Annotated in this window: 43 protein-coding genes and 1 other RNA gene (1 of these 44 only partly in view); 36 read left to right on the top strand and 8 right to left on the bottom strand. The window is 35.4% G+C overall.

What is annotated here, in order from left to right:
* The first annotated feature begins 84 nt into the window (after positions 1-84).
* The 12 genes from CD152_RS07295 to CD152_RS07240 all read left to right on the top strand — a co-directional run bounded on the left by CD152_RS07295 (position 85) and on the right by CD152_RS07240 (position 10,417).
* Positions 85-882, top strand: coding sequence for a hypothetical protein (locus tag CD152_RS07295; protein ID WP_103214577.1), 798 nt, complete (start codon positions 85-87; stop codon positions 880-882).
* A 332-nt stretch (positions 883-1,214) separates the two neighbouring features.
* Positions 1,215-2,375: a chorismate synthase gene (aroC, locus tag CD152_RS07290; RefSeq protein ID WP_103214576.1), complete on the top strand. Its 1,161-nt coding sequence runs from the start codon at positions 1,215-1,217 to the stop codon at positions 2,373-2,375.
* 9 nt (positions 2,376-2,384) lie between these two features.
* Positions 2,385-3,458: a 3-dehydroquinate synthase gene (aroB, locus tag CD152_RS07285; protein WP_103214575.1), complete on the top strand. Its 1,074-nt coding sequence runs from the start codon at positions 2,385-2,387 to the stop codon at positions 3,456-3,458.
* Positions 3,455-4,756 carry a 3-phosphoshikimate 1-carboxyvinyltransferase gene (gene aroA / locus CD152_RS07280; protein ID WP_103214574.1) on the top strand — a complete coding sequence of 434 codons (1,302 nt, stop codon included), beginning with the start codon at positions 3,455-3,457 and terminating at the stop codon, positions 4,754-4,756. Before aroB ends, aroA begins: the two co-directional genes overlap by 4 nt.
* Positions 4,756-5,970, top strand: coding sequence for a tetratricopeptide repeat protein (locus CD152_RS07275; RefSeq protein WP_101140867.1), 1,215 nt, complete (start codon positions 4,756-4,758; stop codon positions 5,968-5,970). The genes aroA and CD152_RS07275 overlap by 1 nt, the downstream gene beginning before the upstream one ends.
* Positions 5,957-6,484 carry a YpiB family protein gene (locus CD152_RS07270; protein ID WP_101140868.1) on the top strand — a complete coding sequence of 176 codons (528 nt, stop codon included), beginning with the start codon at positions 5,957-5,959 and terminating at the stop codon, positions 6,482-6,484. Before CD152_RS07275 ends, CD152_RS07270 begins: the two co-directional genes overlap by 14 nt.
* 2 nt (positions 6,485-6,486) lie before the next feature.
* Positions 6,487-6,912: a DUF2487 family protein gene (locus CD152_RS07265; RefSeq protein WP_103214573.1), complete on the top strand. Its 426-nt coding sequence runs from the start codon at positions 6,487-6,489 to the stop codon at positions 6,910-6,912.
* A gap of 119 nt (positions 6,913-7,031) precedes the next feature.
* A complete protein-coding gene (locus CD152_RS07260) occupies positions 7,032-7,535 on the top strand; it encodes a QcrA and Rieske domain-containing protein (RefSeq protein ID WP_012657018.1) in 504 nt (167 codons plus the stop codon).
* An 11-nt stretch (positions 7,536-7,546) separates the two neighbouring features.
* Positions 7,547-8,221 (top strand): menaquinol-cytochrome c reductase cytochrome b subunit, encoded by a 675-nt coding sequence (gene qcrB, locus CD152_RS07255; protein WP_012657017.1) that lies wholly within the window; start codon positions 7,547-7,549, stop codon positions 8,219-8,221.
* Between the two features lie 30 nt (positions 8,222-8,251).
* Positions 8,252-9,040, top strand: a complete 789-nt coding sequence (locus tag CD152_RS07250) for a menaquinol-cytochrome c reductase cytochrome b/c subunit (RefSeq protein WP_012657016.1) — start codon at positions 8,252-8,254, stop codon at positions 9,038-9,040.
* Positions 9,041-9,093: 53 nt separating this feature from the next.
* Positions 9,094-9,672, top strand: coding sequence for a DUF1405 domain-containing protein (locus CD152_RS07245; protein ID WP_012657015.1), 579 nt, complete (start codon positions 9,094-9,096; stop codon positions 9,670-9,672).
* A 49-nt stretch (positions 9,673-9,721) separates the two neighbouring features.
* Positions 9,722-10,417 (top strand): zinc metallopeptidase, encoded by a 696-nt coding sequence (locus CD152_RS07240; RefSeq protein ID WP_231845526.1) that lies wholly within the window; start codon positions 9,722-9,724, stop codon positions 10,415-10,417.
* A gap of 52 nt (positions 10,418-10,469) precedes the next feature.
* Here CD152_RS07240 and CD152_RS07235 read toward each other — a convergent pair whose 3' ends face one another.
* The gene (locus CD152_RS07235; RefSeq protein WP_103214572.1) at positions 10,470-11,342 is read right to left on the bottom strand and encodes a YitT family protein; all 873 of its coding nucleotides are present in this window, start codon (positions 11,340-11,342) and stop codon (positions 10,470-10,472) included.
* 58 nt (positions 11,343-11,400) lie between these two features.
* Here CD152_RS07235 and CD152_RS07230 point away from each other — a divergent pair, with 58 nt between their 5' ends.
* The 9 genes from CD152_RS07230 to CD152_RS07190 all read left to right on the top strand — a co-directional run bounded on the left by CD152_RS07230 (position 11,401) and on the right by CD152_RS07190 (position 20,729).
* On the top strand, positions 11,401-11,718 hold the full coding sequence (locus CD152_RS07230) for a nucleotide pyrophosphohydrolase (protein ID WP_101140871.1): 318 nt from the start codon (positions 11,401-11,403) through the stop codon (positions 11,716-11,718).
* A gap of 14 nt (positions 11,719-11,732) precedes the next feature.
* On the top strand, positions 11,733-12,866 hold the full coding sequence (bshA, locus tag CD152_RS07225; RefSeq protein ID WP_101140872.1) for an N-acetyl-alpha-D-glucosaminyl L-malate synthase BshA: 1,134 nt from the start codon (positions 11,733-11,735) through the stop codon (positions 12,864-12,866).
* Positions 12,867-12,883: 17 nt separating this feature from the next.
* Positions 12,884-14,095: a CCA tRNA nucleotidyltransferase gene (locus tag CD152_RS07220; protein WP_169926174.1), complete on the top strand. Its 1,212-nt coding sequence runs from the start codon at positions 12,884-12,886 to the stop codon at positions 14,093-14,095.
* Entirely contained in the window at positions 14,082-15,047 is a 966-nt protein-coding gene (locus tag CD152_RS07215; RefSeq protein ID WP_165980773.1) for a biotin--[acetyl-CoA-carboxylase] ligase, read from the top strand. Before CD152_RS07220 ends, CD152_RS07215 begins: the two co-directional genes overlap by 14 nt.
* 9 nt (positions 15,048-15,056) lie before the next feature.
* Complete coding sequence (locus CD152_RS07210) at positions 15,057-17,609, top strand: helicase C-terminal domain-containing protein (protein ID WP_101140875.1); 2,553 nt, start codon at positions 15,057-15,059, stop codon at positions 17,607-17,609.
* A gap of 73 nt (positions 17,610-17,682) precedes the next feature.
* Complete coding sequence (gene asnS / locus CD152_RS07205; RefSeq protein ID WP_086038729.1) at positions 17,683-18,978, top strand: asparagine--tRNA ligase; 1,296 nt, start codon at positions 17,683-17,685, stop codon at positions 18,976-18,978.
* A gap of 125 nt (positions 18,979-19,103) precedes the next feature.
* Positions 19,104-19,778, top strand: a complete 675-nt coding sequence (locus CD152_RS07200) for a DnaD domain protein (RefSeq protein WP_169926173.1) — start codon at positions 19,104-19,106, stop codon at positions 19,776-19,778.
* Positions 19,768-20,421 (top strand): endonuclease III, encoded by a 654-nt coding sequence (nth, locus tag CD152_RS07195; RefSeq protein ID WP_086038727.1) that lies wholly within the window; start codon positions 19,768-19,770, stop codon positions 20,419-20,421. Before CD152_RS07200 ends, nth begins: the two co-directional genes overlap by 11 nt.
* Entirely contained in the window at positions 20,418-20,729 is a 312-nt protein-coding gene (locus CD152_RS07190; RefSeq protein ID WP_103214569.1) for a YpoC family protein, read from the top strand. The genes nth and CD152_RS07190 overlap by 4 nt, the downstream gene beginning before the upstream one ends.
* A gap of 73 nt (positions 20,730-20,802) precedes the next feature.
* On the opposite strand, the gene CD152_RS07185 is transcribed toward CD152_RS07190, so the two are convergent.
* Positions 20,803-23,139, bottom strand: coding sequence for a transglycosylase domain-containing protein (locus CD152_RS07185; RefSeq protein ID WP_103214568.1), 2,337 nt, complete (start codon positions 23,137-23,139; stop codon positions 20,803-20,805).
* A 21-nt stretch (positions 23,140-23,160) separates the two neighbouring features.
* Positions 23,161-23,766, bottom strand: coding sequence for a Holliday junction resolvase RecU (gene recU, locus CD152_RS07180; RefSeq protein WP_101140880.1), 606 nt, complete (start codon positions 23,764-23,766; stop codon positions 23,161-23,163).
* Positions 23,767-23,843: 77 nt separating this feature from the next.
* On the opposite strand from recU, the gene CD152_RS07175 reads away from it, so the two are divergent.
* From CD152_RS07175 to CD152_RS07150, 6 genes are all read left to right on the top strand, one after another.
* The gene (locus tag CD152_RS07175; RefSeq protein WP_012657001.1) at positions 23,844-24,179 is read left to right on the top strand and encodes a YppE family protein; all 336 of its coding nucleotides are present in this window, start codon (positions 23,844-23,846) and stop codon (positions 24,177-24,179) included.
* Entirely contained in the window at positions 24,176-24,727 is a 552-nt protein-coding gene (locus tag CD152_RS07170; RefSeq protein WP_101140881.1) for an SLOG family protein, read from the top strand. The genes CD152_RS07175 and CD152_RS07170 overlap by 4 nt, the downstream gene beginning before the upstream one ends.
* A 10-nt stretch (positions 24,728-24,737) precedes the next feature.
* Entirely contained in the window at positions 24,738-25,052 is a 315-nt protein-coding gene (gene gpsB, locus CD152_RS07165; protein ID WP_012656999.1) for a cell division regulator GpsB, read from the top strand.
* A gap of 49 nt (positions 25,053-25,101) precedes the next feature.
* Positions 25,102-25,469: RNase P RNA component class B (rnpB, locus tag CD152_RS07160), an RNA gene on the top strand.
* 127 nt (positions 25,470-25,596) lie between these two features.
* Positions 25,597-26,715 (top strand): THUMP domain-containing class I SAM-dependent RNA methyltransferase, encoded by a 1,119-nt coding sequence (locus CD152_RS07155; RefSeq protein WP_103214567.1) that lies wholly within the window; start codon positions 25,597-25,599, stop codon positions 26,713-26,715.
* 113 nt (positions 26,716-26,828) lie between these two features.
* Entirely contained in the window at positions 26,829-27,839 is a 1,011-nt protein-coding gene (locus CD152_RS07150; protein ID WP_169926172.1) for an MsnO8 family LLM class oxidoreductase, read from the top strand.
* 33 nt (positions 27,840-27,872) lie between these two features.
* On the opposite strand, the gene CD152_RS07145 is transcribed toward CD152_RS07150, so the two are convergent.
* The 3 genes from CD152_RS07145 to CD152_RS07135 form a co-directional block, all read right to left on the bottom strand.
* A complete protein-coding gene (locus CD152_RS07145) occupies positions 27,873-29,528 on the bottom strand; it encodes a b(o/a)3-type cytochrome-c oxidase subunit 1 (protein ID WP_103214579.1) in 1,656 nt (551 codons plus the stop codon).
* Between the two features lie 71 nt (positions 29,529-29,599).
* On the bottom strand, positions 29,600-30,076 hold the full coding sequence (locus tag CD152_RS07140; RefSeq protein WP_181451686.1) for a cupredoxin domain-containing protein: 477 nt from the start codon (positions 30,074-30,076) through the stop codon (positions 29,600-29,602).
* Positions 30,077-30,088: 12 nt separating this feature from the next.
* The gene (locus tag CD152_RS07135) at positions 30,089-30,238 is read right to left on the bottom strand and encodes a cytochrome c oxidase subunit 2A (protein WP_231845523.1); all 150 of its coding nucleotides are present in this window, start codon (positions 30,236-30,238) and stop codon (positions 30,089-30,091) included.
* Positions 30,239-30,387: 149 nt separating this feature from the next.
* On the opposite strand from CD152_RS07135, the gene CD152_RS07130 reads away from it, so the two are divergent.
* The 5 genes from CD152_RS07130 (at position 30,388) to CD152_RS07110 (ending at position 37,305) form a co-directional block, all read left to right on the top strand.
* Positions 30,388-33,786: a dynamin family protein gene (locus CD152_RS07130; protein WP_103214565.1), complete on the top strand. Its 3,399-nt coding sequence runs from the start codon at positions 30,388-30,390 to the stop codon at positions 33,784-33,786.
* Complete coding sequence (locus CD152_RS07125) at positions 33,783-34,643, top strand: sulfurtransferase (RefSeq protein ID WP_103214564.1); 861 nt, start codon at positions 33,783-33,785, stop codon at positions 34,641-34,643. Before CD152_RS07130 ends, CD152_RS07125 begins: the two co-directional genes overlap by 4 nt.
* A gap of 1 nt (position 34,644) precedes the next feature.
* Positions 34,645-35,517 (top strand): 5'-3' exonuclease, encoded by an 873-nt coding sequence (locus CD152_RS07120; protein WP_103214563.1) that lies wholly within the window; start codon positions 34,645-34,647, stop codon positions 35,515-35,517.
* 64 nt (positions 35,518-35,581) lie between these two features.
* Positions 35,582-36,535: a Fic family protein gene (locus tag CD152_RS07115; protein ID WP_101140886.1), complete on the top strand. Its 954-nt coding sequence runs from the start codon at positions 35,582-35,584 to the stop codon at positions 36,533-36,535.
* Positions 36,535-37,305: an HAD-IIB family hydrolase gene (locus CD152_RS07110; protein ID WP_101140887.1), complete on the top strand. Its 771-nt coding sequence runs from the start codon at positions 36,535-36,537 to the stop codon at positions 37,303-37,305. The genes CD152_RS07115 and CD152_RS07110 overlap by 1 nt, the downstream gene beginning before the upstream one ends.
* A 1-nt stretch (position 37,306) precedes the next feature.
* On the opposite strand, the gene CD152_RS07105 is transcribed toward CD152_RS07110, so the two are convergent.
* Together CD152_RS07105 and CD152_RS07100 are read right to left on the bottom strand one after the other, a co-directional pair.
* Positions 37,307-37,696, bottom strand: a complete 390-nt coding sequence (locus tag CD152_RS07105; RefSeq protein WP_103214562.1) for a ribonuclease HI family protein — start codon at positions 37,694-37,696, stop codon at positions 37,307-37,309.
* Entirely contained in the window at positions 37,696-38,376 is a 681-nt protein-coding gene (locus CD152_RS07100) for a queuosine precursor transporter (RefSeq protein ID WP_101140889.1), read from the bottom strand. The genes CD152_RS07105 and CD152_RS07100 overlap by 1 nt, the downstream gene beginning before the upstream one ends.
* Before the next feature lie 126 nt (positions 38,377-38,502).
* On the opposite strand from CD152_RS07100, the gene CD152_RS07095 reads away from it, so the two are divergent.
* The 4 genes in view from CD152_RS07095 to CD152_RS07080 are tightly spaced (at most 9 nt apart) and all read left to right on the top strand, a layout consistent with a single transcriptional unit that may run on beyond the window.
* Positions 38,503-38,685 carry a zinc-finger domain-containing protein gene (locus CD152_RS07095; RefSeq protein WP_157819650.1) on the top strand — a complete coding sequence of 61 codons (183 nt, stop codon included), beginning with the start codon at positions 38,503-38,505 and terminating at the stop codon, positions 38,683-38,685.
* A 9-nt stretch (positions 38,686-38,694) separates the two neighbouring features.
* Positions 38,695-39,819, top strand: coding sequence for a virulence factor (locus tag CD152_RS07090; protein WP_101140890.1), 1,125 nt, complete (start codon positions 38,695-38,697; stop codon positions 39,817-39,819).
* Positions 39,816-40,250, top strand: a complete 435-nt coding sequence (locus CD152_RS07085; RefSeq protein WP_103214561.1) for a BrxA/BrxB family bacilliredoxin — start codon at positions 39,816-39,818, stop codon at positions 40,248-40,250. Before CD152_RS07090 ends, CD152_RS07085 begins: the two co-directional genes overlap by 4 nt.
* A protein-coding gene (locus tag CD152_RS07080; RefSeq protein WP_041636000.1) for a hypothetical protein crosses the window boundary here: on the top strand, positions 40,234-40,824 show its 5' portion. It continues 204 nt past the right edge of the window; the window shows 591 of its 795 coding nt (coding positions 1-591); it begins with the start codon at positions 40,234-40,236; the stop codon falls past the right edge of the window. The genes CD152_RS07085 and CD152_RS07080 overlap by 17 nt, the downstream gene beginning before the upstream one ends.

The raw sequence follows: 40,824 nt of genomic DNA, 5'->3' as shown, positions 1-40,824 counted from the left end.
TAATTATATATGGTGATTTATATCGATATAATTGATAATATAGTTTAAAAATGTACAGATATGAATTTATGGAGGCAATAACTATTGGAAAAATATGATATTGAAATTCTAGAAAATTCTTATAGCCATAGAACTTCTTATTGTGGCAATTATGGTATTTATGTTCTGCAAGAAGAAAATTATTTAGATATTGATAGAGAAAATTATTACTTTACTACTGATTATACAAAAGAAATTTATGGAGATATTATTAACAAGTATATAAATAGATACTTATTGGAAGTTTTAAATGGAATTAAAATTTGTCTTGGTGAACGTCCTTTAATGGTAAATAAATTGAATGATTTTGATATTGAAAAACAAATTGAAGCATATGAGATCATAAACTGTACTAAATATAATATTAAATATAACCAAATAATAGAAAGCGACGGAGACAAATTACTTAAGATTGCTTTAACCTCTCAAAATATAAGAGATATTTTTGTGCTATTGAATAGGGTAAACAAATTAGATGAACATACTTTTGTAAATATGTATAAAATAGATGATACTGCTAAATCATTGATAATACTTACTAGAGATATATCGTATATAGATACTTCAATCTTGAGCAATCAACAAAAAAAGTTGTCAAAACATAATGGCATTGCAAACAATTACTTAAATAGCGGTTTAATTGCAAGACACGGAAATAAGCTATGTGAACCTGGAAAGTCAAAGTTATCAAAAGAATCATTGTTTCAAGATACTTTAAAAGTCGTTAGAGAAATGATGAATATATTTTTAAATAATCCACATTTGAATTTTGATGATTTAGTGGATAAATATCTACTAACTAATAAACTAAAAAAGGGCACTAAAAAACCACATTGCCAATAAGGAAAAGTGGTTTTTTATTTGATTTAAAATAAATACTTTATTTTGTTATTGATAAAAAAGGGCAGATAAAGGGCAGATAATTAATAATATGAGAAATTGCATGAAATAGAAATTAAAATCAAATGCCTTAAAAAGCTGTAAAATCAATGTTTTTTAACTCTGTGAAATTCCTGGTGTATTATCCTTTCGAGTGACATCTGCTTGGGTGTACTAATTCGAAACGATTAAATACTTAGGTTAAGGCATACTTGTCTTGACCTTTTTCTTTTTGGTTATAAATATCATTGTAAGTGCGTTATAATAATACTTATTATATATTGTGAGGTTTTAATATGAGATTTCTAACAGCCGGAGAATCACATGGTCCGAAATTAACTGTGATTATTGAAGGTATTCCATCGAATATGAAGTTATCAAGTGACATGATCAATAAGGAGATGCTCAAACGTCAGGGTGGCTATGGGCGTGGACGTCGTATGCAGATTGAAAAGGACACAGTCGTGATTACCTCGGGTGTACGACATGGCATTACACTCGGAAGTCCAATTACAATCGAAGTGAATAACGATGATCATAAACATTGGCTTAAGATTATGGGTGTAGAAGAGAGTGAAGAAATGACACCGGATAAACGTAAGATTACAAAGCCGCGACCGGGTCATGCGGATTTAGTTGGTGGTATGAAATATCGTCATAGAGATTTACGTAATGTTCTGGAGCGTTCAAGCGCTCGTGAGACTGCTGCACGTGTTGCTGTCGGTGCAGTGTGTAAGGTGCTGCTTGAATCTTTAGGGATAAGTATCTATTCGCGCGTCATTGAGATTGGTGGCGCACGAGATAATGGTGAATATACTCTGGATGAGATTAAGACGAAAAACGACATAAATGACGTTCGTTGTATTGATGAAACCGTGGCCCAGGCGATGCGTGATAAAATTGACGAAGCAAAGTCGAATGGGGACTCCATCGGTGGTGAAGTACAGGTGGTTGCTGAAGGCGTACCGGTCGGACTAGGAAGTTATGTGCAGTATGATCGTAAACTGGATGGTAAGATTGCTCAATCTGTCATCAGTATCAATGCATTTAAAGCTGTGAGTTTCGGTGCAGGGTATGATATGAAGCATCTTCCTGGATCTAAAGTACAAGATGCAATCAGCTATAAAGAGGGCAGTGGTTATTATAGGATGACTAACAGTCTTGGAGGATTTGAAGGTGGTATGACGAATGGTATGCCGATTATAGTGAATGCTGTAATGAAACCTATACCGACGTTGTATAAACCGCTTCAATCTGTTGATATCGACACAAAGGAAGTATATCAGGCTTCAATCGAACGCAGTGATAGCTGTGCTGTACCTGCAGCTTCTATTGTCTGTGAACATGCGGTTGCATTTGAACTGGCAAAAGAGATATTGAATGAATTCCAGAGCAATGATCTAGAGCAGCTAAAAGAAAATATTGCACGGCATAGCCAGGCAATCCTTGATTATTAAGGAGCATATATGAAGTTAACGACGAATTATAATGACAATAATTATGATATTTTTGTAGAATACAAAGTATTAAATAAAGACTATGATTTTAATTATTATGATAAACGTATCGCACTGATAGATGAATCAGTATATCGGTTGCATCAACAGAAAATTGATTTGTTCTTGAACAAGCATTCCATCTTTAAGTTGCTGATTCCAGGTGGCGAGCAAGTTAAAACAATGCATCATTACAGTACGGTAGTAGAAAAGCTATTATCGATGCACGTAACAAGACACAGTTGTCTCTTTGCAATTGGCGGAGGTGCGACAGGTGATTTTACAGGATTTGTTGCAGCGACGCTCTTACGCGGCATTCATTTTATTCAAGTACCGACGACGATACTGGCGCATGATGCTTCGATTGGTGGTAAAACGGGAATCAATGCAAGCTCAGGTAAGAACTTAATCGGTGCATTTAAACGCCCTGATATGGTACTCTATGATCTGGATTTTCTAGATACGTTATCACAAAGCGAAAAGTTAAGTGGTTTTGCTGAAATTATTAAACACGTATTACTCAATACTAATGGGCATATCAGTAAAAGTGAGACTGTACTAGAAATAATGCATGATGTTAAAGATGAAGTTTGTTTGAGTGAACTGCATGCGATTGATAAGTGGATAACGTTTGGTATTCAGACAAAGATGAAAGTTGTCCATGATGATGAATTTGAATCAGGTGTTAGAAAGTTTTTGAACTTCGGACATACTTTCGGACATGCAATTGAATTTCATCATAAGTTACCCCATGGTATTGCAGTCATGCATGGTATGATCTATGCGTTACTTTTAAGTGATGTTATTGAAAGCGACATCATGTCACTCATGCGCTGGATGCACCGTCTCGGGTTAAAGAAATTAGTCTATGATAACTTTGATATATATTACGAGCTTATGAGACAGGATAAGAAGAACGAAGCGAACGAAATTAATTTTGTGTTGTACTATGAAAATGATGGCTACAAAGTAGAACAAGTAGATGTTAAACGATTAAGGAAAGCATTTGAGAGGTTAAGAAAGCTAGAAGGTGAACTGTTGTGAAATTAAAATATAATGGACCATTAACAGGAGAAGTTTCTGTTCCAGGTGACAAATCGATAACGCATCGTGCAATTATGCTTGCGAGTTTAAGTAAAGGAAAGACGGTTATTTCAAAGCCATTATTGGGAGAAGACTGTGTTTCAACAATTAATATTTTCAGGAAGTTAGGCGTTCAGATTTCAATAGAAGAGGATAACGTTATCGTTGATTCACCAGGCTATGAGCAGTTTCGTGAGCCTGCTGAAATCCTTTATACTGGAAATTCAGGGACTACGACACGATTATTGTGTGGCTTACTTGCAGGTCTTCCGTTTAAAACGGTATTAGATGGAGATGCATCCATCGGGCAACGTCCGATGGGGCGCGTCATCGAACCCTTAAGAGAGATGGGGGTAAACATTAAAGGAAGGGATAATCAGTTTACGCCGATTATTATCAATGATGGAGATATTTCTAAAGTACAGGGAATAAACTATATGATGCCTGTGAAAAGCGCACAAGTAAAAAGTGCGATATTACTAGCCGGTCTATATGCAGATGATGAAGTGCGCATCACTGAACAAGACATCTCTCGAAACCATACTGAGTTAATGTTTAAAAATAACAATATCGATATTGAGGTTAATGATAGAACAATCTTGTTAAAATCGAATGGTATACATGCTATCAAGATGAAGGACATAGAAATCCCTGGAGATATATCATCAGCTGCATTTTTTATCGTTGCAGCTTTGATTATTCCTGGTAGCAAGATTACTTTGCAGGACGTTGGAACGAATGTAACGAGAAGTGGTATTCTAGAAGTTGTCAAGATGATGGGCGGTAATATTCAAGTTATTGACAAAGTACAACAGACAGAACCTGTAAGTGATATCGTCGTTTCATATACGCATAATCTGACTGGAATTACGATTGAAGGTTCATTAATACCAAAGCTTATAGATGAGATTCCAGTGATTGCATTGTTATTAGCACATGCACAGGGTAGGAGTGAGATAAGGGATGCAGAAGAACTGAAGGTGAAAGAGACCAATCGAATTGATACGGTTGTTTCTGAACTTAATGCATTAGGTTACAAGATAGAACCAACAACAGATGGTATGGTCGTTTACGGTAAAGTAAAGGATGAGCGTACACGTGATACCTTTGATTCTTATGGCGATCATCGTATTGGAATGATGCTCGCAGTTGCAGCATTACTTGAAACGGTAGAAATCGAAATCAATCAATTTGAAGCGGTAAACATCTCATATCCGAGCTTCATGGAACATATTAATCAGTTAAAAGGAGAGTTATAATGGATATTAATCAATTAATCGATCAGATTCATCTGCAGCACCTAGAAGGTCTGAACGATAATGTAAAAAGTGCTTTATTTACAGATGATCATGATGCACTTTTTGAACTGGGTACAACCCTCATGCAATTTGGAATTGTACAAGAAGGTAAACTTGTATTTGAACGATTGTTTGAACTATACCCCGATGAGCCTGAGGTTCTAAGCTTTTATATCGAAAGTCTGATCGATACGAACGATATGGATCAGGCATTAATGATTTTACATGGACTCCCTAAAACAATAGAAAGATTGATGCTTGAAGCGGATATCTTTCAACAGCAGGATATGCCAGAAGTCGCAATAGAGAAGGTGAAAGAAGCTTATGAACTGTCTAATGAAGATCCAGTGCTTAGCTTTGCATTGGCAGAACTCTATTACTTTGACGGGCAATATTTGCCAGCTGTAAGAAACTATGAAACATTATTAAATAGTGGTATTGATGAAATTAACAATGTTAATTTGAATTTAAGGATTGCAGATAGCTTATTACAGACAGGTGATTACGATCAGGCGGTAGTTTACTATGAGAAAATAGATGAGAAAGATTATACGAGCGATGATTTCTTCAAAAAAGCGATTAGCTATCAAAAATCCGGTCTGATGGATAGAGCAATATCGACACTACAGTCTTTACTGGACAAAGATCCTGATTTTATGCAGGCATATCTGTTATTAGTTGAGCTGTTAGAAAGTGAACGCAAATATGAAGATGCAATTTTGGTAGGTCAGCAAGGGATACGATTAAATGAATTTTATAAAGAGCTGCTTGCTGATACAGGACGTATCATGATTAAAATGCATAATGAAAAAGGAGCGGACTATTTAATACAGGCATTAACAATTGATCCTTCTTATACTGAAGCGGGATTAGTATTAGCAGATTATTATCGCAAAGAAGAACTATATGAAGAGATGGTCCAGCTATTTACTGTTATTGACGAAGATGATATTGATCCAGAGATTTTATGGCATTTAGCATATAGCTATCAACAGCTGGAAAAAGATAAAGAAGCAAAGCATTTCTATAAAGAAGCTTACAATAGTCTGAATGAAAATGTTTCTTTCCTGAAAGATTATTATTATTATAGCCGAGAAATTGCGGACCAAATGCGTAGTGAACAGCTCTACAAAATAATTATAAGTCTGGATCCGGAGTTTGATGACATATACTAACATTATCAATGACCGCAAGAACTATTTAAGACATTTGTTAAATAACTATAATATAGAGAATAAGAACTTGGTATGGATACTGAATTTAATAAAAGATCGAGAAGATATACTTACATATATCAATATTATGAGAACAGATGTATTCATCAATCGCCTGATTATCTATCCTGACTTTAAGTGTCATCTCGTGCTTGCTCACGGAATTGTCACTGATGCATTTGTTATTTTTCACTATTTATTATCGTTAGATCATGATATTTATCTTGATGTATTTCCGCACGATAACAAATATCTTGAAATCGAGATTAAAGAACAGTTAAGGTTTTTTGTGGCATCATTAGATAATTCTGAATACAGCCAGATTAAGGAGAAGCTTCATTATATACAGCACAATGAAACTATAGAAAAAGAAATTAAACAGTATATAGAGCAGTTGATTGAAGAGACTTTATTGAATAAAGACAAATATACATTTAATCAATTGATACAATTATTACACATGATAGGAGAATAGGAATGCTTTTTAATCATAATGATCTTATGTTGCTAAACGATCAGATAGAATATATTGATACTGCAATCATTCCAGCAATACCGGCAAACTATAGCGCTCGACTTTTAGATATAGCAGATCAATATGAAATGATTCAATATGTAACTTTAGGTGCTGAACAACAGTTTAAAGGACGTCTTCTTGTACTGCCTCCAGTGCAAATTTTAAGTGACTATGATCCAACGGGTCTTATAGATACACAGCTTAAAGAATATGGGTTCAAGAATATCGTTGTCGTATGTCCACAAATATTGCCAATTGATGCGGATAATGTCCATAAAGTGAATATTATTCCGTTAGCATCGATGGATAATGAGATGAAGCAGGAATTTATTCAGGACAACGTTAAATCTTTGATGAAATTTATTATTACACTTTGGAATAAATAATGACAATTTTAGTACTTAAATTGTGACATCTTATTGACCAAGCTATATTTATAGGCTAAAATTGATATGTCCTAGTATATTTTTTATAAAAAGAATCGCATTAGAGGGGGGAAAATTAAATGAGCCAACGTGTCACACGACGCCAATTTTTAAACTATTCCTTAATGGGAGTTGGATCATTTATGGCTGCTGGTATGGTTATGCCTTTAGGTCGTTTTGCATTAGATCCAGTATTTAAAAGTGGTGCAGCTGGAGATATGATCACTACTAGCGTAAAAGTTTCGGAAATTAAAGAAGAGCCAACAAAGGTTGACTTTAAATTCGAACAAAAAGATGCATGGTACACGAGTGAAGTAACAGAATTTGCATGGGTATATAAAGAAGGCGATGAAATTATTGCTTTATCTCCTGTATGTAAACACTTAGGTTGTACAGTATCTTGGAATGGTGATAAAGGTAATCCGAACCAATTCTTCTGTCCATGTCATAATGGTCGTTATGAGAAGAATGGTAAGAATGTTCCTGGTACACCACCGCTTGGACCTTTGGACCAATATAAAGTTGGAGAAAAAGGCGGAATGTTAACAATCGGTAAAAAACACGAAAATGAATTAGTGAAATAGGAGGGGACAAAATGATCGATAAAATCTATGATTGGGTCGATGACAGACTCGATATTACACCAATTTGGCGCGATATCGCAGATCATGAGGTGCCTGAGCATGTTAACCCTGCTTATCACTTTTCTGCATTCGTATACTGTTTTGGTGGATTAACATTCTTTATTACTGTAATACAAGTTTTATCCGGTATGTTCTTAACGATGTATTATGTACCAGACATTGTTAACGCCTGGAAATCAGTCTATTATTTACAGCACGATGTAGCGGCAGGTGTTATCGTACGTGGTATGCATCACTGGGGTGCGAGTCTAGTAGTAGTAATGATGTTCTTACATACATTACGCGTATTCTTCACTGGATCATACAAACAGCCACGTGAATTAAACTGGTTAGTTGGAGTATTAATTTTCTTCGTAATGTTAGGATTATCGTTTACAGGTTATTTATTACCATGGGATATGAAAGCATTATTTGCGACAAAAGTAGGTTTACAAATCGCTGAATCCGTACCGTTTATCGGTCCATGGGTAAAAACTTTATTAGCTGGTGACCCACATATTGTTGGAGCACAGACATTAACGCGATTCTTCGCGATTCATGTATTCTTCTTACCTGCATGTTTATTCGCGTTGTTAGCAGCTCACTTTATTATGATTAGAAAACAAGGTATTTCGGGGCCACTATAAACACGAATATTCTAAAAGGAGGTTATACAGATGCATCGCGGAAAAGGGATGAAATTTGTTGGTGATTCACGTATTAAATCTTATGAAAAACCAAAGTTAAATCGAGATTATTCAGAATTTCCTGGTAAAACAGAAAGCTTCTGGCCAGATTTCTTATTAAAAGAATGGATGACAGGTGCGGTATTCTTAGTTGCATATTTATGTTTAACAGTAGCGCATCCATCTCCATTAGAACGTATCGCGGATCCTTCAGATACAGGATACACACCTTTACCTGACTGGTACTTCTTATTCTTATACCAAATCTTAAAGTATACGTATGCTTCAGGACCATTTAATACATTTGGCGCGATCGTTATGCCAGGTATTGCATTTGGTGCATTAATGTTAGCACCTTGGTTAGATCGTGGACCAGAGCGTAAATGGAATAAGCGTCCATTAGCTTCAGGATTTATGTTATTAGCGGTAGCCATCATCTTCTATACAACTTGGGAATCTTCACATTACCATGACTGGAAGAAACAAGCTGCACAAGGTAAAATCGTATTCACGAACTTAGATAAGAAAGACCCAACATACGAAAAGATTATTAAATCTAACTGTACTTCATGTCACGGTGGAGAATTAACAGGTGGCGCTGGTCCAAACCTGGTTAAAGCGAATCTGCCTGCAGCAGGTGTTAAAGGATTTGTTGAAAATGGTAGTGGCGCAATGCCTTCATTTAAAGATACTTTAACGAAAGAACAGATTGATGAAGTAAGTAAGTTTATCGAAGGTTTAGAAGAAACTGACGAGAACGGAAAACCATTGAAAAAATAATGTTTTAAAGAATCATCTTATTCTAGATGATTCTTTTTTTATGAGGTGATCACTTGTCACAATATTATTATTGGATACAAAATAAAAAATTTCTCACATTTATCATATTATGCAATATTGTCGGTACAGTGTATGGATACTATTGGTATTTAGGTCAACTTCAGCAGACGAAATGGTATTTCATACCATTTGTTCCTGATAGTCCGACTGCATCATTATTTTTAGTAATTGCGCTGACGGCAATATTGATGAATAAGCATCTCCCTATAATTGAAGTCCTTGCTTTCGTTACATTAATAAAATATGGCGTTTGGGCAGTCATTATGAATATTCTCGTCTTTGTTAAGTTAGATGATGTCACAGCAATGGGAATGATGCTTGTAATCTCACATGCAATTATGGCAATACAGGCGTTATTATTTGTTCCATTATTCAGAGTCAGTTTATTATCAATTGGAATAGCATCAATATGGGTATTTCATAATGATGTTATTGATTATGTTTATATGCAATACCCTGTGTACAGTATGCTATCCGACTATATACAGCATATTGGTTATTTGTCATTCTGGTTATCAGTGCTTAGTTTTACTTTGCTATTTATTATGAAAAGAGATAAATTATTTGATTAATTTTGACCAATAAATTAGAATGAAATTAAATCTATTAAGGAGTGTTTTGATGAGTTATATTCTTTATTTTATTATTATTATGCTTGTGCCGATGTATTTCCAGTATAAAGTAAAATCAACTTATAATAAGTACAGTAGGGTGAAATCTACAAGTGGTAAATCAGGACAGCAAGTCGCTGAAGAAATATTAGCGGCGAATGGTATTACGGATGTGAGAGTAGTAGAAGGCGAAGGCTTTCTGTCAGATCATTACGATCCATCAAAGAAGCTTGTCGTACTTAGCCCATCTAACTTTAGACAGCCAAGTGTGGCAGGTACTGCAATCGCCGCGCATGAAGTTGGTCATGCAATCCAGCATGCGACTGGGTATAGTATGCTGAAGTTACGCAGCTCTTTGTTGCCTCTAGCAAATTTAGGCACAACATTCAGCTACTTGTTAATTATGATTGGAGCAGTATTAACTGGCATTTCTCAGCAAGGCGGAGGAATTGGTTCTATGGCAATCTGGGCTGGTGTCATCTTGATGTCATTTGCTGTTTTATTCTCAATTGTTACACTACCTGTTGAATTTGATGCAAGTAATCGCGCGATGAATCAAATAGAGAAATTAGGGATTGTGAATGCTGAAGAATATAAGCATGCAAAACGTGTATTATCAGCAGCAGCTATGACATATGTAGCAGCAACAGCAGTAGCAGTAGCAGAATTCTTAAGATTCTTCATGATGGCAAGAAATAGTGATTAATCATTAATAGAGAGGTCAGAACAAATTTGTTCTGACCTCTCTTTTATCATTATTACATTTCAATAGGTTTTTTAAATTCATCTAATGTAAACCCTTCACCTAATACATCATGTACATCGAGTAAGGATACAAATGCATGTGGATCGACGGAGTTTATGATCTGTTTTAAGCGTGTAATTTCATTTTTTGGCACGACACAATAGATGATGGGTCTTTCAGTCTGGGAATAGTGGCCGTGAGCAGAGATGATTGTCACTCCACGTTCAAGTAATGAATTGATTTCATCTGATATTTCTTTATGTCGTTCTGAGATGATCAGTGCGCCACGAGCAGAGTATCCAGAATCCTGAATGATATCAATCACGCGTGCTCCAACAAAAACACATACTAACGTATACATTGTTATGATGTAATCACCGATTGTAATATAGGTTGCAATAAGAACTAAGCAGTCAAATGCAAACATCGTTCTTCCCATAGCGATATCGAAGTATTTCTTCATCAAACGTGCCAGTATATCCACGCCTCCAGTAGTGCCTCCGAATCTGAATATTATACCAAGACCCACGCCTATAAAAACGCCACCAAATAAACTTGCAAGTAGTAAATCTTCTTTTAGGTCGATATGCATCGGATAGCGCTCACAAAGCCATAAGAATAACGATACACTTAAAGTGCCTGTAAGCGTATAGATAAAAGACAGCCTTCCAAGAAGCTTATACCCAACAAAAAATAGTGGAATATTAAAAATTAAGTTCATGAGAGCAGGGCTTGTACCAAATAAATGATATAATATTAACGCAATGCCGGTAAATCCACCTTCAGTCAGTTCGTTTGTCATATTAAAATTTACAATACCAAAACTAAAAATAAATGCACCTATTAATATGAAGAAGATGTTGATTAAATTAAGATGTATTTTCATATTTAATCTCCTTTCAAATTATATTATACATAATATTCTGTTATCTTGGAGGAAATGAATGAAAACATTAGAAGAAATGCAGCAGGAAGTTGATAAATATATTAGCCAGTTTAAGACAGGCTACTTTACACCGATGGAAAATATGGTTCGACTCACGGAAGAGGTAGGAGAGCTTGCGCGTGAAATCAATCATGTGTATGGGCCAAAACAAAAGAAGTTAAGTGAACAAGAAAAAGAAATAGGAATGGAGCTCGCAGATAACTTGTTTGTACTCATTTCTCTTGCAAATTCAATGGATATTGATCTAACCCATTATTTCGATAGAACAATGGATAAATTTAATACAAGAGACTTTAATAGATTCGAAAGAAAATAACTGGAGGTTTTACTATGAAAATTGGAATTACATGCTATCCGACAATGGGAGGTTCAGGTATCATTGCTACTGAACTTGGAATAAAAATGGCAAAACGTGGACATGATGTGCATTTTATTACGTCTAATACACCATTTAGAATTCATTTTCAGATGCCTAATATTACTGTTCACCAGGTGGATGTCAATCAATATTCCGTCTTTCAATATCCACCTTATGATATTACACTTGCTACAAAAATAGCGGAAGTTATTAATCTGTATGATCTTGATGTCCTTCATATGCATTATGCTGTTCCCCATGCAATTTGTGGTATTCTTGCCCGACAAATTGCGAGAAAAGATGTAAAGATAGTAACGACTTTACACGGAACGGATATCACAGTGTTAGGCTATGATTCAACGCTTAAGGAAGCAATTAAGTTTGGAATAGAAGATAGCGATGTTGTTACAAGTGTCAGTAATTCGTTAACAGAAGAGACCTATGAAATTGTTGCTCCGAATAAAGAGATTCAGACAGTCTACAACTTTATTAACGAAGAAGATTTTAATAATACATCCAATCCTAAATTGAGGGCCTGCTATGGTATTGCTGAAGAAGAAAAGGTGATTATACATGTATCAAATTTTCGTAAAGTTAAACGCATACAAGACATCTTGAAAACATTTAAGCAAGTATCTGATAGGATTGCTTCTAAATTATTATTGATTGGTGATGGGCCAGAGCTGTCAAATATGCGCCTCTGTGCTGAACAGCTTGGTATAGGTGACAAGGTGTTATTTCTTGGAAAGCAGGAACAAGTAGCACCATTATATCAGATGGCTGATTTATTCTTATTGATGAGTGAAAAAGAAAGTTTCGGTCTTGTGTTGTTAGAGGCGATGCATTCTGGTGTCGTATGTATCGGAACAACAGCTGGAGGGATTAAAGAGGTCATCAGACATGGAGAAACAGGGTATATTGTGGATGTTGGAGATACAGTGGCTGCTGGAGAATATGCACTTGCGCTGTTAACAGATGATATACTCTATAAAAGATTCCAGAAAAAAATGGTAGAAGATATCAATTTGCGATTTTCGTCTGAACATATTACAGATCAATACGAAGCAATCTACAGTAATTTAATTGAAGGTGCAAGAGAACAGTGAGGATGCAGATAAAGGATATGATAAAGGCAATACAGCCACACGAGCAACATCGATTTAAGTGCGCATTCGCTATCATTGAAACTTTAGAATCATATGGATACAAAGGCTATATCGTTGGCGGTGCTATTAGAAATTTATTAATGGGTATCCCGGTCAATGATATCGATATTACCACTGACTGTCTTCCAGAGCAGATGATTCGAATCTTCGAACGCACAATTCCTGTCGGGATTGAACATGGAACAGTTATAGTGCTTATCGAAGATTTCCCATTTGAGGTGACAACGTTTAGAGAGGATGGCGAATATAAAGATCACCGAAGACCAGACTCCGTAAACTTTGTAACGTCGTTGAAAGTAGATCTGGAACGAAGAGATTTTACGGTCAATGCGATTGCAGCAGACAAATATCAGCTTTATGATTACTTCGATGGGACAAATCATATCGAAGGCCGATTAATTCAAGCGGTTGGGGACCCTGCATTAAGGTTTGAAGAAGATGCATTGCGGATTATACGTGCTTTAAGATTTATGAGCGTATTAAATTTTCAAATTGAGCAAGAAACGTTAGAAAATATGAAACAAAGTGCACAATATCTTGAGGCTGTATCAATCGAAAGAATAATAATAGAGTTATGTAAACTTTTATCAGGGATAAATGTAACAGGATCATTAAAGTTATTTTTTGAACTTGGAATTAATCGCTACATTCCGTTTTTTAAAGACATGAAGCCTTATATCGTTACCCAGCCGATACGCCTTTATGAATACATCTCAAGTTATATATTTCTTCACGATCAGACACTTTCACAGACACTTCCGCAACTGAAGTTGTCAAATGCTGAAAAGAGAAATATTAAAGAGACAATAACGCTGCTGCATCATTTGGTAGAAGGTGATAGAACAATAGAATATCTACTTTATCATTTTGGGTTAGATTTCTTTAAACGTACACTGAGTCTTGCAAAGACAGTTAATATTGAAGCTCTTCATATTAACTATAAAGCTTATGATGAGAAGTCACTTTCTGAAATATACGACGGGTTACCTATTCATTCGAGAGAGAGTCTAGCAATCAATGGTACAATACTAATGGAATATTATAAAAGAAAAGGTGGTCCATGGATAAAAGATATCCTGTGCATCGCCGAGAATGCGGTTTTACACAATGAGGTTCAGAATACAAAAAATACTTTGCTGGAATGGATTGATTGTAATGTCGAAATATGAAAATGATATCGTTAAAATCTTGCTTGAGTCAAATACTTCTGTGTCAGGACAAAAGATTGCTGAACATTTAAACATTTCACGAACTGCTGTATGGAAAGCAATTGACCGACTAAAGGACAGAGGATATAAGATTGAATCTATCAGTAATAAAGGTTACCTGCTTGTTGCTCTCCCAAAACAGTGGGACAGTCATCTTCTCAGTAGCATATTAGAAAGGTCTTCATTATTTAATAAAGGATATATCTTTGAAGAACTTAAATCCACTCAGGATGAAGCTGAAAAGATTGCTTTATCAGAATCACAGCCTTTTATAGTGATTAGTGAAAAGCAGACGGATGGTAGAGGTCGTTTTAAACGTCATTGGTCATCGCAACCTAATACAGGGTTATGGATGAGCATTGTATTACAGCCTGATATCAGTTTACAGAAGCTAACAACATTTAATCTATTTATCGCACTTGCGCTCGCTAAAACAGTTGGGTCCTATCATCCAGATGTTAAAATAAAATGGCCCAATGATATTTATCTGAATGAAAAGAAATTAAGTGGATTCTTAACAGAAATTAAAGGAAGCCAGGATAATATCACTCAAATTATTTGTGGTATTGGTATTAATTTGAATACTCAACGGACTGATTTCCCGAATGAACTTGAATCAACTGCTACTAGTTTACATATTGAAACAGGTAATAATATTGATAGATATGAATTCCTTGAAAGACTAATACTGAATGTTGAGAAATATTATTATTTGTTCTTAACAGGAACATTTAGTGAAATCAAAGATGAATATGAATCATATACCTTAATATTTGACCGAATATTAAAATATACTGAAGGAAGTCGTGTCATTATTGGTCAAGCTGAGTCCTTGAATGACGATGGCACATTGAACGTAAAATCAGCAGAGGGTGATATGCATCGATTTATTAGTGCTGATATTGAATTGTAGGTGAAATTTATGAATAGAAAGTATGCCGTTGTCGATATTGAGACGACGGGAAATAATATGGATAGTGATGAAATTATCCAAGTTGGTATTGCAATCGTTCAAAATAAGAAAATAATAGAGACATATGATACATTTATTGCTTGCAATAATGAAATACCAGCCTTTATACAGTCTCTTACCAAAATTGATGCCTTCGATCTTGTAGATGCACCTAACTTTAGTCATGTCGCATCACATATTATTAAACTTCTAGATGGGTGTGTGTTTGTTGCTCATAATGTACAGTTTGATCTAAGGTTCTTACAGAAGTACTTTAGTGAAGCGGGACATAAATTTCAGCCACGCTATATCATTGATACGGTTGACTGGTTTAAGATTGTCTATCCATCACTAGAGCGCTACCAATTGAAATCTATCGCTGATGATCTTGGAATTGAGTTAAGCAGCGCACATCGTGCAATCGATGATGCAGTTGCAACTGCAGAAGTATTTATTGAAAGTATAAAAAAGGTTACGACGTTCCCTTCAGATACAATCAAGATGCTCTACCAGTTCGCTAAACGAATGCGTTATTCAAATGATGAACTTTTGTTCGAAATCTTAGTTTCACAAACACAAGGCCATCATTTTGAAAGCTGGAATGGACTCTACTACAATAAAGCAACAAAGAAAAATCCTAGTTTATATCCATTCGAAGAAGATTACCGCACCTATTTTGAACGGGCAATCAGTCAGCTGGGATATACATTTCGAGAGAAGCAGTGTGAGCTTTCTGAGCACATATACAGACAACTGCGTGAAGACAGCGTTCTGACGATTGAAGCTGATCTTGGCGGTGGCAAGACTATAAGTTATTTACTGGCGGCTGTTTATTATTTAAGCACCTATAGGAAATCGCTTTTAATTTCTACATCTACGATATTTCTGCAGAATCAGCTCATTGATGAAGATTTAAGACGAATTGAATATGCATTGAAGATAAAAGTACCATTTCAGATTATCAAGAGTAGGCGTCATTACTTATCATTAGAATTTGTATCATTTATTCTTAATGATTCGAAAGAGAATCATGATATTCTTCTTTTAAAGATGCAGCTTATCGTATACATGCTCGAACCACATGGTGGAGATATTGATCGACTGAATTTAAATGGTGGAAGAAAAATTTATTTTGAACTGATGACTTCTATGTTCGATAGCGCTCAGCATCAACATTATTCGTATCAGGATTCTACTGAAACATTGCATATCGGTATAACGAACCATGCGCATCTTTTAAGCAGAAGAAAAGATAATGTATTTAATCATTATGAACACCTTATTGTTGATGAAGCTCATCAGCTCTTGGATTATGCATTAAATAATTCATATGATGCATTGAATTATCAAACAATCAAGTATATTATTGGACAGACGATAAAGTCGGTCCCAGATAATACTGCTAACACTTTGGATACGCTTGTAGATATGGATTTTGAAATCAGCCAGCTCAATCATAAAATTGATGATATGTTTGATCATCTGCTGGAGAATTATTCCTCTAAATCAGTGGTAAAGGTAAAAGTAGAGGAGAATGATGATATATATATATTATTTAAAGAGATTCATTCGATGATGAATGTTTTGCTTTCATATGAAATCGATGTGTCTATACGAACGAAATTAGAGACATTACAGCGATACTTCTTATCAGTATGGATACAGATAAAAGTCTATAAAGAATTGTATATTCATATGAAGAACAATAGTAAGTCGGGAATGTCACTTATAAGTAAATCTATTAAATTAAATGAAATATTAACCAACAGAATCTTTGACCGTTTTACATCAAAGGTCTTTGTATCAGGTACGATGCAGACATTATCGTTTTTAGAGCAATTCCATCCATCGCTGGAACATTTTTATAAGTATGAAAATACCTTTTCTAAATATAAAGCAACACTCTTTGTTCCATCAGATATTCAGAACTACCACTATATGAAACAGGACCAGTATATTGAGTCTTGCTTACAATACATTCATTATTATCTTGAAAATATGTCTTCCAAAGTATTGATTCTGATGAATAGTTATCGTCAAATCGAGATATTAAGAAGTTATCTTGTAGAACTCTATGATCCATCGTTGATCATTACTCAGACATCAGATGTCAATACGTTGAAGTTAAATGAACAGTTCAATACGCTTGACAATGGAATATTCTTAGCAACTCAGACGTTCTATGAAGGAGTAGACTTTAAGTACGATGGGTTTAAGACAGTAATGATTATTTCATTGCCGTTTATGCACCCAGATGATCTAAATATTATGCTGATGCGTGATGAAGTGAATGATGTATTTATGGATTATCAGCTACCCGGTGCTGTTAATAAGCTGCATCAGGCAACGGGACGCTTAATTCGTAATGAACAGGATAAAGGTATGCTTATCTGTTTTGATCGTAGGCTACTTGAAGGGCGTTATGCAAGTTATTTTAGTCATATTCTAAAGTCCTTTGATGTCAAATCAGGAACAATTGAAGACTTTACAGAAATTATTGAACAAATTAATCAAGAAAAGTAGTGCACACCCCTTATCTTTCATGTAGATAATTGGTAAACTATAATTATAATAACAATGAAATGGAGAATTTTTTATGACGAAGATTACAATTAATCAATCACCTAATTACGTGGGTCAAACAGTTACGATTGGTGCATGGATCTTAAATAAGCGCTCTAGTGGTAAAATTGCCTTTTTACAGCTGCGTGACGGTACAGGATTTATGCAGGCAGTCGTTGTTAAAGAATCCATTGGTGAAGATTTATTTAAAGTAGCTAAAGGTATTACACAGGAATCATCATTATTCATTACGGGTGTAATTAAAGAAGATGAACGTTCTGACTTTGGGTTTGAAATGGAAGTAACTGATCTTGAAATTATTCATGAAGCGGTAGATTATCCTATCACACCTAAAGCGCATGGTACAGATTTCTTAATGGATCATAGACATCTTTGGTTACGTTCTAAACGTCAGCATGCCGTTATGAAGATTAGAAACGAAATTATCAGAGCGACGTATGAATTTTTTAATGAACAAGGATTTACGAAGATCGATCCGCCAATACTAACTGGTTCAGCACCAGAAGGTACGAGCGAACTTTTCCATACGAAATATTTTGATGAAGATGCTTTCCTATCTCAAAGCGGTCAGCTTTATATGGAAGCAGCAGCGATGGCTCACGGAAAAGTGTTCTCTTTCGGACCAACATTCAGAGCTGAGAAATCGAAGACACGTCGACACTTAATTGAATTCTGGATGATTGAGCCGGAGATGGCATTCTATAGACATGAAGATAGTCTTGAAGTACAAGAACAATATGTTACACATCTTGTAAAATCAGTGCTTAAAAATTGTCAGTTGGATTTAAAGATTCTAGGACGCGATACAACAAAATTAGAACAGATCACTACGCCATTTCCAAGAATCACTTACACAGATGCAATCAAATTCTTAAAAGAACAAGGATTCGATGATATCGAATGGGGGGATGATTTCGGTGCACCTCATGAGACTGCAATTGCTAATCATTATGATAAACCAGTCTTCATCATCAATTATCCAACAAGTATCAAGCCGTTCTATATGCAACCGAATCCGGAAGAAGAGGGTACTGTTAAATGTGCAGATATGATTGCGCCTGAAGGTTATGGTGAAATTATTGGAGGTTCTGAGCGTATCGATGATCTCGATCTGTTACAACAACGTATTAAAGAACATGGTTTAGATCCTGAAGCCTATAGCTATTATACAGATTTAAGAAAGTATGGTAGCGTACCGCATTCAGGTTTCGGGTTAGGTCTTGAACGTACTGTTGCATGGTTATCAGGAGTAGAGCATGTTAGAGAAACAAGTCCGTTCCCTCGTCTGTTGAATCGTCTTTACCCATAATTATTTCTATCCATCAAGTTAAATGAGAATCCGAACAATGTTTGAAAATGTTATATTTTCTAGATTGTTCGGATTTTAATGTACAGCATAGCAATTATTATAAAAAATTGAAAGGAGCATGTATTGTGGAACTGTTTGAAAAACCGGTCATCATACCCCATCAGCTATTTAAATATTATCCGTTGTTAAATATTACTGAAACTGAGTTAATAGTAATATTAAAAATTATAGAGTTATCAGACGACCAACAGCTTCCCTCATTTGAAATGCTTGCAGAACAGATGAGCATCAATCAAAATGAAATCATGCTGATTATCCAGAATTTAATTAGTAAAGAGCTATTAAAGATTACCGTCGTTAAAGACAATCATGCACAGTTTAATGAAATTTTTGATTTTTCTTCTCTAGAAGAACAGTTAGATCAACTTCTGAAAAAACAAGCTAAAGTTGCAGATCAGCATAATAATCAATTGAATTTTGAGAAGGTGTTTGAACGTTTTGAAACGACATTCGGTAGACCATTGACGCCACTTGAAATTCAGACGATCAATCATTGGCTGGATAAAGATCATCATCATCTGGATCTAATTAATGAAGCATTAAATGAGGCATCTGCACATAATAAACTAAGTATAAAGTATATCGATAGAATTCTATTAAACTGGAAAAAGAAAAATGTCAAAAATGTCGTGGATTCAAAAGAAGTAAGTAAACAATTTAAGCAGAAAAATTTGGTAAAACAAGTACCGGATATTCCTGTATTTGACTGGGTAAATGGGGAGAGTCCTTATGATAAGTAAGAAAAAGACATTAGAAATGTTAGATATTATAGATGAGATGTTTCCGGATGCTGAATGTGAACTTGTGCATGATAATCCGTTTGAGCTAACGATAGCTGTACTGTTATCTGCACAATGCACGGATGTATTAGTGAACAAAGTGACACAATCTTTGTTTCAGAAGTACAAGACACCAGAAGATTATTTAGCAGTTTCAATTGAAGAACTAATGGATGATATACGCTCAATAGGACTATATAAAAACAAGGCTAAAAATATTCAGGCATTATGCCGTATTCTAATTGATCGATATGATGGCCAAGTTCCACAGTCTCATAGTGCGCTCGTTGAACTTCCAGGAGTAGGGCAGAAAACTGCAAATGTTGTCGTTTCTGTGGCATTCGGTATTCCTGCGCTTGCCGTAGATACACATGTAGAACGTGTTTCAAAAAGACTCGGCATCTGCAGATGGAAAGATAATGTGAAACAAGTAGAAGCGACACTGACAGAACGCATTCCAATGGAACGATGGAATAAAACACATCATCAGCTGATTTTCTTTGGACGCTATCATTGTACTGCACGTAATCCAAAGTGTCTTGAATGTCCATTATTACAGATGTGCAGAGAAGGCCGTAAAAGACACAAGGTGATAGTCGAATGAAAGAAGAACTGATTGTACTTGAAGCATCGATTGACGAAGCAATTAAGAACAGAAAAATGAAACAAAAGGAAAATCAGCAAAAAATTGACCGCTATTATCAACTGCTTATTGACATCTTGAATGAAATAAATGAAATTGATAGTACAGACAGACAGTTAGATTATGACAAGAAACCTTTAAATTTCAATGATCGAATTGAATACTTCGAATCTCATAAATATCAGTATATGGGATATAAACAAATTAAAACGATGATGAGAGAAGTTTTAAAATTAAAGGCAGTCCATGATTTGAAGAAGAAAAAATAAAAAGAAGCCCTTATTTCATTCAATCAACGCATTGAGATGAAATAAGGGCTTAATATAATATAGTCGTATTTAATTATGGCTGACTTGCAGCAGGCTGTGTTGCCCGCTCAGTTGTAGCAGGTTGCGTTGTTGCCCGCTCAGTTGTAGCTTGCTCGGTCGTAGCAGGTTGTGTAGTCGGGCGTTCAGTTGCTGCTTCTTGTGTAGTAGGACGTTCAGTTGTCGGACGTTCAGTTGTTGCGCGTTCAGTTGTCGGACGTTCAGTCGTCTTACTTTCTACTGTACGAGCTTCAGTTGTGTTGCGTTCACTTGTCGAATTATCGTTCGTATCATCTGGATAAATATTTGTAGAAGCTGCCCGAGAATTATCCCGAACAGCATCATTTGTATTATTTGGTTTTATGTTACTCGTATATCCATTATCTGATTGTCCTTTAACCTGTAGAAAGCCACCATATTTTTCCACCGAGGAAGGCATTTCAAAATCTTGACCATCAATAGGACTGATTTCACTCATAACTTGTCTGAAAAGTTCTTTTGGAAGTGATTGTTCTTCAGAGCCTACAAAAGAATTCTCTCCATATTGTGCCATTTGTGTGAAACCCATCCACACTGACATCGTATATTGTGGTGAATACCCTACAATCCAGACATCTTTTGCTGCATTATCAGGTAAATTATATTTTTCATAAGTTTCATCGCCATACGTTCCTGTTCCTGTCTTCGCAGCAAGGTTTAAACCAGGGATTTGACTACCATAAGCAGTACCATATGGTTCAAATGTCCCTTTTAACATATCAGTAATCATATAAGCTGTATAATCTTCCATTGCTTTTCTAGAAGTAAAATCAAATTTTATTGTTTCATTATCTTGTGTTACAATCTTTCGAATCGCATGAGATTCATTATATGTTCCGCCATTACCGAATGAAGCATAGGCACTGGCCATCTGTAAAGGAGTGAACTCAGAAGATGATCCCCCTAATGCGTCTGAAGGGCCTAGGTCGCTGGAAGGATAATTTAATCCTAAGTTCTTTGCAAATTTATATGGCGCATCATTTCCTGACTCAGACTGTACTGTCTGGAATATCTTTAATGCCGGTATATTTAAACTTCGTCTTATTGCATCTCTCATTGTAACATTACCATGATTCTGAGAATCATAGTTCTTAAATTTAATGCCGTGAATATCATATTCAGCTTCATCCTGAATTCTATGTCCTGTGGACCATTGTTCATTCTCGATTATAGGGCCATAGCTTAAAAACGGTTTAATTGTTGAACCGACTGGATGTACATCTGTAGCTAAATTTCTATCGACAACATCTGTATAGTTTCTTCCACCACTAATTGCAACCAGGGCACCTGTTTTCGTATCAACGATAGAAGAAGCAGCCTGTTGATATTTATTCTTGTAGATGTTCATGTTATCAGTGTTATTCTGAAGTGATAATTGTACATTATTATCCATGTTAGTATAGATGGATAAACCGCTCGTTAATATATCTTGCAAATCTTTACCTTCAAATTCTTTATTCTTCTTGATTTCTTGTTTTATGACGTTAATATAGGATGCATAGTCCGGATCATTTTGTTCAAGGTTCTGTCTTTGTGCGGCTGTACGCTGCACTAAAGTCTGTGAAAGGTCTGTATTTTGTGCATCTTCCATTTCAGCCTTCGTGATTCTGCCGTGACGATGCATCAAATATAGAACAGTATCCTTGCGCTTTTCAGCAGCATCTGGATTATCATATATATTATAGGTGTTAGGAATCTGAGGTAAACCGGCAAGATATGCTGATTCTGCGAGTGAAAGCTGATTTAGATCTTTATTGAAATAATATTTTGCAGCTGTTTTCACACCATAGATACCGTCAGAATAATAAATTTTATTAAGGTACATTTCAAATATTTCATCTTTGCTGTATTCTTGTTCTAATCTGTAGGAAAGATAGGCTTCCTGCGCCTTTCTTTCGATAGATTTCTTGTCCGTCAGAAATGAACGTTTAACAACTTGCTGTGTTAAAGTAGATGCACCTTGTGACCCGAAACCTCCGGAGACATTTTTAAATATTGCACCAGATAACCTTTTGAAATCAATAGCGCCATGTTCATAAAAACGATTGTCTTCAGTTGCGAGTACGGCATTCTTTACTTGGTCAGGAATGTCTTTAAACTTGACCTGTTCACGTTTTTGTCCCATTTGAAGAACGGTGACTAGGTTATCGTCCTTGTCGTATATTTTTGTAGGAAGCTGATCACGAAGCGCTGCTTCATTAAACTTTGGTGCTTTGTATGCATAATATAGGAAAAGAAGCATTCCACAAATAAAAAGTGCAGCAAATAAAAGAAATATGCCGCCTGCAATTTGTAGAATTAACTTTTTTATATTACGTTTCTTCTTTCTAGCCATTAAAATTTCCTCGCTCTCGATTTATTCATTAAAATATATGTGGTCTATAACTTTTAAATAGTCAATTCTAGGCTGATATTTTTTTTCCACAGGATAACCGTATTTTTTTATGTCACTCATGGGAATAGATTTCTTCTTCTCATTCTTATACAGGTGCCAATACTTCAAAAAAGGGTCGATTGGAAGTAAGAAAACTTCTTCATGAAATGAAAAATAAAATAATATAAAACATATGGCGCCATGTTTTGAAACCTGTTGCATATGCTCTACTTGATGTTCATGTATATTATTTAATGGAAAACTAGTTTTATTTTGCGTTGCTTTTGCTTCAAAGTCAATATATTTACCTCTATAAATACCATTGTAGTCAGTTGTAGAGGCTTTTCTGAAATATGCTTCTCTGATTACGGCTCGGGAACGTTTTGGATAATCTACATCTACAATCTGTATCGGCGTTGGTTTCTTATGAATAACTGCGATATCCTGCTTCAAATAATATTGATTGGCATGGTCGATTGCTTCTTCAAAACGCATCCCTCTTTTTCCATATTCTATTTTACTATGATTATTTACTGATGTAACTAGTGCTTTAGACGTATTTCTCTTGCCATTTGGGTAATTGACCATATAGATTCATCCTATTTGTGAAGATAATAAATATAATATACAATGAGTGTATCATAAAACTGATGAGGAGCCATTAAATGTTACAACAATGTATTGAAAGTTTAATGAATGATATCATTAGGATAGAGCATTATTTTAAAGCTTCTAAGGATGGTCAGCAATTTAATTTTGTAATGGATATTCAACCTTTTACAGAAAAAGTCGATAAGCATCTTTCTATGCTTGAAAATTATAAAGTACAGGTAATCAGTCTACCTTTAATGAATGAAAAGAAATATCAGCTGATGATTGCCCACATTAAAGATTTATCTGTAAGTTGTTTCTTTAGTAAGACAAGCAAGAAAGTTTTTATCGATCAGTTTAAGGCTGTAAAACATGAACTCCATTATTTGAATCGAATGATAAATACATGAAATCTATCTATATAACTGGTTATAAACCGTATGAACTCAATATATTTAATAATAAGCAGCCTGAAGTCCGTTACATCAAACTATTTCTTCAGCAGAAATTTAAAGAATATATCGAAGATGGATTGGAATGGGTCATCATAGAAGGACAGCTTGGTGTTGAACTATGGGCAGCAGAAGTTGTTATTCGTCTGAAGAAGATGTATGACGTTAAACTAAGTATCATCACACCGTTTCTGGAGCATCATAGCAAATGGAATGAAGAGAATCAGCTGTACTACAATCAGATTTGTGCGCGAGCTGATTTTATAACCTCTGCACACAATGATATTTATAGAGGTGGATTTCAATTTAGAAATACGGATCAGTTCGTGCTGGATAATACTGAAGGTACAATCCTTTTCTATGATGATGAACATGAAGCCAGCCCAAAATTTTTCAAGCAGACACTGATTGATTTTGCGTCAGAAAATCAATATAATATTGATGTTGTGACGTTGGAGGATTTATCTGATTTTGTAAATGAATATATGAGAACAAAAGAATATTAGGGGTGAGCATATGGCAGATATTACATTGAAATTATCAGCAAAGGATATATACGAAAAGGAATTTGAACGTACCGCGTTCAGAGGATTTAAGCCGGAAGACGTGGACAGTTTTCTGGATGATGTCATTGAAGATTATCAGAAGATGGCAGATATGAATCAGCAGCTTCTAAAATTAAATGATGAAAATGTTAAATTAAAGCGTGAGATTGAAGACTTAAGAATGAGACTTGCTACTGGTAGAAGCGAGAATACTGGGTCTACTACAAATAATTTTGACCTATTAAAGAGAATCTCCAACTTAGAAAAAGCAGTCTTTGGCAAATAGTATGGTGAATTCAGTGGAGTCATGCTATAATAAATAGACTTGTTAAAGATATCTCGGATAATCGCTATATTTATTTATAGAGGAAAGTCCATGCTCACACATGCCTGAGACGGCTGTAGTGATCGTGCCTGGTGAAACAATAAGCCAGGGCATTTATTTGACGGCAATGAACGAACCTAAGTCTATGATATGGTTTCAGTAGTTTGAAAGTGCCACAGTGACGTAGCTTCTCTAGAAATAGAGAAGGTGGAACGCGGTAAACCCCTCGAGTGAGCAATCCAAATTTGGTAGGAGCACTTTTCTAGCGGAAATGAACGTATAGAAGAGGTATGAAAGTACAGACAGATGATTATCACCGGCGTACGAGAGTAGCTAGGCTCGCTAGTAGTACTATGGGACAGAACATGGCTTATAGAGATATCTTTCTAGTTTAAGCTCTCCGATATGGAGGGCTTTTTTTATTGCTTGCATCAATGGTAAAATAAAATGAATCAAATTTACAATAAAAACACAATAAAAATATTATGTAAACGAGGAGTAGATTATGTATCAATTATTAGCAACAACCCCTATGGGAATGGAAGCTGTCGCAGCAAAAGAGGTTCAGGCATTAGGATATGAAACAGTGACTGAAAATGGGAGAGTACTCTATCAAGGTGATGCACGTGCAATTGTAAAATCTAACCTTTGGCTTAGAAGTGCCGATAGAGTGAAGTTAGTAGTAGGACGTTTTTATGCGACGACATTTGAACAGCTTTTTGATAAGACGAAGGATATTCCGTGGGAAGATTTCATTTCTGAAAATGGACAGTTTCCTGTGCAAGGCCGCAGTCTTAAATCCAAGCTGTTTAGCGTACCTGATTGTCAGGCGATTGTAAAAAAAGCGATTGTCGAACGTTTGAAAAAAGCACATAACAAGCAAGGGTGGCTTTCAGAAAGTGGTGCTTTATACAAAGTAGAGGTTGCCATTTTAAAGGATGAAGTATTGCTGACAATCGATACATCAGGAGCAGGTCTGCATAAACGCGGATATCGTCTTGCTCAAGGTGAAGCACCGATGAAAGAAACTTTGGCAGCTGCACTGGTATTATTATCTAACTGGAAAGGGGATACACCATTTATCGATCCATTCTGTGGGTCAGGTACTATTGCGATAGAGGCTGCAATGATTGCACAAAATATCGCACCTGGCTTCAATCGTGACTTTGTTAGTGAGAACTGGGATATCGTTCCAGCAGGTATGTATGAAGAGGAACGAGTTTTAGCAGAAGAGGCTGCTGAATATGATAAAGAAATATCGATCACAGCAAGTGATATCGATCCGAATATGGTAGAAATTGCACGTAATAATGCAATTGAAGTAGGATTTGGAGATATTATCGAATTCAAGCAGATGAATGTCCATGACCTTACTTTAAATGATGAGAAAGGTGCAATAGTAGGTAATCCACCTTATGGAGAGCGTATCGGTGAAAGAGCAGAGGTAGAAGCGATGTACAGTTACCTAGGGGAACTGATCGAAAAGAATCCTAAGTGGTCGTTGTATATATTAACTAGTTTGAAGACATTTGAAGTATTGGTAGGTAAGAAAGCGACAAAACGCCGCAAGTTGTTCAATGGATACATTGAATGTACATATTATCAATATTGGGGCGAGAGATAAAAGGATTTGAAAGCAATACGTAAAAATGTTCCAAGTCATCCACACAAGCATAATTTTATGTTTTGTGTGGTTTTTTGTTTATGATAAATATATTGAAAAGCAGGTGGAATTATATGAGATTAAGTATATTAGATCAAGTACCGATGTCACGAGGCAAAAAGCCGATGGATGCATTAATACAAACGATAGAACTTGTCCAATTTGCTGAAGAAATAAAATATGATCGTTATTTTGTTGCTGAACACCATAATACGACTGGTTTAATCAGTCATGCGCCAGAAATTCTTATGACAAGATTATTATCAGTGACATCTTCAATTAATATAGGTTCTGCAGGTATCCTTCTGCCACAATATAGTCCTTATAAGGTAGCTGAAAATGCAAATTTATTAGAAGCGATGTTTCCTGGCCGAGTGACGATTGGGCTAGGGAACTCTCCTGGCGGGAATGAAATCACGAGACGAGCTTTAACAGATGGTGCCCCAAGTAAGGTAAAAGATTATGATAGAATGCTAGAAGAATTTTTAGGATTTATGCGTAATACCTTACCTTTAGAACACCATTATCGAAATGTTAAGGCCGGGCCAAGAATAGAAACACATCCTGAGGTATTTACGTTAGGTCTGACTGATAATGGTGCTAGAAGGGCAGCAAAATTAGGTATTGGTTTTGTGTTCGGAAATTTTATCAGTGATAAATATCAAGAGAGTGCAATTGAAATTTATCAGCGAGAATTTGTTCCTAACGCATTCATGAAGCGCTCCTATACAATATTTTGTTCCTTTATCATCGTTGTGAAAGATGATAGAGAAAAAGAAATGCAAAGACGCATTCTGGATCATTGGCTATTAAATGTCTCTAAAGGAAGAGATACTGTTATCCCTTCTATTGAGCAGGTTAATAAAATGCACTATAGTGATCAGGATAAACGTATCATTGAACAGAACAGAGGGCGCTATTTTATCGGTAGAAAAGATGAGGTTAAGCATGAAATCAACAGATTGTATCAAACATATCAATTTGATGAACTGATGGTGATCAACAATACTTTTGACTTTTCGCTAAAAATAGAAAGTTTTAAATCTATTAAAGAAATTGTAGAGGAGCTTAAAAGCGAAGAATAAAAAAACATCAAGCATGCGCTTGATGTTTTTGTCTTACCAAAGTTTTCCTTCACCCATACCAGCTGCACCAGGTGGTGGATTCATAAACATTTGGCCAATTGGTACCGTGTAGGCAACTAAAATTAATGCAATCGTTACTACAAGTAAGAATTTCCAGTTTTCAACGAATTTATAAACTGGTGCTTGTTCATCCATTGCAACTGACACAGGAAATGCTTCATATCCTTTTGGTGCAAAGAATGCAAGCTGTATAAATACGATAACAACTAAGATGATTGATACGAAAAGAATCGTTCCGCCAATCGCTTGAATTACCTGGTACGGAATCCATTCTGCTGCTATTTTAGAGCCACCATATTCAGAATATGTTGAACGACGTGGCGCACCGAATAATCCAATGTAGTGCATTGCACCAGACATAATTGACATACCGATTGCCCATAGCACACCTTGTGCAATAGCGAGTTTATTCATTGCTTTTGTCATAACACGGCCAGTAGCATGTGGAATTAACCAGTACATAGTGCCGAAGAATGTTAAGATGACAGCTGTTGCAACTGTGAGATGGAAGTGGCCTGTAATCCAGATTGTATTATGCACTACTTGGTCCATTTGAGCAGAAGCATTCACTAAACCACCTGCGCCACCAGGGATGAAAGCGGCCATTCCGATAAATGGCAATACGAAACGTGCATCGTTCCAAGGTAATGTTTTAATCCATCCAAATAATCCTTTAGCACCTTTATTTCGTCCATATGCTTCAAATGTAGCAAAGAGACTGAATGCAGTCATTAAAGAAGGGATAACGACCATAAATGTTAATACGACCTGTACATACTTCCATGTAACGTCAATTCCCGGTTCTGTTAACTGGTGGTGAATACCAACAGGAATTGAGAAGAATAAGAATAACATAAAGCTCATACGTGCTAAGTTATCACTGAATGCTTTAGCACCTATAATCTTTGGTACTACTGCATACCATGACATATAGGCTGGCAGTAACCAGAAGTATACTAACGCATGACCGAAGTACCAGAATAACGTACGACTAAGTGAAACATCGATGCGCTCAACTAATCCTAGAGACCATGGAATCATCTGGAATAATACTGTAGAAGCAACACCAATTGAACATACGATCCACATGACGTTGTTAATTGTTACCATGTAAGATAAAAGGGGTGATTTTTGGCCTTTATGCTCTTTTTTCCACTGTGCGTAACGCATAATTTGTCCGGCTGCAGAAATCCATGAACCGACGACGACTAATGCCATACCTACATAGAAGATAACATGCGCTTTAAGTGGAGCATAGAATGTGTACAACACAGTTGCTTTATTAAGTAGAACCATTGTTGCTGCCATTGTAGTACCGATGAGCATTACCCAGAAACCGATCCACACAAGCTGACGTTGTAATGGACTAAGCTTTCCGCAAGTACGAATGACTGCAGCAGTCTGGAATCCCATGATAAAGAATGTAGTCAATACTAATGCAAGAATGATACCGTGTACTGTAAGAATCTGATAATATCCAATACCAGCAGGTAACTCTAAAGTTCCAGAGCGGACTAAAGTCTGAACTAATCCAGCCAACCCACCAATAATTAAACAGACTATCGCGACATACATATGAGCCATAACTAACTTACCATCTGGTTTGGACATTTCAACTCGATCTTCCATTTCTTCTCTGTGATGATTTCTGAACGAAGCACGTTCATCAAAAGCACCACTATCCAATTTATATTCGTTCATTATTGATCAACCACCTTAATGTTTGATTTCATATCTGCGTGACCTGTACCACAATATTCATTACAAAGTAACAGATATTCACCTTTTTTATCAAAAGTTTTTACGAATGTAGAAATGTGACCTGGCTCGATCATCATGTTGACATTCGTCTGTGCAATTTCAAAGCCATGAACAACATCTCTACTTGTTGCTATGATTTTTACTTTTGATCCTTTTGGAATTTCAACTTTACCTGGGTTGTAGTTAAATGCTGAAACAACAAACACAAGTTCGTAATCCCAATCTTTTCCTTCAACTTTATGTAATCCTGGGTTACTAAATACTTCATCTTTATCAATAAGCTCTGGCGCAATAAATTCACGGCCGCTTGCGATAGGCTCATGACCATTATGTAATGCAGAAACAAAAATAATCCCTAAAAATAAAATTAATGAACCCATACCTAGACCAAGCCAGATTTTTTCAAACTTATGCAATGTATTCCCCTCCTAAATTCGTTCTATAAATAGTACAAAAATTGCAAACCAAGTGATAACAAATATCGCTCCTAAAGCAAGTACAGCAGCCATTGTTCCACGTAAATCTAATTCATGATGAACGTCTTCATTGACTTGAATTGGATCTTTAGTCTGATTCAAATTTTTATCATCCTTCACATTGAACACCCTTTCTTAATAGCTTTTCTTTCTTTATAATAATAGAGTAACTGGTTTATTAATGTGATAAATATCACACTTTTTGATATTTCGTTATATTTTTCACAAATAAAGAGGTAATGAGGTAGAACATGGATAATAATGAGAAGATCAAACGATTGTATCAACTGAAAAAAGAAGTGGAAAAGTCAGACAACACGTTATTATTGAATCAAATCAATGAAGTAATAAAAAAAATTTATTTAGATTATATTGTATTAAGTTTTATAGGTCATTTTTCTTCAGGAAAATCATCTTTGATTAATAAGATATGTGACGAGGACATTTTACCCAGCTCTCCGATTCCAACAACAAGTAATACGGCTCAAATTATTAAAGATAGTGTAGACCTAATAAGAATAAATATGGACAACCAGACTTATAGTGACGTCGAGAGCTATGAAACTGTCAAAAAGGTGAATACTTTGAATACAGATATAGAATCGGTAGAGATTCATAAGCAAAACCTTGCATTTCCAGAAGGTACAGTGATTCAGGATACACCAGGTATAGACGCAACATTCAAAAATCATGAGCAGAGCACAATGAAATATCTACTCATCAGCGACATCGTCTTTTATACGGTGGAATATAATCATGTAAACGCAGAAAAGAACTTCAGCCAGATTAAGATGATGAATGAACTGGGCGTTCCAGTTGTTCTCTTGATTAATCAGGTTGATAAACATGATGAAAATGAAATCCTCTTTACGGCATTCAAAGAAAAAGTGGAACAAAACATTAAGATGTGGAACTTAAACGTTGAAGCTATTTATTTTACTTCAATCTACGCTTGTGAACATAATCAGTTTGATCAATTAAAAGGACAACTCAATCAGCAAGTAGATGACTTAACCGCAGATAGAGATGATTTCTATGATAGAATCATCGATTATATTGAACGCGCACAGATAAACTATCTGAATCAAAGAAAAGATGAGCTATTAGAACAGCTTGAGGTAGATGAAGCAGATATATTTCAAGCACTGGATCAGCTTCATATACAGCAGAGCCTGAACAGTGAACAGCAACTGTTGATGCAGAATGATCGTAGAGAACAATTAATAAAAGAAGTAAGAAATATTGTTAAGAACGCTTATTTAATCCCTTTCGAACTGAGGGAAAGAATTGGCACGATGCTTGAGACCTTTGCTACAAACTATAAAGTAGGAGGATTCTTCAATAAACAGGCAAAGCTTGAGAGCATTCAAAATGAAAAAATAGATAATGTCATTGAAATGCTTAATGATCTACTGGATAAACAGATTAATTTTCAACTGAAAAATTATTATGAACAGTACATGAAATACAGTGAAAAACCAGCGTTACTTAATGATATTTACTATCATATTACAAAAGAGAATGTTAAAGCACTGATCAAACCACAGCCGGAAGTAACAAAAGAGTATGTTCTAATCTATTCTGAACAATTAAAGGATTTCATAGAGAAGGAGATTGTGCAGCAACAAAAAGGCTGGCTTGAAAAGTTCATAAAAAGTATAAATATGTCTAAATTAAATACTGCAAAATATACTTCGGATAAAAGCCTTCTGTTTGATGATTATCTAAATAATGAAAAGTTAATTGAGTCAGTCACTACTAAAAATTATATGCATTACTATATTCATCTGGAAGAATCTATCGATAAATTAATAGATAGAACCTATGTGATATTGTCTGTTAATGAAACTGATGAAGTGGTGAATAAGCAGAATATTATTAATGATAGAAAAGATAGACTAGGTTCACTGAATGTTGAAGTTTATGAAACCTTTAAAACGGTCGACTATTTTAAAGCAGATATGCGTAAGCTAGAACAACAGCTTGATAGAATTCATAATGATGAAACGAAGATTGTTGTATTCGGAGCATTTAGTGCTGGTAAAAGCGCACTTATCAATGCATTGTTACAGGAAAGGGTCTTAGTTTCTTCTCCGAACCCTACAACAGCAAGTATTACCGAACTGTATTATGGTCAACAGCATTTTGTTACATTTAAGACAGAAGATATGCTGCTTGACAAGCTTAATGGGATATTAGGTTCAGTAAGTGAAAATATGAATACAATTGAGTCATGGATAGTAAAGAATAAAAATAAGATAGATTATTTTTCTGATGAAGATAAAAGCTTCGCATCGGGTGTTATCAAACAATATCATCACTATAAAGCATGCTTATCAAATGGACAGACAATTGAAATAGATAAAAATGAGATTGATAAATATACGGCACAAGATGAACATGCAGCATTCGTCAATCGTATAAAAATCGGGTTAGAAAATGATTTTCTTAAAAACAAGGTTATTATAGATTCACCTGGAATAGGGAGTACGAATAGCAGACATACGATGGAAACGACAGAGATTATTGCGGATAGCGATTTACTCATATATGTTTCTTACTATAATCACGTGTTCACAGAAAAAGACAAAGCATTTCTATCCTACTTAAATGAAATTGAAGTCATGAATGAAGCAAGTGAAAATTTCTTCGTTATCAATGCAGTTGACTTAAGAAAAAACGACGAAGAACTGATTACTGTAGAAAACTATTTGAGGACTGAACTGAACCAGTTGAATATTGTTGATTCAATTTATTCAGTTTCTAGTAAACAAGCAATCGATGGTTATGATGAACGTTTTAACGTGTTTGCTGAAGCAATTGAACATTTCGTAGATGCTACGAGTAAAATCCAAAAAATAAACCAGTTTAATAGCAATGCATCTCGTATCGTTCGAAGTGCGCAGTTTATGACAGATGATTATAAAGCATATATTGCAAAGATAAATAGAAGAAATTTACAGTATGATATGTGGCAGAAAGAGCCGCCATTAGAAATGAATATAGTTAGTAGAGTATCAAGTGATCTAAACCACTTACTGCATGAACAGGTAAGTTACTTACGGGATAAGATGAAAATCCAGCTTTATGATGTTATCAAGTCAGAAGTAAATACTTCTCAAAAATTGAATATAATCGAAAAAAGTTTCAAAGCGTCCATAGAAAGCAAGCTACTTAATGAATTTCAGTTCATTGTACCGAGACTCAATAAAGCAGCGTTACAGAGTTATAGAGATGAAACTTCTCTTACGAAGACAGCCCTTATAGAGTATGAGATTGCAGAAGATATAGCATTTGACTCATTTATTTTGAAATTAAATCAAATGAAGCTAAGTCCTATTGTCAATGAAATAGAACAACTCGTATTTCCAATAGTAAAGGAAAAGCAGCTTAAGAATATGAATTCAAGAAATGAGCTATTTGAAAATATACATGCGCAATCCATGACGGTAATCAATCAAGTACTCCTTAAATATGAAAGCTATATAATAACTGAAATCGAGGATGGTATCGAAGTATTAGAAACTCATATTGATGAGAAGAATAAAGATATAGCAGAAGAAATTATCGAAAAACGTGCTACTACAATTGATGATTGTGTCATTTCTGAGATTAAAAGAGCATTAGATCAGTTAGAGGTGAATTCATGAAAATATGGATAGATGAACGAGAGGCACTTGAATACTACATATCAGATCAAGCTGTTATATTTGATTGTCGTGGAATAATGGATAATAATACGCAGTCGCTTGAACAGTTTAATCAGCAGCATATACAAAATAGTATTTTTAGTTTTCCTATATTAACTGGTAATAATCCAATGAGCAGTGGAAGACATCCGCTGCCGGACTTAAATGAATTTTACAGATTTGTAAAAATACACGCGCAGGACAAAATGATTATAGCAGTTGATAATAAAGATAGTTTCTTTGGGACAAGATTCCTATATTTATGTCATCTCGTCGGGTTGGATTGCTATATTATTGATGGAGGTTATGAAAATTTAGATGGATTTTCACAATATTTCGTATCAGAAACTGATTTTTCATCCGTCAATAGAGTTGTTATGTCGGATAAAAATATTGATACCGACAATAAAAATATTGATACCGACAATAAAAATATGTATTATAACAAAGCAATCTTTATAGATATAGAAACCTTGTTGAAAAATGATGAAGAACGTATACTTATAGATGCAAGATCTAAGGAGAGGTTTATAGGACTGTTTGAACCGATAGATACAGTTGCTGGTCACATTCCTGAAGCAATAAATATTCCGTATAATGATTGCTTTGAGGATGGATATATAAAAGACCACGCAGCGTTAACAACATTGTTTCAGGTGACTCAAGATAATCCTGTCACTGTGTATTGTGGTTCTGGTCTTTCCGCAACACCATTATACGCAGCATTAAGATCATTGGATAGAGATGTCGCATTATATGCAGGTAGCTTTTCTGAATGGATATCGTTTTATCCTGATAAAATTGAGACTGGAGATTAATATGGAAAATGTACTGATTATAGATGGGATGGCATTGCTATTTCGACACTTCTTTGCAACAAGTCTTCATGGAAACTATATGAGGAATCATGAAGGTATACCTACAAATGGTGTACAAGGATTTATAAAACATGCAATTAGTGCGATTGAAGATACACATGCAGCACACGTCATCGTATGCTGGGATATGGGTGCGAAAACTTTCAGAAATGACATCGATAGTAATTACAAGGCGCATCGTCCTGCACCACAAGAAGAAATGATTCCGCAGTTTGAAATGGCTCAGCGCGTTTCAGAAGAGCTAGGGTTTGTTAATATAGGAGTTCATCAATTTGAAGCAGACGACGTTGTTGGTACATTAGCGAAATACCTGGATAAGGAATACCATATCACTATAATAAGCGGCGACCGAGATCTGCTGCAAGTATTAGAAGAAAACATTGAAATATGGCTTATAAAAAAAGGCTTCAGTATATATAGCAAGTACGATTTAAAGCGATTCGAAGAAGAATATCACCTAAAGCCAAAGCAACTTATCGATGTTAAAGCATTTATGGGGGATAACGCGGATGGTTATCCCGGCGTTAAAGGTATAGGAGAAAAAACAGCGTTAAAATTGATTCAGTCTTATCAAGATGTAAACGGCGTACTAGCTTCATTAGAAGAATTGCCAAAAGGTCAGCAAAATAAAATCGCGACGTCAATCGATGCTTTGAAAACTTCGCGACGTTTAGCTGAAATTCATATGGAAGTACCTATCAATCTTGAGGATATTAAAAAGCATATGTCGTACGTTGCTAATTTTGAGTTTATAAGAAGTGTGTGCGAAAAGTATGAATTAAAATCTGTAAGCAGATTTCTAATTGGAAGATAAAATTTTAAATTGATATCCTTTCCTCGGTCAATTATAATAAAATGACTGAGGAAAGGATGGAATTATGAGTTATTTATTCGATAATGAACAACTGAGAATATTGGATCTTGCAACGCGTATCTATGAGTATAAAGGTATGCAGCACCTTATCGGTGAGAGACATCATACAGCACTGCAGAAATTACAAAGAATTACTATGATTAATGCTCTGAAATACACACTGCAATTAGAGGGCTATCAATTTGCGAATACAAAACTGATTCAGATGGTAGACTATAAAGGGAGCATTAAAAGTAGTGATGATATGGTTTTGATGGGTTATCGAGATGCATTAGTATACATTCTTGATGATTATGAGTTTATCGATTTATTACCTATAGAAATTGAGCGTATTTATCTTGAAATGTCAACGGGTAATAATGAGATGGTTGAAAAGATAAAGCAGCAAAATACATCTACGTTACACACCTCAACACAAACATATCATGAACAGGTAGGTAATCATTATAATGCACTTGAACGAATTCTCACCTTTATATACTCTTTTAATAAAGAGTGTATATTTGAAGGAGATAATCGTAAATTAACCCATCTGCTCTTAACATTGTTGCTGCTTAAAAGTGGATTTATTGTTGTGAAGTACCACAATATAGAGCAATATATAGCTGAAAGAGCAGATGAGTATTTTGAAGTGATGCAGCCAGATAGTCCGTTTGTTGATTTTTATTGTTTTTATCTCGAGATTATTGAACAATGTTATGAGCAGTTTTTTAATCAGTTCAAACTGATAAATATGAATAAATACGCTCCCTATTATAGAGTTCTGGAAGTAATTAACCAGTCGTTTACCCCTTTATCAAGAACGGATATTGAACTTAGGCTTGCTGATATCAGCAGGAAAACGATAGAACGCGCATTGGTCACACTCCAAAAAGATGGTGAGATAAAGAAGATCGGTATAGGGAAATCAACAAAATATATTTTAAATACAATGTTTCACGTGAAAGGGAAGTCTTGATGAAGTTAATTGCGGTAGATATGGATGGTACTTTTTTAAATGATAATAATGAATACGACGAGGTAAGGTTCAAACATATTTATGATAAAATGAGGCTTGATAATATTCGTTTCGTTGTAGCCAGCAGTAATCACCCTTCATATTTAAAAAAATTTTTCGCTGAGTACAGTGACATTATTTATATTGGTGCTAATGGTGCATTTCTTGAGTTTGATGATGATAAGAGATATAAGTTGATTGCACAACGCGATGTTTGTACGGTGATAACACGTCTTATTGATGCAAATTATGAATTTGTAGTATCAACGAAAAATAATGCTTTTATACATCAGACTATCTCAGAGGATTATCGAATGATGATAGAGCCCTATTATCCAGATATCAATGTATTTACAGTTAGTGATGATATTCAAGAATCAGTATTGAAGATTACAGTCACGGGTGCCGCTGATGAGGTTTCAGATATAAACGAGCTGCTGCCTGAAAGTTTAGATTGTGTTTATAGTGGAGCGCACTGTATTGATATTACAGCTTTTGCAGATAAAGCAGATATGCTTAGAATAGTGATGGAACAATTAAGTGTAAGTAGGGATGACCTTGTTGTCTTTGGTGATGGGGAAAATGATATAGAAATGTTCAAGCTGTCAAGTCACAGTTATGCAATGATAAATGCTCCTCGTCAGGTGAAATCTATCGCCAGTGCTATTGCACCTTCCAATAATGAAAGTGGTGTACTTAGTGTATTAGAACAAAACATTAAACAGATATAGCTCAGCTATATCTGTTTAATGTTCTTCTTGCGATAGTATCTGCATGTTTATTTTCTGTTCTAGGTATCCAGTCTATGATGACAAGTTCAAATTGAGGCTCAAGAGCTAGATATTCCTGAAGATAAATTTTATATGCTGCTTTTCTTACGAACTTTTTGTGTATAGAATCAGCGACAATTTTGGAGTCTGTTTTTATCAGTAATGATGTGTAGTTGTTTTGTAGACTCAATTTCATAGCGATAATCAGGCTCTGCCATTCCGCATGATGATTATCAATATCTCCTAAATACTCACCGTACTTTACAATGTCAGAATCATGCCTGAAGATGATACCACAGGCACTTTGTAAAGGATCTTGTCTCGTTGCTGCATCTATATAAACTTGGGTCATTATGCTTCCTCTTTATGGAACGATTTCGCCCAGTATCCGAACGGAATATTAAAAATAGTAGACAAAAGTTTAAATAGATATGTGGTCATAAAGATTTCAAAAAGAACATTTCCTGGCATGAGGCCTGTAAAAGCAATCAATGTGAATAGTGCTGTGTCGATAATTGAGCTGAATACTGTACTACCATAAGCTCTTACAATGAATGTGCGATCAGAAGAAAAACGTTTTTTTATCAAATTGAAAAGATAGACATCCACATACTGCCCGATAATATAAGCAACAATTGAACCGAGTACGATTCTTGGTACAATCCCGAATAATGTCTCAAGACTTTGCTGTGCAATATCGTTTGCAGCTGGATGGAATTGTAAAGATATCGTCATTAAAACGGTCATTATTATTGCGGATGAAAAGCCTAACCACACAGCTTTCTTAGCAACTTGTCTACCGTAACGATCATTCAAGATGTCTGTTGCCAGATAGATGGATGCAAATAATACATTCCCTAGCGTTGCAGTGATTCCAAAAAGTTCAACGGATTTAGTGACTTGAATATTTGCGATGACTGTGCCGACTGCAATCCATACAAAAAGTCCTTCTTTGCCAAAGAACCTATACATAATAACGAGCATCACAAATGTCATGATAAATGCAGCAATAGCCCATAATTCATTTGTCATAGTAAACCTCCTTTTAAAGTTAACTTAAGTATTATAGTGGTATAAATGTATTATTGCAACAAGTGTTAAGCAAAGCATCATGCTTAAATATGTAAATTTGTTATAATATCGTATGAGGTGGAATTATTGAATAGTGATCAGCAAATAACGTTACGTACTATCGATAAGCTCAATGACCATTATTGTAGTCATTGTCTTTTAAAAGAGTACCATCGTAAAGAATATAATAAGACGTTCGCACATAACTACTGTATAAAGAAATGTACAGTCGGAATAGAAATTAAAAGACTAGGAAACGTATTGCAATAGGAGGATAAGATGGAGATAAAAAAGATAGAACCTACACCAAGTCCAAATACATTAAAGATTACGCTCGATTTTAACAAAGAAGATATGAAGAGTAAGACTTATCAAAGTATTGAAGCATCTAACCCTGCATTTATTAATGAATTGCTGAATATTAAAAATATAAAAGCAGTATTTCATGCATTAGATTTTATTTCAGTGGATAAAAATCCGAGCAGTGACTGGAATATACTGCTGCCAGAAATAAAGCAGGTATTTGCTAGTGGATCGATAGCGGATGTGAATCATCAGCCAGTTGGTAATTCGGGTGAAAAGCAGGTTGAAGTACTTGAATTTAAAAATATTCCTTACCAGATTAAGATAACTTATCGAGATAGTGAAGTACGTAAACAACTTGATTTACGCTTTATTGATGCGATGCTCGACAGTCAGAATGATGATGATAATGTTATATTATTAAGACGCTGGGTCGATTATGGGATAAGATATGGTACAGATGAAGAGATTATTAATACTGTAAAAGAAGAGATTGATGCACTCTATCCGGATGAAAGGTTACAGGAACTTGTTGAAGCGGGGAAAGCAAATAGATATGAAGATCATTCTAAACAGCTGAAACGCATTTCGATAGAGACTTATATAAGTACAGATGACTGGAAGGAACGCTATCGTATGCTTGATCATTACCCGACACCTGATCTCAGCGATATTCCGTTCTTAAAAGTGGTATTAAGTGATGACAAGCCTCAGCTGAGAAGACTTGCTGTAATGTTCCTGGGCATGATAGAATCACGTGATGTCCTTCCATTGCTGGATGAGGCAATGGAGGATAGAAATATTGCAGTACGCAGAACCGCAGGAGACACAATTAGTGATCTAGGTTATAAAGAAAGTCTCGATACGATGCATCAGGCATTGAACGACAAAGCACCAATTGTCAGATGGCGTGCTGCTATGTTTATCTATGATGAAGGAGATGAAACTAGTCTTCCGTATCTAGAAGCTCATTTAGAAGATGAAGCATTTGATGTGAAGTTACAAGTGCAGATGGCATACGAACGCATCAAAAATGGTGAAAGCGCAGCCGGGTCAGTTTGGAAACAAATAGCTAACAGAAATAAAGGAGAATCATTATGAACGCATATGAACAATATATGAAACAATTATCCGAGGGTATGAGAAGTGAATTAACAGACAATGGTTTTAAATCATTAGAAAGTAGTGAAGCGGTCGATAAACATTTTAGTGAGGCAGGGGATGCTACTACGTTTGTTGTCATTAACTCTGTATGTGGCTGTGCAGCAGGCCTCGCAAGACCTGCTGCTGTTACGGTTGCGACACAAAATCCAGTTAAACCAGACCATATTGTTACGGTCTTTGCTGGACAGGATAAAGCTGCGACTGAAACAATGAGGGGTTATATCGGACAAGCGCCTTCAAGTCCATCTATGGCACTATTTAAAGGAAACACACTAGTAGGGTTTATACCGAGAGAACATATTGAAGGACGACCGGTTAAAGAATTATGTATGGATATTAAAGAACATTTTGATGAACACTGCGTATAAGCTGAGGATAACAACGTGTGTTAATCCGGATGAATGTGTTCTTGATTACGTCAATATGATTGTAAAGGATCTGGACAATTATAATACTGATACGGAAGTTATCATTAGAGGAAAAAAGACTGTGAAGTCTTTCTTTATTCAAGATGACATACCGCTTCTGGTTATCCAGAAGAATGGTGTCTATCTTTATACACAGTCTGATAATAAAATCAGCTATCAAGAAAGTACGATGAACATTAAATATAAACAGTACTTGAAAACAGGTATGCTGCCACCGTTAGTTGCTGCGGTTACTGATAATGCTGGTGCCCCTCTTCATATCGCAGACTGTACAATGGGGTTAGGCAATGACCTGATGCTGATGGCCAGAACATTACAGCGCGCAAAGTTTTATGCCTATGAACAAAATTTTTATATACATTTTGCGATAAAATGGAGCATGAATTACTATTGTAACGTCATTAATCCAGAGCTGAGAGCGGCGTATGATTCGATTAACTTTGTCTTTGGTTCGATCGAACAGGATGATATAGAATTTGACGTTATATATGTCGACTGCCTTTACCAAAATACT

Source organism: Macrococcoides caseolyticum (genome assembly GCF_002902665.1).
Taxonomy (GTDB): Bacteria; Bacillota; Bacilli; order Staphylococcales; family Staphylococcaceae; genus Macrococcoides; species Macrococcoides caseolyticum.
The sequence above is the reverse complement of the archived record's forward strand: the minus strand, read 5'-3'. Positions and strand labels throughout refer to the sequence as shown.

Coding starts and splice junctions, on each gene's coding strand:
- bshA (WP_101140872.1), top strand. CDS start 11,733: ATGAAAATTGGAATTACATGCTATCCGACAATGGGAGGTTCAGGTATC.
- recU (WP_101140880.1), bottom strand. CDS start 23,766: ATGGTCAATTACCCAAATGGCAAGAGAAATACGTCTAAAGCACTAGTT.
- CD152_RS07090 (WP_101140890.1), top strand. CDS start 38,695: ATGGAGATAAAAAAGATAGAACCTACACCAAGTCCAAATACATTAAAG.
- aroC (WP_103214576.1), top strand. CDS start 1,215: ATGAGATTTCTAACAGCCGGAGAATCACATGGTCCGAAATTAACTGTG.
- CD152_RS07265 (WP_103214573.1), top strand. CDS start 6,487: ATGCTTTTTAATCATAATGATCTTATGTTGCTAAACGATCAGATAGAA.
- CD152_RS07150 (WP_169926172.1), top strand. CDS start 26,829: ATGAGATTAAGTATATTAGATCAAGTACCGATGTCACGAGGCAAAAAG.
- CD152_RS07105 (WP_103214562.1), bottom strand. CDS start 37,696: ATGACCCAAGTTTATATAGATGCAGCAACGAGACAAGATCCTTTACAA.
- CD152_RS07240 (WP_231845526.1), top strand. CDS start 9,722: ATGAGTTATATTCTTTATTTTATTATTATTATGCTTGTGCCGATGTAT.
- CD152_RS07230 (WP_101140871.1), top strand. CDS start 11,401: ATGAAAACATTAGAAGAAATGCAGCAGGAAGTTGATAAATATATTAGC.
- CD152_RS07270 (WP_101140868.1), top strand. CDS start 5,957: ATGACATATACTAACATTATCAATGACCGCAAGAACTATTTAAGACAT.
- CD152_RS07100 (WP_101140889.1), bottom strand. CDS start 38,376: ATGACAAATGAATTATGGGCTATTGCTGCATTTATCATGACATTTGTG.
- aroB (WP_103214575.1), top strand. CDS start 2,385: ATGAAGTTAACGACGAATTATAATGACAATAATTATGATATTTTTGTA.
- CD152_RS07115 (WP_101140886.1), top strand. CDS start 35,582: ATGAGTTATTTATTCGATAATGAACAACTGAGAATATTGGATCTTGCA.
- CD152_RS07275 (WP_101140867.1), top strand. CDS start 4,756: ATGGATATTAATCAATTAATCGATCAGATTCATCTGCAGCACCTAGAA.
- CD152_RS07125 (WP_103214564.1), top strand. CDS start 33,783: ATGAAAATATGGATAGATGAACGAGAGGCACTTGAATACTACATATCA.
- CD152_RS07085 (WP_103214561.1), top strand. CDS start 39,816: ATGAACGCATATGAACAATATATGAAACAATTATCCGAGGGTATGAGA.
- CD152_RS07215 (WP_165980773.1), top strand. CDS start 14,082: ATGTCGAAATATGAAAATGATATCGTTAAAATCTTGCTTGAGTCAAAT.
- CD152_RS07155 (WP_103214567.1), top strand. CDS start 25,597: ATGTATCAATTATTAGCAACAACCCCTATGGGAATGGAAGCTGTCGCA.
- CD152_RS07170 (WP_101140881.1), top strand. CDS start 24,176: ATGAAATCTATCTATATAACTGGTTATAAACCGTATGAACTCAATATA.
- CD152_RS07145 (WP_103214579.1), bottom strand. CDS start 29,528: ATGGAAGATCGAGTTGAAATGTCCAAACCAGATGGTAAGTTAGTTATG.
- asnS (WP_086038729.1), top strand. CDS start 17,683: ATGACGAAGATTACAATTAATCAATCACCTAATTACGTGGGTCAAACA.
- qcrB (WP_012657017.1), top strand. CDS start 7,547: ATGATCGATAAAATCTATGATTGGGTCGATGACAGACTCGATATTACA.
- nth (WP_086038727.1), top strand. CDS start 19,768: ATGATAAGTAAGAAAAAGACATTAGAAATGTTAGATATTATAGATGAG.
- CD152_RS07130 (WP_103214565.1), top strand. CDS start 30,388: ATGGATAATAATGAGAAGATCAAACGATTGTATCAACTGAAAAAAGAA.
- gpsB (WP_012656999.1), top strand. CDS start 24,738: ATGGCAGATATTACATTGAAATTATCAGCAAAGGATATATACGAAAAG.
- CD152_RS07250 (WP_012657016.1), top strand. CDS start 8,252: ATGCATCGCGGAAAAGGGATGAAATTTGTTGGTGATTCACGTATTAAA.
- CD152_RS07110 (WP_101140887.1), top strand. CDS start 36,535: ATGAAGTTAATTGCGGTAGATATGGATGGTACTTTTTTAAATGATAAT.
- CD152_RS07175 (WP_012657001.1), top strand. CDS start 23,844: ATGTTACAACAATGTATTGAAAGTTTAATGAATGATATCATTAGGATA.
- CD152_RS07220 (WP_169926174.1), top strand. CDS start 12,884: ATGATAAAGGCAATACAGCCACACGAGCAACATCGATTTAAGTGCGCA.
- CD152_RS07260 (WP_012657018.1), top strand. CDS start 7,032: ATGAGCCAACGTGTCACACGACGCCAATTTTTAAACTATTCCTTAATG.
- CD152_RS07185 (WP_103214568.1), bottom strand. CDS start 23,139: ATGGCTAGAAAGAAGAAACGTAATATAAAAAAGTTAATTCTACAAATT.
- CD152_RS07190 (WP_103214569.1), top strand. CDS start 20,418: ATGAAAGAAGAACTGATTGTACTTGAAGCATCGATTGACGAAGCAATT.
- CD152_RS07210 (WP_101140875.1), top strand. CDS start 15,057: ATGAATAGAAAGTATGCCGTTGTCGATATTGAGACGACGGGAAATAAT.
- CD152_RS07120 (WP_103214563.1), top strand. CDS start 34,645: ATGGAAAATGTACTGATTATAGATGGGATGGCATTGCTATTTCGACAC.
- CD152_RS07235 (WP_103214572.1), bottom strand. CDS start 11,342: ATGAAAATACATCTTAATTTAATCAACATCTTCTTCATATTAATAGGT.